Genomic DNA, 43,558 nt, shown 5'->3' on the forward strand with positions numbered 1-43,558 from the left:
GGGGGCGGGCTCCGCCGTGGGGTGTGGCGGGGCGGGCGCGGGGCCGCTGGTGGGGGGTGGTCCAACCCCCCCCGCCCCCCCGTTGTTGGGGGGGGGGGGGGGGGGGGGGGGGCCCCCCCCCCCCCCCACGACCCACGCTACGGACCGTTTAGGTCAGATCCTGTCCTCGACGGCCGTTCAGTTGCCTTCGATCTCGCCGTCGGGGCGGATCGCCGGCAGCGCGGTGGCGGGCTGCGGGAGCAGGGCCTTGGAGAGGTCCTGCTTGCCCGTCGGGTCGAGGCCGTACATCGCCTCGTAGATGTTGCGGACGGCCGGTCCCGAGGCGCCCGAGCCGGTGCCGCCCTGGGAGATGGTCATCACGATCGCGTAGTCGTCGGTGTACGAGGCGAACCACGAGGTCGTCTGCTTGCCCTGGACCTCGGCCGTGCCCGTCTTGGCGTGCATCGGGATCTGCTTCTGCGGCCAACCGCCGAAGCGCCAGGCGGCGCTGCCGTTGGTGGCCACGCCGGCGAGGGCCTCGTCGATGTTGTCGCGGGTCTTCGCGTCCATCGGGAGCTTGCCCGTCTCCTTCGGCGCGATCTCCTGGACCGACTTCCCGTCGGCGCTGACGATCGCCTTGCCGATGCTGGGCTGGTGGAGCGTGCCGCCGTTGGCGATCGCCGAGTAGACGGAAGCCATCTGGATCGGGGTGACGAGCGTGTCGCCCTGTCCGATCGAGTAGTTGATGGCGTCACCCTCACGCATCTGGTTGCCCTGACGGCAGTTCTCGTAGGCGATCTTCTCCGCGAAGGAGCCGTTCTTCTTGCCGTCGCGGCACCAGGCGTCCTTGTTCGCCTCGAAGAAGTCCTGCTTCCACTTGCGGTCGGGGACCCGGCCGGGGACCTCGTTCGGCAGGTCGATGCCGGTGCGCTTGCCCAGCCCGAACTCCTGGGCCGTCTTCAGGAACCAGTCCTTCGGGTCCTTCTTCGGCTTGATGCCGCCGTCCTTCTTCCACTCCTGGTCCGCGATGGCGTAGTAGACGGTGTCGCAGGAGACCTCCAGCGCCCGGCCGATGGTGATGTCACCGTGGCCCTGGGACTCGAAGTTCGTGAAGGTCTGGCTGCCGACCGAGTACGAGCTGGGGCAGGGGTAGCGGTTGTTGAACGGGTACCCGGCATTGACCGCGGCCGTCGAGGTGACCACCTTGAAGATGGAGCCCGGCGCCGCCTGGCCCTGGATGGCCCGGTTCAGCAGCGGGTAGTTCGACTCCTTGTCGGTGAGGCCGGCGTAGTCCTTGGCGGAGATGCCGCCCACCCAGGCGTTGGGGTCGTAGGTCGGGTTCGAGGCCATCGCCACGACCCGGCCGGTCTTGGTCTCCATCACCACGACGGCGCCCGAGTCGGCCTCGTAGTTCCGGCCGGTGTTCCTGTCGTTGACCTTGCGGGCCTCGATCATCGCGTTGTTCAGCTCGCGCTCGGCGACCGCCTGCACCCGGGAGTCGATCGAGGTCACGACGTTCGAACCGGGCTTCGCCGGATCGGTCTCGCCCTGGCCGATGACCCGGCCGAGGTTGTCCACCTCGTAGCGGGTGATGCCCGCCTTGCCGCGCAGTTCCTTGTCGTACGTGCGCTCCAGGCCGGAGCGGCCGACCTGGTCGGAACGCAGGTACGGCGAGTCCGACTTCTTGGCCTTGGCGATCTCCTCGTCGGTGACCGGCGAGAGGTAGCCCAGCACCTGGGAGGTGTTGGCCTCGTCCGGGGCCGCGTACCGGCGCAGGGCGGTCGCCTCGGCCGTGATGCCCGGGAAGTCCTCGGGGTGCTCGCGAATCTGCAGGGCCTGCTCGGTGGTGGCCTGGTTGCTGACCGGGATCGGCTGGTAGGGGGAGCCGTTCCAACAGGGCTGCTTGGTCTTGGCGTCGCAGAGCCGGACCTTGTCGATGACCTCCTGGGGGTCCGTGCCCAGCACCCCGGCGAGCCGGGTCAGCACGGAACGTCCCTTGTCCTTCATGGTCAGCAGCTCGGTGCGGCTGGCGGAGACCACGAGGTGGGTCGCGTTGTCGGCGAGCGGGACCCCGCGCGAGTCCAGGATCGAGCCGCGCACGGCGGGCTGGACCACCTGCTGGACGTGGTTGTTCTTCGCCTCGTCCGTGTACTCCGAGCCATTGCGTATCTGGAGGTACCACAGGCGTCCGCCCAGCGTGAGCAACAGTGAGAAGACCACGATCTGGATGACGACGAGCCGGTTCTGGACCCGAGGGGTCCGGCCGGTCTCCGGTATGTTGCTCAACTCGATCTCCCCCGGGCGGCTGCCTACGCCCGGCCGAGTCTAGGGGGACGACCTGTGAGACCTAGAACGGGAAGGTCGTCCGGCCGTGCTGGACGGAGATCCACTTCTGGGTGGTGAAGGCCTCGATCGTGGCCTCGCCGTTCAGCCGGCCCAGGCCCGAGGCCTTCTCGCCGCCGAAGGCGGCCAGCGGCTCGTCCCCGATCGTGGAGTCGTTGACGTGGATCATGCCTGTCTCGATCCGCTGGGCGAAGCGGACGCCCCGCTCCACGTCCCGGGTGTGCACGGCGCCGCTCAGCCCGTAGGGGGTCGCGTTGGTCAGCCGTACGGCCTCGTCCTCGCCGTCGAAGACCACGAGCAGGGCCACCGGGCCGAAGATCTCCTGGCTCAGCAGCGGGGAGTCCTCGGGGATCCCGGCGAGCACCGTGGGTTCGACCAGGTTGCCGCGCGTAGAACCCCGTACGAGGGCCTGCGCGCCGGATTCCACGGCCTGGTCCACGAGCGCGGTCAGGGCGTCGGCCTGGAAGGAGTTGATCAGGGGGCCGATGTGGGTGTCGGCCTCGCGCGGGTCGCCCGTCTTCAGGCCGCGCACGCGCGCGGTGAACTTCGCGGTGAACTCCTCGGCGACGGAGGCGTCGACGAGGATCCGGTTGGCGGCCATGCAGACCTGGCCCTGGTAGACGAAGCGGCTGAAGACGGCCGCGTCCACGGCGTAGTCGAGGTCGGCGTCGTCGAGCACGACGAGCGCACTGTTGCCGCTGAGTTCCAGGACGGTCCGCTTGAAGTGGCGGGCGGCGATCGCCCCGACGTGTCGGCCGACCCGGTCCGATCCCGCGAACGAGATCACCTTGGGGACGGGGTGGGTCAGGAGCGCGTCGCCTATCTCGGCGATGTCGGTGACCAGGACGTTCAGCAGCCCGGCGGGCAGCCCGGCGTCCTCGAAGATCTTGGCGATCACGCCGCCGCCCACGACCGGGGCGTTCTGGTTGGGCTTGATGACGACCGCGTTGCCCAGCGCGAGGGCCGGGGCGACCGACTTCAGGGTCACCAGGAAGGGGAAGTTGAAGGGGCTGATCACCGTGACGACACCCACGGGAAGCCGCTGGACCCGGTTCTCCTTGCCCTCGACCGGCGAGGGCAGGATCCGCCCCTCGGGCCGGACGGCGAGCTGGAGGGACTCGCGGATGAACTCCATCGCGAGGTGGACCTCGTACTCGGCCTTGGGACGCGTCCCGCCGAGCTCGTCGATCATCGCCTCGACGATCTCCTTCTCGCGCTCCTCGGTGATCCGCAGGGCGCGCTCCAGGACGGCGCGTCTGATGTAGGGGCTGGTGGCGGCCCACTCACGCTGGGCGCGTTCGGCGCCGCTGTAGGCCTGGTCCACCTGCTCGACGGTGGCCACCGTGATGGCCGCGAGCTTCTCCCCGTTGTAGGGGTTGACGTCGATGATGTCCCACGAACCGGTACCGGCCAGCCATTCGCCGTCGATGTACTGGTGAGCCAGGTCGCTGAATATGGACATGCCATCCCTTACTGCGAGCGCGCACCCGTGCGCTGCACCGGAGACCGATCGGTCATCATGCACTGATCAGACGTCATACTACGTGCGGATCAAGACAGTTGGAGCAGGCCGCGGAGAAGATCCCTGGTCCGCTCGGCATCGGGACAGTCCGCCTGGAGCCGTTCCATCGCCCGCTCGTACTGCCCCACTTCCTCGTTCTTGTCCAGGTAGAGGGCACTGGTGAGCTGTTCCAGATAGACGATGTCCTGGAGGTCGGACTCGGGGAAGCGCAGCAGGGTGAAGGCTCCGCTCTCGCCCGCGTGTCCGCCGAAGGAGAAGGGCATCACCTGGAGCTGCACGTTGGGCCGCTGGGAGACCTCGATGAGGTGCTCCAGCTGGCCGCGCATGACCTCGCGGTCGCCGTACGGGCGGCGCAGCGCGGCCTCGTCGAGGACGGCGTGGAAGATGGGGGCGTTCTCGGACACGAGGACCTTCTGGCGCTCCAGGCGCAGGGCGACGCGGCGGTCGATCTCGGCGCCGGAGGCTCCGGGCATGCCGCGGCTGACGACGGCGTGGGCGTAGGCCTCGGTCTGCAACAGTCCGTGGACGAACTGGACTTCGTAGATACGGATGAGGGAGGCGGCGCCCTCCAGGCCGATGTACGTCTGGAACCACCCGGGCAGCACGTCGCCGTAGCTGTGCCACCAGCCGGTCGCGTTGGCCTCCCGGACCAGTCCGAGCAGCGACTCGCGCTCCGTGCTGTCCGTGACTCCGTAGAGCGTGAGGAGGTCCTCGACGTCTCTGGCCTTGAAGCTCACCCTTCCCAACTCCAAGCGGCTGATCTTCGATTCGGATGCGCGGATCGAGTAGCCGGCCGCCTCACGGGTGATGCCGCGGGATTCTCGGAGTCGCCTGAGCTGGGAGCCCAGGAGGATGCGGCGCACCACAGAACCGCTTGCTTCTGCGGTCACTAGTACTGCCCTCCCCATCGCATTGGCGTGCGCGTGGTGTGCGCGAGCGTCTCGGGGCCCCCGCACCCCAGGGGCCGCAGTCTGCCACCAAAACGCATCGGCCCGTACTCGTTCTGTAACGGAATCCCGTCTCCGGGAAAAGAAGTCCGTAAGTATGCGTAGGAAGAAATGAGTCAGAACCGTCACGGGAGGGGACAGGTCAGGCGCGTGCACGTGCATCTGCCCTTGCATCCGGCCCGAGCATTCGGAACGATGGTCCCCGCGCACCTGCGTGCTGTTCGCGCCGGCGCCGGACCCACCCCGCAGTTCTTTCTGGACGGAGATGACCGCTCCGCCCGCGAATCCCGGGAGTGCCTCGCATGGGGACGAATGGATCGACCATGCTCGAGCCGTTACGGCAGGGGCTGCCCCCGGTCGACCCCACGGCTGTCTCCGGGTCCGCCTCCTGCGCTCTGCCCGCCCGCTACGACGCGGTGCGCGGAGCCCGCTCCTTCTGTCGTTCGACCCTGTCCCAGTGGGGTCTCGACGACCGCTTCGACGACGTGGCCCTGGTCGTCTCCGAGCTCGTCACCAACGCGCTGCGCCATGCCCTGCCCGAGGACGCGCGGGGTGCGGACGCCGAACCGGAGCCGCCGGTACGGCTGCACCTGATGCGGTGGAGCACGCGGCTGGTGTGCGCGGTGCGGGACCCCAGCGAGGACCGGCCCGGCGGGGCGTTCTCGCCGGAGCGGACGTCGGAGAACTGCGACCTGGAGTCCGGGCGCGGGCTGTTCCTGGTGGACGCGTACAGCGACAGCTGGGGCTGGCACCCGCTCGCGGGACGGCTGACCGGCAAGGTGGTCTGGGCGCTCTTCCTGCTCCAGGACTGAGCCATCGGCGGCCGGTGACGACTGCCGCCGGGCCTCGATCAAGGGCGCACACAGGACAACTGGCCGGGATCGATCCTTGGGATCGGTCCCGGCCAGTGCACGTGCATGGCCTGATGGATGCGCTGTTCCGTCAGCTGATCAGGTGATCGAACTCGCCGTCCTTGACGCCCAACAGCAGAGCCTCTATCTCGGCCGGTGTGTAGACGAGCGCCGGTCCGTCGGGAAAGCGCGAATTGCGCATGGCGACATCGCCTCCCGGCAGCCGTGCGAACTCCACGCAGGAACCCTGCGAGTTGCTGTGTCTGCTCTTCTGCCACGTCAGCTCAAACAAGGTAGCGAGTTCTGCAGCTGCCATCCCGTTGTACGCGTGGTCCACAGGAAGCCCCCGATAGTGCAGATGTCAACTCCTCCGGATCATAGCTGTGTTCATGAGCGGCTGCATGGGCAGATGCACGTGCACGCGTGGTGGTCCGTTGATCACAGACAGGTCCGTACTCGGGGATGAAGGGCCTCGGACACCTCGTCGAGCGAGTCCAGGAGCGGAGCCGGCTCACGGCGCCGCGCCTCATCGTTCTCAGGAAACGCGTCAGGGGAGCGGCTTCCGTCGGCCGCCGACGTGCGCGCGGTCGGCGGCCGCCGTGCCGTCCTCCCAGCCCGCGTGGTCGGTGGCGCCCCGCAGCCGGGTCGTGGTGGTCCGGGGGAACATCTCCTCCGCGCGTGAGGTGACCGCCACGTCGCGGGCCACCAGGGCCGGCAGGTTGTCGGGGGCTTCCGTCGCCGTGTGCTCGGCGGTCTCGGCGAGCCGGTGGCCGAGCCGGCTGGCGTAGGCGAGCAGGAAGGACTGCCTGAAGGTCTTCGTCCGCTTGCGCCCGCCGGAGCGCTGCGCGGCCTCCGCGCGGCTCATCGCCGCCGTGCCCTGCACGAGCAGCGAGGTGTACAACAGCTCCACCGCCTCCAGGTCGCTCTCGAAGCCGACCACCGTGGAGAACTCGAAGCCGCTGTTCCACACCGCCCGGCAACGGTTGGCGCCGGCCACCGCGTCGAGCAGCACCGCCTTCGCCTCCTCGTACGGCGGCTCGACACCGATCCGGCAGGCGGCGGGCACCTGTGCCGGGCCCTTGCCGCTCGCCGCCAGCAGCGCCTCGTCCACGGTGTGCCGGGCCATCAGCTCCTGGGCCTTGGCGCTGAGCGCCTCCGCCTCCTCCGGGTAGGTGGTCGCCTCGGCCTTGGCGAGCAGGGCCCGGATCCGGCCCAGCATGCGCGGCTCGATGTGGGCGTGCTCGGCGAGCGCGTCGACAAGATCGCCGGGCAGCGGGCCCACCGGCTCGATCGAGGGCAGCCGTATCAGCAGCCGCAGCACCTCCAGAAAGGCGGTGGCCAGCGTGAACCGGTCGGCCCGTTCCCGCTGCGCGAGTCGGTCGGCGTACTTCCCGTCGCCGCCCCACCAGGCCTCACCGGCGTCCCAGCGCGCCGGGAGCCGGGCGTAGCGGCGCGCCTCGGCGGCGATCAGGTCCCCGGTGATCCGCAGGTGCCGCTCGTCGAGGTCGCGGCGGACCAGCCGCAGCACGTCGGCCGGCTGCCAGCCGCGCTCCCAGCCCTGGCGTACGTACGCCTCCCCGCGCACCAGCAGCTCCCGCCCGACCGCCGGCCAGGCCCCCTGGTCCGCGACGAGCAGCGAGGCGCCGGTGTCCAGCCCGGCGTCGTCCTGGGCGTAGAGGGCGGCGGCGAAGGCTCGGTCGACGGTTTCGGCAAGGTCTCTCACACCTCTCAGCTTGGCATGTCCGCCTTCGCGTCCCGTTCCCGGAGGGCGGCCTCGATCCGGGGGCGGTGCGCCGGCGTCCCGGCCGGGTGGCGGCCGTCGCGGTCCGGGTGCCGGCGGTCGCGGTCCGGGTGGCCCTGGCACCGGAGGCGCATGCCGGGCACGTCCACGAGCCGGGCGGGGCGGACCTCGGCGGTGGGTGCCCGCTGGGCCCCGGGCTCCCCGGGACGGGCCCGCGGGCCCCCGCCCGGTGCGGACCCGGCGCCCTTCCGACCGCCGATGCAGGTGGCCATTTGCGCGGCCGTGGCCGCGGGCTTCCTCGACACCCCGGAACACGGGCACGCTCCGCCGCCTGCTCGGCCGTGCACCGCGCCCCGGCCCACGGCACGGCGCGGCCGGGCCTGTCAGACCCCGGTGGGACACTCGCACCCATGAGCGACCGCACTCCCCGGTGGGCCCTCGCCGAGGACGGCGACGGGTGGTGGCACGCCGCGCCCGTGCCTCCCTGCGACGGAGTCCGGATGCGCGTCCGGGACCCCGCCGAGGCGATCCGCGCCGCTCCGCCCGGCACCCGCTGGGTCTGGCGGTCCACCCCGGCCGTGTACCCCCGGCTGCTCGACGCGGGCGCCCGCGTCGAGCGGTGCCACGACATCGAGGCCACCGAGCTGCTGCTCCTCGGCCACGAGGGCCGCTTCGGCGAACCCCGCTCGGCGGCCGCCGCCTGGGCCCGGCTCACCGACGCCCCCGTACCGCCCGATCCGCGCCCGCGCGCCGCCGAGCCCCGCGCCCAGGACTCCCTCTTCGACCCGCAACCCACCCCGGTCCCCCTGGACGCGCTGCTCGCCGTCCACGCCGACCAGACGAGGCGGCTCGACGCCACGGCCCACCCCGACCGGATGCGGCTGCTCACCGCCGCCGAGTCGGCGGCCTTCCTCGTCGCCGCCGAGATGAACCGCGCGGGCCTGCCGTGGCGCGCCGACGTGCACCGCGCCCTGCTGACCGAGTTGCTCGGTGAGCGGTACGCGGGCGGCGGGGAGCCCCGCCGCCTCGCCGAGCTGGCCGACCGGGTGTCCGCCGCCTTCGGCAGACGGGTGCGCCCCGATCTGCCCGCCGACGTCGTCAAGGCGTTCGCCGGGGCCGGTATCAAGCTCAGGTCCACGCGCCGCTGGGAGATCCAGGAGCTGGACCATCCCGCCGTCGAGCCGTTGATCGAGTACAAGAAGCTGTACCGGATCTACACCGCCCACGGCTGGGCCTGGCTCGCGGACTGGGTGCGGGACGGCCGGTTCCGCCCCGAGTTCATCCCGGGCGGCACCCTCACCGGCCGCTGGGTCACCAACGGCGGCGGGGCCCTGCAGATCCCCAAGGTGATCCGCCGGGCCGTGGTCGCCGACCCCGGCTGGCGGCTCGTCGTCGCCGACGCCGACCAGATGGAGCCGCGCGTCCTCGCCGCGATCTCCCGCGACCCCGCCTTCATGGAGGTCGCCGGGGAGCCCTCGGACCTGTACACCGCCGTCTCCCGGCAGGGCTTCTCCGGTGACCGGGACAAGGCCAAGATCGCCGTGCTCGGCGCCGTCTACGGCCAGACCTCCGGGGACGGCCTGAAGAACCTGGCCGCGCTCCGCCGCCGTTTCCCCCGCGCCGTCGCCTACGTGGACGACGCGGCGAAGGCCGGCGAGGAGGGCCGGCTCGTACGGACCTGGCTGGGCCGCACCTGCCCGCCGCCCGCCGGCTCCGGTGAGGGGGACGAAGCCGGCGACGGCGGCGTCGACCCGGGCGAGGGGTACGGGGAGGGCGGGGACCGGGCCGCGCAGGACCGGGACGACGGCTGGACCCCGAGCTACGCCTCGACCAACACCCGGGCCCGCGGCCGGTTCACCCGTAACTTCGTCGTCCAGGGCAGCGCGGCCGACTGGGCCCTGCTGCTGCTCGCGGCCCTACGGCAGGCGACCGTCGGCATGCGGGCCGAGCTGGTGTTCTTCCAGCACGACGAGGTGATCGTGCACTGCCCGGCCGAGGAGGCCGAGGCCGTCGTGGAGGCGATCCGCACCGCCGGTGAACGGGCCGGCCGGATCGCCTTCGGCGACACCCCGGTCCGCTTCCCGTTCACGACGGCGGTCGTGGAGTGCTACGCGGACGCCAAATGAGGCCGCTCACACGGAGAGCCGACCGAGAGCGGACCGGGACCGGAGGCCGATCAGTCGGTGCGTGCCGCGAGCTTCCACTCCGGGGCGAGCGCGATCTGCCGTAGCTGCTTCAGCGTCAGAGCGGGCGCGGGCCGGGTGGCCGGGCCGTTCTGGTCGGCCGTGTTGAAAGCGCTGACCAGCACGCGCAGCCCGTCCACGTGCAGGGTGTCCACCTTCCACTGGGTCACGCCCTTGTTCTTCTCCCCGGGCCCCGCCGCCTCCCTGACCATGGTGCCGTCGGGCTCCGTGGTGAAGGGGGATCTCCCCGGGAAGCCCGAGGGTCCCGCGGCCGGCTGGACGTTGATCTGGACCAGGGACCTGCCCTTGCCGTCGTCGAGCACGACGTAGCCGTACGAGCCCTGCCCGCCCCTGGACACGATCGGAACGGTGATCCCGATCCGGGTCAGCAGCTGTTCCAGGGCGTCCACGGCCTTCCGGTCCCGCAGGGCGATGGACTCGGGCAGGGGCGCCGGCTCGGGCGGGGCCTCCGGCAGGTCGTTCAGGGCCGGGTGCCAGGTGTCCGAGGTGACCACGTTCTTCAACTGCTCGATGGTCAGCGGCGGGTCGGTCCGGGAGACGGGGGCGCCCTTGTCGGCCGCCGCGTTCCACTCGGACGCGTCGACCATGAAGCCCCGGACCGTCACGAGCACCGCCCGCCAGACCTTGGTGTCCGCGCGGCCGTCCGGGTACTCGTACCCCTGGTGGAGCAGCAGCCTGGACCCGTCCGGCAGTTGCTCGGTCCGGCAGGCGTCGTAGCGATGCAGGTTCTTGTCCTCGCACTCGGTCTGCGCGCGGGATCCGCTGCCGAACGGGTCCACCCGCTGGAGACTGAGGAAGACGGCCGCCGGTCCCTTGCCGTCGTCGAACACGACGCCGACCCTGGGTCCCAGCTCGTCCTCCGTGCCCCGCGCCTCGGGCTCGGTGATGCGGCCGCCCGGCAGGAGCGCCTTCATCTTGCCGACCATCTGCTCGGCGCTGACCGCGCCGGTGCCGGTCCGTCGCCCGTTGCCCGGCGGGGTCGGCGGCGGGGCCGCGACATGGACCGCGCCCTCGGCGTCGGAGCCGCCGAACAGGCCGCCGGAGTAGGCCCCCGCCGTGGCGATCAGGGCCAGGGCCAGCACCGATCCGGCGGCCACGGCGGCCCGGCGGCGCGCCAGCAGGCGCCGGCCGCGCGCCCCGCCCGCTTCCGCGAGGGCCCCGGAGTCGGAGGCGAAGCCCTCCCCCGTGCGCCGCAGGGCTTCGGCGAGTTCGTCTTCGAAGGACATCGGGGACCAGACCTTCCGGGTGCCGGGTGGAGGGAGGAGGGAGGAGGGAGGAGGGAGGAGGGGGAGGGGAGGGCGAGGGCGCCGGGGGTGGTGGCCCGCCGGAGCGGACCGGCGCTCTCAGAGGTCCGCGAAGGCGGTGAGGCTGCCGCCCAGCTGCTCCCGCAGCCGGGCGAGCGCCCGCGAGGTCCGCGTACGGACCGCCGCCGAGCTGGCGTTCATCGCGTCGGCGGTCTCCTCCACGCTGCGGTCCTCCCAGTAGCGCAGCACCAGAACCGCCCGGTCCTTGGGCGCCAGCCGCCCCAACGCCTCCAGCAGCGTCAGCCGCAACGCCGGATCGCCGCTCCCGGGCGTCGGCGCGCCCGCGTCGGGGAGCTCCCCGACCGGCCGCTCCCCCGCGGACCGGCGGCGCTGGTGCGTGAGGAAGACCCGTACCAGCACCGTCTGCGCGTACGCCGCCGGATTGTCGACACGGGAGATCCGACCCCACCGCAGGTACATCCGCCCCAGGGTCTCCTGCACCAGGTCCTCCGCGAGGTGGGTGTCGCCGCCCACGAGCAGACATGCCGACCGGTACAGATGGCCCGATCGGCCCGCGGCGAACTCACGGAACCCGTCCCTGCGCGCCTGGCGCATGTGCTCCCCCCTCACGTCCCTCTCCCCCTCTGACGCGATGGCGGCGGAGAATGTTTCATCTCTCCGCCGCCGATCCCGTCACCACTCCCGCCGGTACTCCTTCCGGTGCTCACTCCGGTGGCCGGTCAGCCCAGGTCGTGGAAGTAGACGTGGAACTCCTCGCGGACGAAGCCCTCGGTCTCGTACAGGCCCTGCGCGACCGTGTTGTCGTACGCGGTCTCCAGCTGCACGCCGGAGACCCCGGCCTCGCGGGCCCGGCGCAACACCTCGCGCAGCAGTGCCCGGCCGACTCCGGTGCGGCGGCCGGCCGGGGCGACGTAGAGGTCGTTGAGAACCCAGGCGGTCTTCAGGGAGAGGGAGGAGAAGCCGCGGTAGACCTGCGCGAAGCCGACCGTGCCGACGTCCTGGACATCGGCGAGGAGGACCAGCGACTCGTCCTTGGCGATCCGCTCCGCCAGGAAGGCCCGTGGGGCGTCCGGGTCCTCGATGTCCACCTCGTAGAAGTCGAGGTAGCCCCGGAACAGCACGGCCGCCGTGTCGACATCCGCCTCGCCGGCCGTGCGGACCGAGACCACCGGAGCGGATTCCTCCGCCGGGGACCGGCCGTCCCGCTGTGCTGCCTGACCGTTCATGTGCGTCTCCCTCAGGGGTGTTTCGCGCGCCGCGGACCGATGTGCGTGGAGGGTGCCGAGCTGTCCGGAGCCCCGGCACCCTCGACCGCCTACGCTACGGCCGGAGTCGGCCGGGGCGAAGGAGCGGGCGACGGCCGGGGCGATGCCCGGGACGCGCACGCGACGGCGGGCCTCGGGACCGAAGTCCCTTGGCCCGCCGCCCACATAGGCTTCCCGGAGCGCGGTCTCCCGGCTCAGGGCGTCGGCTGCGCGGGGAGCGTGTAGACCCGGTCCGGGGTCACGATCTTGGTGATCGCCTCGCCGAAGAGGGTGCTGGGCTCCTGGCCCTGGTACGCGATGTCCGTGTTGAGCAGGACGACCAGCGTGGCCTCGGCTTCCGGCAGGTAGAGGACCAGCGATCCGTAGCCCGGCAGGGAGCCGTTGTGCCCGATCCAGCCCTGGACGTCGAAGATGCCGAGGCCGTAGCCGGTGCCCGGGAGGGCGTCGACCACGTCGAGGCGCTGGGCCTGGGTGGCGGGGGTCAGCAGGGTCCCGGTCGCCAGGGTCTTCGCCCAACTGCGCAGGGCGGGGAGGTCGGAGATCATCGCGCCGGCCGCCCAGCCCCAGGAGGGGTTCCAGTCGGTGGAGTTCTCGACCTTCCCGGAGGCCGTCTGGTTCGTGTAGCCCTGGGCGTGCGGACTGGGGAACTCCGCGCCCGTGGGGAACAGCGTGTTCTTCAGACCGGCCGGTTCGACGACCTCCCGGTCGATGAACTTGTCGAGGGGGACGCCGCTGACCTTCTCCACCACCAGCCCGAGCAGGATCAGGTTGGTGTTGCAGTAGTAGAACTCCGCGTTCGGCTCGAAGAGGACCGGGTGCTTGAAGGAGTAGGCCAGCAGCTGCTGCGGGGTGAAGGGCTTGTAGGGGTCGCTGGTCAGCGCCTTGTAGAAGTCCTCGTCCGCCGAGTAGTTGAACAGACCGCTGCGCATGCCGGCCAGCTCGCGCAGGGTGATCCGGTCGCCGTTCGGCACGCCGGCGACGTACTTGCCGATCGGGTCGTCCAGCCCGACCTTCCCCTCGTCCACCAGCTCCAGCAGGGCGGTCACGGTGAAGGTCTTGGTCACGCTGCCGATCCGCATGTTCAGGTTCGGGGTCATCGGCGCGCCCGTGGCCTTGTCGGCGACGCCGAAGGACCGTACGTAGTCCCCCTTGCCGGGAGCGGACACGGACACGATCACACCGGGGATCTTCGCCTCCGCCAGCACCTTCTTGATCGCGGTGTCCAACTGGCTCGTGACGGCGGGGGTCAGTTGCGCGAACTCGTCCGAGGCGGCGGGGGTCGGGGTCGGCGCCGGGACCGTCGCGGCCGGTACGGGCGCCAAGGGCGCCGCGGCGTCCCAGGCGTGCACCGCGGGCGCCGCCGCGCCGACGGGTCCCATCACGAGTCCGACCGCCGCCACGACCACGGCGGCACCGCGCCGGCGTGTCGTCATGTCCGGCCTCCTCACCCGCCAAGCCAAGGAACCATCACTCCACGCTAGACCTGCGCACACGGGCGGGCGACCGGAGCCGGCGCCGGGGAATTCGTCCAAAAATCTATTCTAGAAATATCTCCGGATCGGCCAGACTTCCCGCATGACCGGTCGCACCTCCGGCCCACGGCCGGAACCCGACGAGCGGCGGACCGCCGGCTTCGGCCCGCCACCCGCGCCGTTCGCCCCACCCGCCCCGTCCGCACCGCCCACGCCGCCCACCTTGACCGCCTCACGGTCGTCCGGCGGGCGCGGTCGGCCGCGGCTGCCCCGGCCCGTGACCGCCGGCGGTGCCGTCATCGTGCTGCTCGCCGCCCTGCTCGTGATCGGCGGCGGCGCCTACCACCTCACGGTCCGCGGTCACAGCGCGGAGCCCCTGGCCGGGCCCACCGGTTCGCCCTCGGTCGACCAGGGCGACGGCAAGGGCGACGGCAAGGGCCCCGAGGCCTACGACCCCAACGCCGGCATCCGGGCGGGCGAGGCCCGGGTCTGGCTGCGCGACAATCCGGCCGAGGTGGCCGGGGCCGGGACCTCGCAGTACGGCCCGTGGCGGGTGGGCGACTCCGTGATCGGCGCGATCCCGAGCGGTTTCACCGCGTACGCGGCCGCCGACGGTCAGGAGAGGTGGAAACTTCCGCTGCAGACGCCGCTGTGCGGGATCCCGCCGGCTCCGTCCGCGAGCGGCAAGCTCGTGGTGGGACTGAAGGAAAGCTCCTCGGAGAGCTCACGGTGCACCCACCTCCAGCAGATCGACCTCACCACGGGGCGGGCCGGCTGGAAGATTCCGCTGCCGCCGGAGAACGCGTACGACAGCTCGGCCCAGTTCGAGCCGGTGATCAGCGGTGACACGGTCGTCGTCGCCCGGTCGGCCGTCATGAGCGGCTTCTCGGTCACCGACGGCCGCAAGCTCTTCGGCACGTCGAGCCCGAACGGCTGCTACCCGTACGGCTTCGCCGGAGGTTCGCGGCTGATCGCCCTCCGCCAGTGCCCCGACCCGAAGGACGTCGTCGCGCGCGGACAGGCGATGGTCGAGGAGCTGGATCCGGCCACGGGCGCAGCACGGTGGAGCTACAAGTACGCCCCGGACTGGACGGTCGGCCGGGTGCTGTCCGTCGACCCGTTGGTGGTCACCGCGCACCACAAGGACAAGAAGACCTGGAACCTCACGGCGTTCGCCGCCGACGGCACGGTCCGCTCGCAGGGCTCCCCGACCTTCGGGGTCAGCGGCCGGTGCAACGGATTCGGCCACTCCGACGGCTTCCAGGAGTGCTACGCCGTCGCGGCCGACGCCGACTCCGTCTACCTCGGCGCGGGCAAGCCCGGTACCAGCCTGGACACCGACGCCACGAACCAGGTCGTCGCCGTCGACCTGAACACCGGCAAGGAGCGCTGGCGCACCGCCGAGCAGCCGAAGGGGCGCACCATGTGGCCGCTCGCGGTCGAGAACGGCAGCATCCTCACCTACGTCACCCCCGGCAACGGTGAGGCGGGAGCGGTCGTCTCCCTCGCCGCGACCGACGGCGCCTCGCGGCCGGTCCTGCAGAGCCCGGCCGGGGCCCGCGGCCCCGAGGAGGTCTTCTACCCCCACGGCATCCGCATCGCGTGGGCGGACGGGCGGGTGTTCCTGCTCAACGGCCGGGTCTACAGCCCGGAAGCGCGCAAGGTGAGCCGCGCGATCCTGTCCTTCGGCAAGTAGGGCAGGCAGGTACCAGGAGGGACACCGTGCAGAACCCGTACCCACAGCCGCCCCATCCCGACGGGCTGTACCGGCCGCCGCCCTCGCGGGGGCCGCGGGAGCCGGACACCGGCGCAGGCCGGTTCGGCGGAAAACGTCTCGTCGTCGGGATCTGCGCCGCGACCGCCCTGGCGGTCGCCGCCGCCGCGACCGGTGTCGCACTCGGCGTCCGCGAGAACCGGGACCGCGCCTCGGCGGCGGCCGCGGCCTCGGCGGCGGACCCGACGAAGCCCCTCGTCGCGGGCTGGAAGACCGTGATCAACCCCAAGCACGGCACGGCCTTCGACGTCCCGCCCGGGTGGGAGGTCCTCGAACCCGAGGTCTTCAGCGGCCACGTGGACGACAAGGACTCGGAGAAGATCATCATCGGGCACTCGGCCCCCGCCTTCTACAAGTCCCGGTGGTGCAGCGTCGACGGCGACGGCGACGGCCAGATCTCGGACGTCCGGCTCGCCAACACCGGAACCAAGGGCGCCGGCGGCGCCAAGGACCCCGCCGACATCGCCACGAAGGAGGCGCCCACCTGGGTCTACGCCGCCTACACGCAGCCGGACAAGAGCGTGGTCAAGGCCGACAAGCCGGTGGCCTACACCACGAAGTCCGGGGTCGAGGGGAGTTACGTCAGAGCACGCTCCTCGGGCGCCGCGGCGACCGACCGCTGCGCGGGCGACGGCCAGGCGATCGTCTTCGGTTTCCGGAACTCCCGGGGCGACCTCGTCTCCTGGGACTTCTACGGCCGCACGGGCGTCCCGGGGGCCGTCGACGACGCCCTGATCATGCGCATCCTGAGCACCGTCCGCCTGGCCGGCGACCCGAAGGACCCCGGCCCCGGACCGTGATCGCCGAGGCCGCCCGCGAGGCTCGACCCGGCCTCCGGGGCCGACCGTCGCGAGGCCCGCGGCCCGGGCCGGGGGCCTGGCTCTCGCCGGGCCTTCCCTGTCCGCTCCCGAACCGCACCCTCGCCGCGGAAGATCGACGGCACCGCGAACCTCGTTGAATGGACGCAACGTCTAGTCTAATCTCGCACTCAGACGCAACGCATCGTCCAGTCTTCTGCCGGAGGTCATCCCGTGCCGAACAGAACCGACCCGACCGACCGAACCGATCGCCCCGACTCCCCCACGTCCCGTCGTGGGCTCGCGACCGCCGCCGTGGCCTTCGCCTTCTGGATCACCATGGCGGGCACCACCGCGCCCACCTCGCTCTACCCCTTGTACGGCGCGGACTTCGGCTTCTCCCCGATCACCGTCACCGTGATCTTCGCCGTCTACGCCCTCGGCGTCGTCGTCGGACTCCTCGCCTTCGGGCGCCTGTCGGACCAGATCGGGCGACGCCCCGTACTGGTCGCGGCGACCCTGCTCTCCGTCTGCGCCGCCGGGGTGTTCCTGGTCGCCGACGACGTGCCCGTGCTGCTCGTCGCCCGCGTGATCTCCGGCTTCTCCGCCGCGCTCGTCACCGGCGCCGCCACCGCCGCGCTCACGGAACTCCTCCCGCAGGAACGGGGGGTCCGGCCCGCGACGGTCGCGCTGTTCGCCAACATGGGCGGGCTCGCCTGCGGCACGCTGCTCGCCGGGATCCTGGCCGATCTCGCGCCCGCACCGCTGCGCACGCCGTGGATCGTGATGCTCGGTCTGGCGGCCATCGGACTCGTGGGCGTGGCCGCGTCCCGGGAGACCGCCGTGCACCGCTCCGGATTCGTCCTCCGGTTCCAGCCGCTCCGCATACCGTCGGAGATCCGCTCGGATTTCCTGCGCTCCGCGATGGCCGCCGGCGCCGGCTTCGCGGTGCTCGGCGTACTCACCGCCGTCACCGGCCTGTTTCTCGGTACGGTCCTCCACCGGAGCAGCCACACGCTCACCGGGCTCGTCGTCTTCATCGCCTTCGCCTGCACCGCGCTGGGTCAACTGCTGGTCCGCCGGTTCAGGCCGGGCACCGCCCTGCGGGCGGCCTGCCTGGGGCTGGTCCTCGCCGCCGCATTGATCGCGCTGGCCATGGCGGTCTCCTCGCTGACCCCTCTGCTCGTCGGCGCCGCGGTGAACGGCCTGGCCACCGGCGTGGCCATCAGCCACGGGCTCGGTGGCATCACCACCCGTGGCAACCCGCAGCACCGCGGCGCGTCGGTGTCGACGTTCTTCGCGATCCTCTACTCCATGCTCGCCGTCCCCGCGATCGGGGTGGGCGTACTGATCCGCGCCACGAGCCTGCGACCGGCCGGGACGATCTTCAGCGCAGCCGTCGCGCTGCTCGCGCTCACGGTGCTGTCGAGCCTCGCCCGCGACCGCAGGACGGCCGTGTGATCGGCCGGTCCCGTCACCGATCCGATGTGCCAGAATCGCGGCATTCGCACGAAACGAGAGGTGACCGACCATCAGCGCCGCACGGAAGACCGAAGGCCACCGCGCCCCCGCCCCCGTCGTGAGCCGCACGGGTCCACGGCGCAGTGAGAGCATCCGCGTCGCGGTGCTGAACGCCGCCGACGACCTGCTGGTCGAACAGGGCTTCGCGGCGACGACCATCGAGGGCATCGCCGCCCGGGCGGGCGTCGCCAAGCAGACGATCTACCGGTGGTGGAAGTCGAAGGTCGAGATCCTGCTCGACGCCCTGGCGGAGGACGCCCTCGAAGGGCTGGCATGGGCCGAACCGGCCGGAACCCCCGCCGAGGACCTCACCGCACACCTGCACCGCGTCGCCGACTTCTTCCAGGAACCGGCGGGCCAGGTACTCCGGGCCCTCCTCGGCAACGCGCAACTGGACCAGGACGCCGCCGCCGCGCTGCGCGAGGGGTTCCTGCTCAAGCAGCGCGAACGCGATCTGGCCGGCCTCCGCCCGATCGTCGAACGCCACACGGGCACGGCTCCGGAGGAGGAACACCTCGGCCGCCTCGCCGATCTGCTGCTGGGCCCGATCTACTACCGCGTACTCGTCTTCGGTACGCCGGCCGACAAGGAACTCAGCACGGTCGCCGTGCGGCTGGCACTGGGGCCCACGGAGCGGTGAAAGGCGAAACCCCCAGGTCACGGGGGTGAGTCCTGGGGGTTCCGGGGGGGAGCGCCGTGCGGTCCCCGAAGGGCCGGTGCCGCGCGCGGGCACCGGCACGTACGGCATCAGTAGCGCGGCTTGCGCGTGAGGATCAGTCCGCCCAGCAGGAACAGCACGCCGATCGCTCCGGCGACGACGGCGGAGGTCATCTGCGCGGGCTTGCTGCTCGCGTCGAGCACCGCGGTGACCAGCCCGGCGACGCCGCTGATGTAGCAGAAGATCGTGATGAAGATCTTGAGGTTGGGGTTCATGGGGGGCCTCTCGTATCAGGTCGGTTCTTGTTGTGCCGGGCTTGTCATGCCGCGGGGCCCGGGGAGGTTCCGGCGGCGGTGAGGCCGAGCAGCATCACCCAGGCGTCGGGGTCGGAGCGGAAGCGGTTCCACCGGTCGGCCGCGAGGGAGAGTTCGGCGAAGGACAACACCCCTGCCGCCAGCAGGGGTTCGAGGCGTTGCGGTCCGAGATGGGGAGCGAAGGCCTCGGTCGGGTGGTCGTCGTTGGTGGTGGCGAACGGGCGCAGCACGACGTCGTCGAAACCTTCCGCGCGCAGCATCCGGGTGAGCCGGCGGCCGATCGATCGGTCCCCGCCCGCCGCGCGCTGGGCGCCGGCCACCTTGGCGTGGATGCCCGCCATCTCCGGATAGGACGGTTCGGCGATGCCCCAGCAGGAGGTGTCCACCTCGGTGACGATCACCCGGCCGCCGGGCCGCAGCACCCGGCGGACCTCGGTGAGCACCTTCGACGTGTCCGGCACGTGTTGCAGGACGTACCGCAGCAGGACGGTGTCGATGCTGCCCGTCTCCAGCGGAAGGTCCGCCGCGTCGGCGACGATCAGCTCGGCGCCGGTGCCCTCGGCATGGGCCAGGAGCGTCGCGTCGATGTCGACCGCGACGATCGTGAGGCCGGGCAGCGCGGCACGCAGGCAGCGGGTGACCGCGCCCGACCCGGCCCCGAGTTCGAGCAGGGTCGAGGACTCGGTGACGCCCAGCTCGCGCAGGATGCGCAGCTCTTCGGGGAAGGACAGGGCGGCCTGTGCTTCGAGGCGGGCCAACTCGCCGGTCAGACCGCCGGTGGTGGTCCGGGCCGGATCGTACGAACCGCCCTTGAGGGTCGTGGTGTTCACCGCTTCCTCACCATCATGCTCATGCCGTGCCGGGGACGGAGGGTGACCAGGGCTTCCGGCTCGACCGGGAAGTCCTCGACGAGTTCGCACTCGACGGACTGCGTCAGCATGGCCAGGACGAGGGTCGCCTCGACCATCGCGAAGTGCTGGCCGACACAGATCCGGTCGCCGCCACCGAACGGCATGTAGAGGTGGCTGGGCAGCTCGGCGTCGATGAAGCGGTCGGGGACGAACTCCTCCGGCGCCTCCCAGTGGTCGGGATGACGGTGCAACACCCACTGACTGATGCAGATCAGGGTGCCCGGTGCGACGTCGTAGCCGCCGATGACGTCGGGGCCGGTCGCCCGCCGGGAGGTCAGCCACACCGGGGGGTAGAGGCGCATGGCCTCTTGGATGGCTCGCCGGCAGACGGGCAGGTCCACCAGGTCGGCGGCGGTCGGAGTGCGCCCCTGGAGCACCCGGTCCACCTCCTCGCGGACCCGCGCGGCCTCGGCCGGGTTGCGGTCGAGGAGGTAGAGCGTCCAGGTCAGTGACTTCGCGGTGGTCTCGTGACCGGCCATGATGATCGTCAGTACCTGGTCGCGCAGATCGGCGTCGGAGACCTGGTGGTCGGCACTCATCATCGCGTCCAGCAGGTTGGTGCTGCCGGCGGCGGCGCCGGTGGCCCGGCGGGAGGCGATGAGAGTACGGGTGACGGCGTCCAGGAAGGCGCGCGCCGAAGCGAAGCCCTGGCGACGCAGCGCCGTGTCCGTCGGATCGGGATCGTCGGCCGGGACGTAATGGCCGATGTAACGGTTCACCGCGTCCACCGCGCGGCCGAAGCCCTCACCGATTCCGTCGATGTCGGCGCCCAGGATCGCCCGGGTGATGATGCCCAGGGTCAGGGCTGTCAGATGATGGTCGACGGCGATCGGGGCGTCGCCGTCCAGGGCCGGGCGCCAGCGCTCCAGCATGTTCGTGGTGGCGTCGGTGACGACACCGTCGAACGTCCTCACCGCGCTGGGCCGGAAGGCCGGGGCGCACATCCGGCGCTGCTTCGCCCACTCCTCGCCGTCGCTGGTCAGCAGCCCGTTGCCGAGCAGCGGACGCAGCATGTGGTCGTCGGGGGTGTTCTCCTTGGTGTAGTTGGCGCCGTTCTCCTTGAGTACGTAGCGCGCGAACTCCGGCCGGTTGAGCAGGTAGACGGTGTCGCCGTCGGCGCGGTGGCAGGTGATGTCGCCGTACTCATGCGCGAGCCCGGTGACGAAGGCCAGCGGATCGTTGCGCATCTCCTGCATGTCGGCGGGGCCTTCGGGGCCGGGGGGCAGGACCAGGGTCCGTGCGGGCATGGTGGCGGTCACCTCCGTGGTGTGGCCGTTGACCGAATGCGTACACCGAATGCGTACGCAGAATTCCGAATACGTAGCAGAGGGCGCCCGATACGTAATCGGAATACGTACACCCAGGGTCGGCAATACGTATTGATTCACATATCCGAGCGGTTCTGCGGGGCGCAATCTATCGCACTCGTCCGGGGCGCTCAATACTTACTGGTGCGCACCGAAGATTAAGTCTTGGCGGAGCCTTTCCCCCATGCCAAGCTTTCGTTTGTCGCCGCCACAACACGGTGCGAGGCGATACTCGAAGGAGGAGTCCACATGTCGCTGGACCCGCAGCAGCGCGCTGAATTCGTCAACGCGTACACCAAGACGCTCATCACCGCCTGGTCGAGCGAGGAGTACGTGGCCCGCCTGAACTCGGAGCCGCGCGCCGCGCTGGCCGAGTCCGGTCTGAACGTCCCCGAGGACGCGGAGATCGTCATCGTCCGCACCCTCCCGGACGGCAAGCAGGACGGCAACCTGGACGTCCAGGTCTCCTTCTGGGAGCTCGGCCTGGCCACCGGCCGCTACGAGTTCCACATCCCGGAGACCCCGGTCGTGGACACGGCGGAGCTCAGCGAGGGCGACCTGTCCGACGTCGCCGCCGGTGGCAACTACTGCTGCTGCCCCTGCTCCTGCTGCACCTGATCGACCGCTGCGGAGAGCTCACGGCGGTTCGCGACTCCGCAGGACGACAGAACCGGTGCTGTGCGCGGGCCCTCGGCCGGACAAGGCCGAGGCCCCGCGCGGCCGGCTTCTGCCGCAGCATTCGGATCCTGTTCTCAGCGCCCCCCGCGCGTCCCCCGTGTGCGGGGTGCCTGGAATACACAGAAAGAAGAAGTCAGCATGGCGATGGATGCCCAGCAGCGTACTGAATTCGTCAACGCGTACACCAAGACGCTCATCACCGCCTGGTCGAGCGATGAGTACCGTGCCCGGCTGAAGTCGGACCCGCGGTCCGCCCTTGCGGAATCCGGTCTGACCCTTCCCTCGAACGCCGAAATCGTCATTGTCAGCGCCGATCCGGAGACCCAGCCGGACGGAAACCTCGACGTCCAGGTCGGTCTGTGGGAGGCCGGGCTCGCGAGCGGCCGCTTCGAGTTCCACGTGCCGGACGCCCCGGTCGTCGAGACCTCCGAGCTGAGCGAGAGCGACCTCTCGGGCCTCTCCGGCGGCGGCAAGGGCGGCGGCCCGACGGTTCTCACGTGCTGCTGCCCCTGCTCCTGCTGCACCTGATCACCGCCTCGTAAGGAGAGCACCGAAGTGCTGCACACCGCATCGGAAGAAGACCCTGTCGTTGTCCGGGGCCTGCGCAAGCAGTACGGCGATTCGCACGTCGTACGGGGCGTGGACCTGACCATCCACAAGGGAGAGGTGTTCGCCCTGCTCGGGCCGAACGGCGCGGGCAAGACGACGACCGTCGAGATCCTCGAAGGGGTCCGGCAGCGGACCGGCGGCGACGTGCGGGTGCTCGGATGCGATCCGGCCGAGGACAGGCGGGACTGGCGGGCACGCATCGGTGTCGTGCCCCAGTCCACGGGCGCCTACACCGATCTCACCGTGCGCGAGGTCGTGGAGCACTTCGCGGCGCTGTATCCGGCGCCGCTGCCCGTGGGCCAGGTCATCGACATGGTCGGGCTGGGCCAGCACGCCAAGAAGCAGACGACGGCGCTGTCCGGCGGCCAGCAGCGGCGCCTGGACGTGGCCGTCGGGGTGATCGGTGACCCCGAACTCATCTTCCTCGACGAACCCACCACCGGGTTGGACCCGGTGGCTCGTCGAGAAGCCTGGGACCTGGTGCAGTACTTCGCCGACCGTGGGCGGACGACCGTACTCACCACGCACTACCTGGACGAGGCCGAGGCGCTCGCCCAGCGCGCGGCCGTCATCGTCGACGGGAAGGTCGCGGAGGTCAGCCGGGTGTCCGAACTCGGCGGACGGGCCGACACCTCGACGACGGTGTCCTTCCGGATGCCGCCGGAACTGGTCGGACGGACCCTGCCGGCCCTGCCCGCCGAGGTCACGGTCGAGCGGGACGGAAGCAAGGGTGACGGCATCGTCAGCATCCTGACCAGGACCCCCACCGCGGTCCTCCTGGTGCTGCTGGCCTGGGCCGACGAGGCCAGGGTGCGGGAGCTGCCCGAGCTGCGCGTGCACCGGCCGACGCTCGAGGAGATCTACCTCGACCTGATCAGCAGGAACCGCGACGCAAAGGCAGGAACCCCGTGACCGTGTCCGACGCCCCCTCCGTCCCTGCCCGCACGACCGCGCGGCCCGACGCGACCCCCACGACCGCCACGACCGCCGAAGCCGGCGGACACCGCGCGCCCCGCCGTACGCCGGGCGTCTGGCGGGCCTCCGTCGCGCGCTCCTCCGTGGAGCTCAAGAGCTTCTTCCGGAACAAGCAGTCGCTGATCTTCACGCTGATGTTCCCGGTCCTGATGCTCCTGGTCTTCGGGTCGATCTTCTCGGGCAAGGTGGCGGGCACCGACACCGACCTCAAGCAGGTCTTCATGGCCGGGATCATCGCGTCCGGCGTGATGAGCACCGCCTTCTCGGGTCTCGCGATCAACATAGCCATCGAGCGCGACACCGGTACGGTCCGTCGGCTCGCCATGACGCCGATGCCCAAATCGGCCTACTTCATCGGCAAGTTGGTGCGCGTGGTGGTCACCACCGTGCTGGAGACCGCACTGCTGATGGCGATCGCCGTGACGGCCTTCGGCCTGCCGCTGCCCTCCACCGCGCAGCGCTGGACGACGCTCGGGTGGGACCTGGCGCTGGGCACGGTCGCCTGCGCCCTGCTCGCCGTGGCCTACAGCGCGATCATCCCCAACAGCCGGTCGGCCGCCGCCATCGTGACCCCGGTCTTCATGGTCACGCAGTTCATCTCGGGTGTGTTCTTCCCCTTCAACCAACTGCCCTCCTGGATGCAGACCCTCGCAGCGTTCTTCCCCCTCAAGTGGATCGCCCAGGGGTTCCGGTCGGTGTTCCTGCCGGACTCCTTCGCCGTGGTGGAGCCTGCCGGCACCTGGGAGCTCGGCAGGATCGCCCTGGTCCTGGCGCTCTGGTCGCTGGCCGGACTCGTGCTCACCGCGATGTCGTTCCGCTGGCGCGGCCCGCGCGTCAACTGACCCAGACAGGAACCGCCGTGTCCTCAGCCACCCTTCGCCTCCCGGGCCACCTCGCTCATCCGTTCTCGCCGACCGGACGGGTGGACCCCCACCCGGCGTACCGGTGGCTGCGGACGTATGCCCCGGTGTACCAGGACCCCGCCACCCGGATGTGGCTGCTGACCAGCCACGCGGACTGCTCGGCGGCGCTTCGGAGCGACGCCTTCTCCGCGGCCCAGGGACAGCAGGGTCGCGCCCGGGACGACGCCCTCCCCCCGTCCATGCTCACCACCGACGCGCCCGACCATCACCGACTGCGCGCCCCGGGAGGCCTGTTGCTCGGCCCCGAGGCGATCCGGTCGGTGGCGGACGGGATCGGCCGTGAGGTCGACGCCCTGCTGGAGCGGACGGGTGGTCGGCCGGGAGAGCTGGACGCCGCGACCGGCATCGGAGAGCCCCTGGCCACCGCCGTCTACGCACGGCTCTTCGGGCTGGAGGACGCCGAGCGCCCGCGCTTCGAGGAGCTGGCCCGCGCGGTCTCCGTCAACCTCGACCCGATGGCGGGACCGGCCACGGCCGCCGCGGGCCGGGCGGCCATGGGCGAGCTGAGCCGCTACCTGGACGCGGTGGCGCGCCGCCACGCCGAGACCGGATTCGACTGCCCGCTGTCGCGGCTGGCCGCCGACGACCGGCTGACCCGGCCCGAGATGCTCGGCATCCTGGGCCTGGCCGTCGTCGGCGGCTGGCAGCCGTTGGCCGAGACGGTGGGCAACGCCCTGTACTGGCTGCTGCCCCGCCCGGCGGCGGTGGAGTACCTGCGGCGGGCCGGCGACCGTGCGGCCCGCACCGCCGTGGACGAGCTCCTGCGCCTGGAGGCCCCGATCCCGTTCACCGCGCGCGTCACCACCCGCGAGGTGGAACTGCCCGGCGGCCGGGTGCCCGCCGGCGCCCGGGTGCTGGCCGTGCTCGCGGCCGCGAACCGGGATCCGGCGGTCTTCGAGCGCCCCGACGAGCTGCTCCTGGACCGGTCCCCCAATCCCCACCTGGCCTTCGGCGGTGGGCCGCACTTCTGTCTGGCGGCCGTACTGGTCCGGCAGACCGGGGCCCTGCTGCTGCCCCGGCTGCTACGCCGCTTCCCGGGCGTCGCGGCCCACCAGGACCGCGCCCGCTGGGACGACCGCGTGCTGCCGCGCCGCCTCGCGGAGTACCCGCTGGAACTGGGCCCGCACCGGCCGGACGCCCTCGCCCGGAACACGCACGACGACATGGAGGCCTGATGCGAACCGACGTCCTCGTCGTGGGCGCGGGAATCAGCGGTTTGACCTGCGCGAGCCGCCTCACCGAGGCAGGCCTGCGCGTCGTCGTCCAGGAGAGCCGCGCACGGGTGGGCGGACGCATCCGCACGTTCCGTCCGGCCGACGGCGGGCCCGCCCTCGAACTCGGCGCACAGGTGGTCCACGGCGCCCGCAACCCGGTCCACGCCGTCATGGGCGGCGACCGCATGGAGACCGTGCCGCGCGACGTCGCGGCCCGGGTGGTCGAGGACGGCGTCACGGCGGACATGGGCGTGCTCGCCCGTGGCCGACGCGGCCCGTGGGCGCTGGAGGCCGAGCTGAACGCGGCACTGACCGATGCGGACGTGTCGGTCGGTGACCGGTTGCGTTCCCGGTGCGCCGACGCCGCCGAGGAGCGGGCGGCACGGGAGTGGTACCGGCAGAACTGGGCCGCGGACCCGGACGAGGTGAGCGCCCCGGCCGTGGCCGCCGCGCACCGCGCGGATGCCGTCGGCGGCGGCGAGTACGCGGTGAGCGGCGGTTTCGACCGGCTCCCCGAGCAGCTCGCGCGGAGCCTCGACGTACGCCTCGGCTGCCCGGTCGACCTACTCGACTGGTCCACGGGGCAGGTCCGGGCCCACGGCGCGCAGGGCGTGCTGCGGGCCGGTGCGGCGGTCGTCACCGTTCCCCCGCAGGTGGTCGTGAGCGGCCGGCTGCGGATCGGCGGGCTGCCCGCGACCAAGTGGCAGGCGGCGAAGGACCTGCCGGCCGGTGACGGCTACTGCGTGGTCGTCACCCTCTCCGCCCCCGCGCCGGAGTCCGCGGTGGTGTTCGACGTGGACGGGTCGGGCGGATTCACCCGCAGCCGGGCCGGACGGCCGGAGGTACTGATCGTGGCCAAGGCCGGAGCCGCCGCCGCCGTACGGGCCGCCACGCGCGAGAGCGACGGCCTGACGGCACTCCTGGCCCGGTCCCTGCCCTGGACCCGGTCGGCCCGGGTGCTGGCCACCGAGGCGGCCGACTGGGGGAACGACCCCTGGTCGGGCGGAGCGTTCACGGCCCCCCGGACCGGCGCGCGCGACGCGGCCGTCCTGTGGGCCGAACCGATCGAGAACACCCTGTTCTTCGCCGGAGAGGCGACCGTATGCGGCCGTGAACTGCCTTGGGTGCAGGGGGCGATCGCCAGTGGCGAGCGCGCGGCCGCGCAGATCCTGTCGGGAGTGGCACGATGACCGTACGATCCGGGGCCGGACGGCCGGGGCGGGAGCGCGCCGAAGGGGCGTACTCCCGGACGGTGCATTCCGGCTGGCATCTGGTGGCCTTCCTGTCCGAACTCACCGCCGAGGTGACCCCGCTGGCGATCGGGCCGCGCCGCCTGGTGGCGGTCCGCGACGGTGACGACGTACGCCTCTTCGACGCGAACTGCCCGCACCGGGGCGCGCACCTCGGATACGGCGGCATGCTGGACGGCACCTGTCTGGTGTGCCCCTTCCACGGCAAGCGCATCGCTCTCGGCGACGGGGGAAAGCGCTGGTCGGTCGCCGAACATCAGGTGATCCGGGCCGGTGAGGCGGTCTTCGCGCGACTCACCGACACCGCGCGGGACGACCGCGGGTTCGAGAAGGTGATCAAGGAGATCGCCGTCAGCCATCCGCTGGTCGAGGCGGTCGTCCTGCCGGTCGCCGCCCCGTCCGGTCTCGTCATCGAGAACGCCTTCGACACGGACCACTTCACCGCCCTGCACAAGGTCGAGGCCGTCGAAGGCATGGACATCGTGCCCACCGAGAACGGCGAACTGGCCATCGAGGGCACGTTCCCGATGCGCAACTCCCCCTGGAAGAGCGATCTCGCCCGGGCGGAGGCCAAGTGGCGGGCGATGCGCAGCGGTGACACGCGGCCGGCGTACGTACCGCGGTTCTACGCGCGGGCCTTCAGCCCCGGCCTGGTGGTCACCGAGTTCGGGCCGCCCGGACAGGTGCACGTCCTGGTCACCGGAGCCACGCCCACCCCGGAGGGATGTGTCGCCCGGGTGGCGGTCGGCGTCGTCCCCGGCCGGGAGAGCGACCTGCGGATGTTGATCGTCGGCAGCGAACGCGCCCTCGCCGAGGACCTCGCCGTCTGGGAGCACCTGGATCCGCACGCGCCCGTGCGCTACGACGCCCGGGACGAGCCGGTGATCGCCTTCCGCGAGTTCTGCGAAGGCTTCGAGGAAGTGAACTGATCATGAACCAGCTGTCCGTCCGCACGTCCGGCAGCGGCCCGGCCGTGCTGTGGATCCACGGCTACACCATGGACTCCAGCACCTGGGAGCCGCTCTGGGAACTCCTGCCCGGCTGGCGGCACATCGGCGTCGACCTGCCCGGCCACGGCGGCTCCGACCCCATCCCCGCCGGGCTGACCCTGCCCGCTCTGGCGCGGCAGATCGCCGACATCGTCCGCGCCGAGCGGGCCCACCGGATCGTCTCGCTCTCGTACGGTTCGTCCGTCGCGCTCCAGTTGGCCATCGACGAACCCGAGCTGGTGCACGCCCTGGTGGCCGCCGCGCCCACGCTGGCCGGCGCGGCCCCGGACGCCGACGCCCGGCGGCGCTACCAGCAGCTGATGATGCTCAAGCCGCTCGCCGGCCCCGGGGAGCGGATGGCCGATCTGTGGATGGCCTCGCCCCCCGACATCTTCCGCGGCACCGAACGGCATCCGGAGCTCCGCGCCGCGCTGCGCTCGGTGATCGTCAGGCATTCCTGGGCGGAACTGGACAGCGGCGCCATGATGACGCTGTCCGCACACCGCCACAGCCCGGCGGACCTGGCCCGCATCCAGGCCCGGACCCTGGTGTTCATCGGCGACGAGGACATGCCCGCCTTCGTCCGCAACGCCGAACTGCTGCGCGACAACGTCGCCGACTGCGAGGTCGTGACGCTGCCCCGGTCCGGCCATCTGCCGCTGCTGGAGCGGCCCGAGGCCGTCGCGGCCGACCTCGCGGCCCACCTGCTCCGAGCCGGGTGAGCCACCGACCCGGCTCACGGGTCCCCCTCATGCCGATGGCCCGCGGACCTCCGTCCGCGGGCCATCGGCATGAGGTGTGCGTCAGCGTTCGGAGGAGGCTTCGGGGCCGTGCGCCGTACGGAACCGCCGCACCATCAGCGCGTGGCCCGGGCCGGCGGCGGCCTCGTACGCGCCGAGGGCGTTGACCCGCTCCACGGTGGAGGAGCCCAGCTCGGCCCGCAGGTCGGGCGAGCGGGAGAGCAGGAACATGCCCTCCTCCGTGTAGCCCTCGTCCAGCCAGCCCTGCCACAGGGCGTCCCGGTCCTGCTCCTGCCCGGCGAAGTACGCGGTGCTCCGCTCCCTCGGTGCGGTGGGCGGTGCGGTGTCCGGCACGGGAGCGGCACGCAGGACGATCCGCCGCCCGCCCAAGTAGGCGATCCGTAGGCCCTTGCGGATGCAGAAGACCAGCGCCTCGGCCGCGGTGTCGACGACCGGCTCACCGCGGTCGTTGAGCGAGGTGTTGCACACGATCGGCACCCCGGTACGGGCATGGAACGCCCCGATGGCACGGTGCAGGAGCGGGTTGGCCGCCGCGGTGAGGACCTGGTGGCGCGCCGATCCGTCCAGGTGCACGATCGCCGGTACCGCGTCGCGTACCTCCGGCCGTACCTGGACGGTCTCCAGCATGTACGGGGACGGCCGATCGCCGTCGAACCAGTCCGGGGCGTACTCTGCCAGCACGATCGGGGCGACCGGGCGCCACCACTGCCGCTGCTTGTACGCGTTGAGCAGGTCCTTGACCTTCGTCGACCGGGGGTCGCCCAGCAGGCTGCGATGGCCGAGTGCCCGGGGGCCGAGCTCGGCGGCGCCGTCCACCCAGGCGATCACGCTGTCGTCGAGGTCCTCGGCGAACCGGTCGGGCGAGAAGTCCCCGACCTCCTCGATCCACGGGGCGAACTCCGCCAGCGCGGCGTCCACGTCGCGCAGTTCGTTGCCGTGGTAGGCGGAATCGATCAGGATGTCGGCGCCGTCCAGGGCGCCGGTGCCGTACAGGGCGAGCAGCCCGAGTCCCAGCGCCTGGCCGGAGTCGTTGGCGCAGGGCGGGGTGAGCAGCCCCTTGAAGCCGAAGTGGTCCATCAGCAGGGAGTTGGCGGGGCAGTTCAGCGCGAAACCGCCGCTCGTGGAGAGGTAGGCGTCCTCCGCGCGTACGCCGCCGATCGCCAGCAGCCGTTCGACGTTGCGGACCGCGACCAGCTCGCAGCACCGTTGGACGACCTCCATGACGGCGCTCTGCAGGTTCTCCTCGTCGGTGAACTCCCGGTCCGGCTCCTGGCCCGCGAGCTGCCGACGGGCCTCGGTCACGATCGTCGCGACCACCCGGTGGGCCGCCTGCCACGGTGCCCGTCGCCCGCCGTACAGCTCGACGCCGGCCATGACGGCCTCGACATCGAGGTCGATCCGGGTCCGGCAGGCCGAGGCCAGGGCCATGAGGGTGCCCGGCTCCTTGCCGAAGATCGTCTCGGCCGCCGTGTAGAGGGGTCCGGGGGATTCCACCGGGGCGAAGGCCAAGCGCCCTTGGACGGAGACGCACCCGGCGTACCAGGCGCTCTTGGTCTCCCGGTCCTGGACGAAGTCGGGGCCGCCGTCCACGGCCATCGCGATGACGGTCTCCCGCTTGAACAGCGCGCTGTCCATCAGCAGGCCGCCGAAGAGATGACCGAGGCTGTGGAGCGGGAAGTCCTCGGCGCCGGCCGGGACGGGGATCTCGGCGTGGCCGGGCAGGCCCGGGGTGCCCCAGGAGGCGCTGATGTCGGACAGGTCGAGCCCTTCGGTGGCGAGCAGTCCGTTCAGGAACGCCTCGGCCCGGGCGGGGGTGTAGAGCGGCTGATGATGGTGCTTGTGGCCGCTGACGCGTTCGAGTTCCCAGACGCGCACCAGTTCCACGGCCCGACCGGTGCGTCGCCACAGTGCGACGTTCTGGTCGTGACGCGCGGACAGCACGGCGGTGGGACCCGGCGGTGTCAGGTAGCCGGAAAGGAAGTACTCCACGTCATGCCGATCAGCCACGGCACTGCTCCTCTGCTTGCTGTCCGGGTGTGTTCATCGGGGTGATCAGGAGGCGCCGGGACGATCGCAGCGGCGCAGCCCGACCGCGTTCCCGGGGCCGACCGGCATCCGGCGGGCCCACTCCCGTGCCTCTTCCTCGGTGGCCACGTCGATCAGCCACAGGCCGCCGAGTTCCCGTTCGCCCGGTGCGGCGCGGTCCTCGCCGGCCGCGCCGTCGGGGCGGGCCAGCCGTGCGCCGTACCGCACCCGCACCCCCGCTTCGGCGAGGTCACGGCCGTAGGCGCGGTTCGCCTCGTACCGTTCCTGACGTTCGGCCGGCGACATGTCGTCCCATGCGCGTTCTTCGCCGTAGACGAGCAGTGCGAATTCCATGAAGGGTCCCTTTCTCACGACACCTGGCGGCTGGCCAGGCGGGCGAACAGGCCGTTCTCGTCGGCGAGCAGTTCCTCGTAGCGGCCCTGCTGCACGATCCGTCCCTGGTCCAGCACGATGACCTTGTCGGCGTCGGCCACCGTCGACAGCCGGTGGGCGATGACGATCCGGGTGGCGCTGAGCTTTCGGGTGCTCTCCGCGACCAGTCGCTGGGTCGGGTTGTCCAGGGCGCTGGTGGCTTCGTCGAAGAAGACGATGCGGGGCCGGGCGACCAGGGCGCGGGCGATCATGAGCCGCTGGCGCTGTCCGCCGGAAAGGGTGTTGGTCCCTTCGGAGAGCACGGTGTTCATGCCCATGGGCATGGCCGAGATGTCGTCGGAGATGCCTGCCATCGAGGCCGCCACCCAGGCGTCGTCCAGGGTGTGGCTGCTGCTGCCGATGATGTTGGCCTTGATGTCGCCGGCGAGCAGCGAGCCGTTCTGCAGCACGACGCCGCACTGTCGGCGGACGGCCGAGACCTCCAGCTCCGCCAGGTCCTGCCCGTCGTACAGCACCGTGCCCGACACGGGCTGCTCGAAGCCCAGCAGCAGCCGCAGCACGGTGGACTTCCCGCTGCCCGAGGCCCCGACGATGGCGACGAACTCGCCGGGTGCGATGGACAGGGTGACGTCGTCCAGCACCAGCGGTCCGTCGTCGCCGTAGCGGAAGGAGACCCGGCTGAGGTCGAGCCGGCCGGACAGGTCACCCGGGGCGGCCTTGGACTGGTCGACCTCCGGGGCCGTCTCCAGGATCGGGCGCAGCTTCTCCAGGAGCGGTACGACGCCCATCGCCGTGATCGCGGCCGAGGTGAACTGCAGGCTGGAGGCCAGGAGAAGGTTGAAGGCCGCGAAGAAGGAGAGGAAGGCCGCGATGGGCACCTGGCCCTGGAGCGGTCCGCCGATCACCGCGAAGATGATGACCGAGCACACCAGCGGGAAACCGGCGTTGAAGGTCGTCACGATGTTCTGCACCCGCCGGGACGCGGCGGCCAGGCTGCGACCCTTGGCCAGTTCCGAGGCCCACACGCCGAACACCCGGTCCTCGGCGGCGGTGACCCTGAGCTTGGGGACGGCGGTGAGCAGTTGGAAGACCCGCGAGGACAGCTTCTGCTCGTGCGCGTACAGCTTGCGCTGCCAGCGCACCTCGATCCGTCCGGCCACCAGCGCGAACACCGCTCCGACCAGCACCAGCACGGTGGCCAGCACCGCGAGCCGCAGGTCGTAGAAGTAGACGAGGACGAGGTTGGCGGAGCCGGTGATGAAGCCCAGGGTGGCGCTGGTCATCATGCCCGAGAGCATTTCCTGGGCGGCGCTCACACCGAGCACGGTGGTGCCCAGTTCCCCGGTGGAATAACGGGTGAAGAAGGAGGTGGGCAACGACAGCAGCTTGGTCCAGACGCCCACCTGCATGGCGGCCGTGGAACGGCTCTCGATGCGTAGGACGGCGATGTTCTGAACGATGGACAGCGCCGCGACGACCAGGGCCGATCCGATCACCACGAGCGAACCCTGGACGATCAGCCCGCGCTGGGCCTGCGCGACGAAGGTGCCGAGGACCTGCCCGGTCATGACGGGGACCAGCAGGCCGACCAGGGCGGCCAGGGCCGCCGTCCAGGCGAACATCCACAGGTCGCGCCGGTTGCTGCGGATACCGAAGCGCAGCAGGCCGCTGATCGACCGGACCGCGGAGGGCAGCGGCTGGTAGAGCATGACGGCCTTGGTCTGCAACTCCTCGGCGAGCTTGGCGGTCACCTCGGTGATCTTGCCCGCTTCGGTCATCACGTAGCGGCCGCCGATGGGCAGCAGCGCCACCGGCCGGTCGCCGACCTTGCGGTAGCCGATCGCCGGGCCGAAGTCCGTCCTCCACCACTGGCCGTCCAACCGGATGGCACGCGTGCGGACGCCGGAGGCGTGGGCGATGGACTGGAGGTCGTCCAGGTTGCGGCCGTGACCGCTGCCGACCAGCGGGGCCTTGACGGCGAAGCCCTGGTGCGCGGCGACCAGCCGGGCGGCCGCCAGCGTCGGCGGGTCCGCGGCGACGTCCGCGAGCCGGATGCGGGCCTCGGTGTCGTGCAGGACGGCCTCGAAGCTGCGGGCCGTGGTGGCCAGGGTGCCGGCCTCGCGGGCCTGGCGGACGTCGAGGGCCTCGCGTTCGAGGCCGCGCTGGCCCTCGATGCGGCGGTCGACGGTGTAGAGCAGGCGGGTCGCGTGGGCGAGCAGCAGGCCCCAGAGGGCTCCCTCGTCGAGCAGTTCCCGCGAGGAGCGGGCCCGCAGCCGGGCCGGGGAGTCGGCGATCAGCCAGTCCCGCTGGGTGAGGCAGGTGTCCATGCCGGTGGTGAACCGCCCGGAGACGCCCTCGCCCAGCTCGACCGAGCCCTCCTCCACCCGCACCCACCGGACGCCGTCCACCGAACGGACGGCCTGCCCCGCGGCGAGCGCGGTGGGCCCGTCGGTGGACAGCGGTACGAACTCACGGGGCGGCAAGGTGTCGCGCAGAGCCTGGGCGAGGGCCACGATGCCCTGTTCCAGGCCGTCCAGGAACTGCTGGACCGCGTCCCCGTAGGCCTCGGCGGACAGGGCGCGCACCGCCAGCCCCGACGGGGTGTCGCACGCGGCGCGGCGGGTCGAGAGGCCTTCGAGGTGGGAGAGCGGCAGGTACGACAGCACGGTGTCGGGCACCGGCCGGCCGACGATGCCGTGTCGCGGGCCGGACGGTGAGCCCATGAGCAGGGCTCCGGCCTCCACGCGGGCCAGGAAGTTCCAGCGCCCGGTGGGCACGCCGTCCACCAGGCGTACGGCGAACAGGTCCACGGCGCCGGCTTCCACCAGCAGCACGCGGCGTACGTCGTCCAGGACGGTGAACGGGTCGGTGTGGAGGTCGGCCGGGGTGGCCGCGTCGGTGAAGAACGGCGCGAACGCAGAGGTGATCACAGGTCGCCCCCTTCGGCGGTGCGAACCGAATCGATGAGACCGGCGTAGTGGCCGCCGCGGGCCAGCAGCTGCTCGTGGGTGCCGCGTTCGGCGATCTGCCCCTTGTCGAGCACGATGATCTCGTCGGCGTCCCGCACGGTGGACAGGCGGTGGGCGATGGTGAGGCAGGCGCATCCACGGCGGCGCAGGTTGTCCATGATGACCCGTTCGGTCTCGGGGTCCAGGGCGCTGGTGGCCTCGTCCAGGATGAGCAGCGTGGGCTGGGTGGCCAGGGCGCGCGCGAGCTCCAGGCGTTGGCGCTGGCCACCGCTGAAGTTGCGGCCGCCCTCCCAGACCATGGAGTGCAGACCGCCGGGGCGGGCCATGACCGTCTCGAAGATGGCGGCGTCGTGCAGCGCGGAGACGATGACGTCGTCGGGGACGTCGTCGTTCCACAGCGCGAGGTTGTCCCGGACGCTGCCCTCGAAGAGGGAGATGTCCTGGTCCACGTAGGCGACCGAGGCGGCGAGCACGGTGCGCGAGATCTCCTCGCGGGGACGGCCGTCGAGCAGGATGCGGCCCGACCACGGCGCGTACAGACCGGTGAGCAGCCTGCCGAGGGTCGACTTCCCGCTGCCGGAGCTGCCGACGACGGCGATCCGGCGGCCGGGGACCACGGAGAAGGACAGGTCCTTGATGAACGGCGCGGCCAGCGGGCTGTAGCCGAAGGTGACGTCCTCGAACTCCAGGTGCCCGTCGAGCCGCCCGGTGCGGGAGGGGTCCTCGGGGACGTCGAAGGAGGTGTCGGCCGGGTAGTGCTCGACGTCGTACAGCCGCTTGATGTCGGCGGTGACGTCCTGGAGCCGGCCGCCGAGATTGGTGAGTTGGGTGACCGGGCGGCTGAGCGCGGCGAGCAGGGTCTGGAAGGAGACCAGGATGCCGACGCTGATCGCGCCGTCCACCACCCGCTGCCCGCCGACCAGCAGGATCAACCCGCTGTTGAGGGAGGCGAGCATCGGGGGCACCACGATCAGCACGGCGGTCGGTACGCCCAGTTGCTGCTTCGCGGAGATGACCTTGGCCAGGAAGCCCGCCCAACGGCTGAAGGCGTCGGGTTCGGCTCCGGTGGCCTTGACCGTCTCGATCTGGCTGAGGGTGGTGAAGGTGGTCGCCGTGAGGTTGCCGCGGTCGGTGCGCAGCGCCACCACGGCGTCCGTGCGGGCCCGGGCGACCCAGCGCAGCACCACGATGTTCAGCAGTGCCATGCCGACGCCGATGGCGCCGAGGAGGATGTCGAAGTGGATCAGCAGGGCCGCGTAGAACACCACCAGCACGAGGTTGACGACGGTGAGGGCGAGGTCCCGGGAGAGGATCTCGGCCACGACGTCGTTGCCCGCGACCCGGTTGGCCACCTCGGCGGGACGCCGCTGCATGAAGAAGTCGACCGGGAGCCGCAGGAGATGGCGGAAGAAGCGGGCCGAGGAGACCAGCCCCATCCGGATCTCCAGGCGCAGCAGGTAGTGCCGCTGCACGGAGGTGAGGACGAAGACGCACAGCGCCGTGAACATCATGGCGAGCAGCAGGGGCACCAGGTACCCCGCCGAGCCTCCCGCCAGCACCCGGTCGATGAAGACCCGGGTGAACGCGGGGGTGGCGATGCCCGGGACGACCAGCAGGGCGCTGGCCATCAGCACGAGCGGGAGGGCCCGCCCCGACGGCAGCCGACGCGACAGCAGCGCGGCGCCGACCTTGGTGCGGGTACCGCCGCGGACGAAGTCCGGGCCGGGCTCGAAGGACAGGACGACGCCGGTGAAGCCGGAGTCGAACTCGTCCCAGGCCATCAGTCGGGGCCCGCCGGCCGGGTCGTTGACGGCCACGACGGTCTTGCCGTACTGGGTGCGCACGCCCTCGACGACCAGGAAGTGCTGGAAGGCCCAGAAGATGATGACCGGGCGGTCGAGGTCCTTCAGGTTCTCCGCCTCGGTCTGGTAGCCGCGGGCGGTCATGCCGTACTGGCGGGCCGCCGCCAGTACGGTGGCGGCGTTGGCGCCGTCCCGGGACACCCCGCACACGCCGCGCAGTTCTTCGAGCGGGACGTGGCGTCCGTAGTGGGCGAGGATCATCGCCAGGGAGGCGGCGCCGCACTCCACCGACTCCATCTGCATGACGGTGGGGACCTTGTGGCGCCAGGGCCGCATGCGGGGCAGCGGGATCCGCCGGCGCCGCGCGCCGGGCCGGTCGGGTCCGCTCGTGTTCTGCGCCGGGGGCCTGGCCGGAGGCTCGGCCGGGGGCCTGGCCAGGGTGCTCTGCGTCATGGCGATGTCCCCTCAGCGTCCGAGGATCAGATTGAACGGGGTCTGTTTGCCGAGATTGATCGTCGCGGACACCCCCACCTGGGTGGTCAGCGCCGTAGGGGGGCCGCTGGTGTTGGACCAGGCGAAGCCGGAGCGGGTGTTCTCGTCGCGGACCAGGTCCACGACGACCAGCCGGGGCGCGGAGCCGGAGGCGAACTGCCGGGCCGCCAGCTCGCCGCCCACCAGGCCGGACAGGGCCTCCGACGTCAGCGGGTAGGGGCTGACGGAGGTGACGGTTCCGCGGAGCAGGCCGAAGGCGGCCGGCGGGGCCGTGGACACGGCCAGGTCCACCTTGTTGCCCGGGAAGAGCCGGGCGGCCCGGTCGGCCGGCACGAACACCATGGCGATCATGCGGTCACCGGAGACGTCGGTGCGCTCCACGGTGAGGACGGCGGAGCCGACGTCGATCATCTGCCCGTCGCTGACCGCCAGCCCGACCACGTGGCCCGCGAACGGGCTGGTGATCCGGCGGATCTGACCGGCGGGATCCTGCACCTCGATGACCGTCTGCCCGGCGGTGACCGTGCCGGTGGGCTGGGTGAGCACCCGCTGCACCATGCCCGAGAAGGGACTCTGCACCTGTGCCGTGCCGCCCGGGCGGGTCAGCAGACCCGGCGCGCTCACACTGATCAGCAACTGACCGGCGAAGGCCCAGATCACCGCGGCCGTCATGGTGATCATGACGACGAACAAGGCGATCCAGCCGCGTGGCGCCGCCAGCAGGGTGGGCGAGTCCAGCTCGTCGGGCTCGCGCATCCGCTGGAGCGCCTTGAAGCGGAACATCATGACTGCTCCTCCTCGCGTGGGACGCCCGCGCTGTGCCGCAGCGTCCGGGGGCGGCTGCCGACGACGAGTTCGCCGACCGCGCCCTCGGAGTGCCGGTCCAGGCCCGAGGCGGCCGCGAACTCGTCCGCGTCGCCGCCGCCGAGCCCGCACACCGCCAGGCCCATGGCCGTTCCGACCAGGTAGAGGGTCTGGTAGAGCACGCCGACGTGCTTGAGGACGAGGGAGTAGGCGACGGTCTCGTACTTCCACATCACCCGCCCGAAGCGCGCCGCGACCAGCAGCGTCACCTGGGGAGCGGAGTCCATCAGGGCGCTGCCCCGCGCCGACTCCACCAACGCGGCCGTGGCGGGGCCCGGTTCGGCCACCAGCTCCAGCTCGTGCCGGTCCGGCGCGTAGTGCCACAGCCCCGGCTCGGCGCCGACGCACTCGGTGATGAGCGGGTAGACCTCCAGCTCGTGGACGGAGCCGCCGGACGGGTAGGGCCGGTCGGCCAGCTCCTGCCCGTCACCGCCGGTGAAGGTCTGCCGCAACCGCATGCTGCGGTGGAGCAGTTCGCCCAGCTGCTCCAGGGTGATCGGCGCGTCCGCGTCGTGCTCGCGGATCGACCTGCGTCGTTCCAGCACCTCGCTCAACGAGGCCTCGCTCTTCGCGCGGGCGTCCAGGTCGGGGACGGCCAGGGCGATCCGCCGGCCGGGGAAGGGCTCCCGGGACGCCGGCTCGGGGCCGAAACGCTCCCCCAGCGGGTACGTGCCGCCGTAGCCGGTGACCGTACGCGGACCCCGGGTGCGGGAGTGGAGGGCAAGGTCGGCGGCGGACCATTGGGCGAGCCGCCGCTCGACGGTCTCCGGGTCGTGTTCCGGGCCGCCGGTGACGAGGAGACCACCGGCCGCGAACAGCCGCAGCACCTGCGACACGGCCGTGTCCGGGAGCCCGGCCGCCTTCGCCGCCCCGGTCGGGCCGTGCCAGGCGGCGAGGACACCGAGCAGTCCGGCGGCGGCCGGCGCGAGCTCCAGCGCGAACGGGCTGCCGGGCGCGCGCACCACCAGCAGCCCGCCCTCGGCGGTCGCGGTGGCGAACCTGGACAGTTTGACGAGCGCGTCGGCGGCCGGCGCGGCGGGGAGCGCGAGGCGGCCGCGGCCGACCTGGCGCAGCCGGGCGATCGGCTCACCGTCGAGCTGTACGGCGCGCTCCGTCATGCCTGCGGCGTCGAGCTTGTGCAGCAGCATGTGCAGGCGCAGCAGGCCGAATTCCCCGTCGTGCGCGGTGACGAGGGGGGCGAGCCGGTCCTCGGCGTGGTCGTCGGCGGCGAGGGCGGTCAGCACCGCCAGCAGTCCGGGAGTGGTGTCCGGCAGCGCGACGGCGCCGGCCGGGGCCGACAGGATCCAGGCCCCGGGGGCCGTGGCTCCGGCCTGGCCGGGGGCCTGCGCGAGCGTCGCGTCCCGCCGCAGCCGCAGGACCGCGTGAACGGTCCGGGCCGGATGGTCCGGGTGAGCCAGGTGCTGCGGGTGCTGCGGGTGGGCTCGGTCGGTCTGCCCAGTCGTCATGATGTCCGTCCGGCCGGGTCTAGAAGAAGACATTCCAGGGATTCATCTCGTCCTCGGTACGCGGCTGTTCCAGCTGCCCGGTGCGGGTCGGGACCTCGTAGAGCCGACCGGGGCCCAGGCGCCGCCAGAAGTGCCGCATGCCGGGGGCGATGACCTTGACCACGCACAGGTCGAGATCGGGGCGGGTCTGGTCCAGCACGATCACCTCGATGCCGGCGGCCTCGGCCCGGGACACGCAGTCCTTGATGTGGTCGGCGAGGTCGTGGCCCACCAGCGGGGCGAAGTCGCCCACCGTGGTGGGCTTCCGGTCCGGGTCGGGGGTCAGCCACGGCTCGTCCGCCAGCTTGACCTTCTTGCACCACGCCAGGGTCTCCGGGTCGTCCGACCGGTAGACGGTGTTGCCGTCGGCGTCGCGCCGGTCCACGTACGGCAGGAACTGGTTGACCTCGGTCAGGGCGCGGATGGCGGCGATGCGCGCGTCCGGGTGCGAGCCGAAGCCGACCATGACGTCCTCGACCTCGTGGCGGCGCCCGGAGACCGCGGCGAAGGTGGGGATGCCCAGGTCGGAGGTGATGTCCAGAACCCACACGTCGCGGTCCATGCTCGCGTAGAACGCGCGCATGGTGTCCACGTACGGGTCGTCCAGCGAGTCCAGGTCGAACTCCGGGACGCGCAGGCGGTTGTACCACCACAGCGCCACCGAGTCGCGTTCCACGACCTCGCAGAAGCCCTGGAGGATGGCCTCTTCGAGGGTGTTGCCGCTGGCCCCGCCGTTGGAGTCGCCCACGCAGTAGAAGTGCTCGGCGAGGTCCGGGTGGCCGTACCAGGCGTAGCCGGACGGGATCATCCGCTCGGTCTCGCGGGTCAGGGACCAGCCGGTGGACCAGTCGATCGGCAGATCGGTGCGGAAGGGGTCCGGGACCAGGTGGAGCCGGTGGGTGGGGTCGGCGTTCCACTGCTCGCGACCGGCGACCTGCGCCTCGGAGAAGCCCAGCAGTTCGTCCATGTGCACGGCGACGTCCGGGTCGAGGTCCTCGTACGCGGCCCGGGTGACCGGCTCGCCGCCCCGCCACACCGCCGAGTAGCGCTCGATGGCCTCGCACATCGCGCTGACCTTGGCCTGGATCTCGGAGCGGCCCTTGCCGCCGCTCTGGCCGCGCATGTTGCGGCGCAGCAGGTCCATGTTGTCGTTGACCATCGCGAAGTTGTGGCCCGCGGTGAAGCTGTAGGTGACGCCGTTGCCGGTCTCCTCGTGGGCGCCGAGCTTGGTGATCGCGCCGAGGTAGGGGCTGATGTGCCGCTTCAGCCGGTCGTACGTCAGCTGCGGCGGCTGGATCCGGTAGCCGCCGTCCGTGGTGTGCCGGGCGGGACTCGCCGTGAGGGCGACCTTGGGGCTGCGCTCGGAGACCAGCGTCGGGTCACCGCAGGAGGCGCACTGCGGCTGCCGGACGAGGGTGTGCTCGGCGCTCTCCAGGGTGATCAGGTCCATGGTGCGCATCACGCCGGTCAGGGACTCGGACGTGCCGGTGACGACGATCCGGGCGGCCTCGACGGCGATCAGGCCCGCGATGAGGGTCGAGCTCGCGGGAAGCGCCGCGTGCGAGGGGTGGCGGGGGGTGTGGTCACCCCGCTTGCCGGAAAGGTAGCGCTCGACCTGGCGGTTGCCGCCGAGGCGCTGGGCCAGGCAGGTCCAGCAGCCGGTCTCGCCGGGACGCAGGAAGGGACCGACCCACGGCACGACGCCGGCAGGCTTGGCCGGCAGCCAGGAGCGGCCGGCGGCCAGGTAGGCGGTGTTGAGGCGGTCCAGTTCCGGGTCGAGGTAGTCGTCGACCAGGACGACGGTCAGGCCGTCCCCGGCGGCCGCCGAGTCGATCGCCTCGTCGAAGCCGACCACACGCACCCGCAGGCCGTTGGACTCCAGAGCCGCGAGCACCGGTCGGTGGTCCGGGCCGGATCCGGCGACCAGGGTCAGCTCGGTGGCCGCGGTGGCGGCCACCACCCGGTGCGGGTCGATGCCCTGGGCGTCCCAGAAGGCAAGCGCCTCGTCCGACATCTCAGGCCGGCCCTCGGCCAGATGGCCGGCCGCGTCGTACCGACGCAGCGCGGTCAAGGTCTCGGTGATCGCCAGCTGTCCCCCGAGCGCCCCGACGATCTCGGCAACGGTCTTGCGGCCGTCGAGGTGCGGCAGCACCGCGGCCGCCGCGGCTCCCTGGACGAGGAAGTCTTTCCCCTCGGCGAGCAGGAATACCTTCGAACCGTCGACCACTTCGCTGATGAAATGGGCCTTGAGTCGCGGACGCTCCATCTGGCTTCCCCCTGTTTATTGCCGGTGTCCCGTATTTCGCTCGACATCCAATCACGTGGCTGAAACCCATGTACATGCTGAAAAGCGCGATGCGATGGGCCGCTTAAGCATGTGCGCACCGATACGTAATCTCGGGCCGCGATACGTAAGCCATACGTATCTTTTGGAAAGGCCCTACCTGTTCTGGACTACAGTGGTCGCGGATGCGATGATCATGGCTGCGGTTGTCTGCCGCTGACGGGGGATGATTTACGGTGCCGACGGGGCAGTTGCTGCATCGGGAACGCGAGTTGGCCGCACTGGGGGAAGTGCTCGGGGAGGCCACCCAGGGCCGTCCGGCGCTCGCGCTGATCCAGGGGCCCAGGGGCATCGGCAAGTCCGAGCTGCTTCGTGCGGCCCTCGCGGGGCTGCCCCAGCAGAGCATCGTCCTGCGGGCCCGATGTCATGAGAACGAGCAGGAATATCCCTACGGCGTCGTACGCCAGCTGTTCGACCCTTTCATATCGGCGTCCGGGACCTCCGGGATTTCCGGCACTTCCGACGCAACCCCGGAACCGCTCTCCGTGAATTTGCCGCACGGTCTGGATCAGGCGGCCGCTCCCGCGAACGGCGCCGCCGCACATCATCTTCTGCAGAATCTGTTCCAGGCCACCCGCTCCATGGCGACGGCCCGGCCGGTGGTCATAGCGATCGACGACCTCGATTTCGCGGACGAAGCCTCGCTGCAGTGGTGCTCGTACATCGCCCGCCGCCTCGAAGGCCTCCCGGTCGCTTTGCTGGCCACCGTTTCCTCGGAGTCCGCCGACGTCCACGAGAACCTGCCCGCCGAACTGGGCGCCCTGCCGTACACCCGGGTGGTCCGGCCCGGGCCGCTGTGCGACACGTGCAGCGCGGAACTGATGGCCGCCGCGTTCGGGGTGCCGCTCGACGCAGAGTTGGCCGCCGCCTGCCACACCCTTTCCCAGGGAAACCCCCTGGTGTTGCGGGAGTTGACGAAGCGCCTGATCGCCGCGCCGATCTCCCCCGGTTCACCGAACCTGGACGAGGTGCTGCGGATCGGCGCCCGGACGCTCTCCGACACCACGTTGACGTGGCTCGACCAGTGCCGGCCGGCAGCGGTGGAACTGCTCGACAGCCTCGCGATCCTCGGCCCCGGGGCGGATCTGACGACCGCGGCCATCCTGGCCGGCCAGGGCGACTTCCTCGCCGCGCAGGCCCGAGCGGCGCTGTGCCGTACAGGCCTGCTCGCACCCGGACCGCCCGAACACTTCCGGCACGAACTGGTCCGTACGGCCATCCTGTCCCGCATCGACCCCGACCGCCGCCTGGACCTGCACGAACGGGCGGCCGCCCTGCTCGCCCGGCTCGGCGCCCCGGCCACGCAGACCGCCGAGCACCTGATGTCCCTGAGTACCGCCGACCGCGCCTGGGCGCTGCCGATCCTGCGCACGGCCGCCGACGAGGCCGCCGCGGCCGGGTCCTGGGACACCGCCGCGCGCTACCTCCGCCGATCCCTCGCGGAGTCCGACGACCCCACGGCCGTGCGGGAGACCACGGTCCGGCTGGGCGCCGTGGAGCTGCATCGGGACCTCGCGTCCTGCGTGCGCTACGCCACGACGGCCGCCGCCGCCACCGAACCGGCCGACCGCGCCCGGGACCTGCTGCCCCTGGCCCACCCCGCCCTCACCGTCACCTCCACGGGCGCGGCCCGGCTCTTCGCCGATACCGCCGCCGCGTTGAGCACCGTGGAGGACGCGCCACGCGAACAGGTGCTGCAACTCGGTTCCCAGGCACTGCTGGCCGGTCACCGCGTCGGCATGAGGCGAGCCGTACGTGAACTGCGCGCCGGTGAGAACATCCCGGCGAGCTGGAGTTTCCTCGGAGCCCTGGCGGCGATGACCGCGGCCGGCGGCCGGTCGCCCCTGCGCGCCGCCCGGCTGGCGGCGCGGTGCGTCGAGGCCGCGTCCCCCGCCGGCGCGGACGCCGGGGTGCTGGGCGCGGTACTGGCCTTCGCCTGGACCGGCCGGCCGGCCGAGGCGGAGCAGTGGAGCGCCTGGGCCGTCCGTTCCGCACGACGCCACCGGCGCCCCGCCGAACTGGCCCTGGCGCTGCTGGTGCGCAGCGAGGTGACATACCGCCGGGAGGAGTGGGCCGAGAGCCTTCGCGACGCCCGTGAGGCCGCCGCGCTCACCCGGTCCGTCAACGCCGTCGGTCTGCGCTGCGCGGCGGACGCCTGCGCGGCACGGGCCCTCGTGCGGCTCGGCGAGGTGCGGGAGGCGGCGGGCTCGCTGGTGGGCATGGAGGTCCCGAGCGACGTCCATCCGCTGATCCGGGGAGTGGTCCTCGAAGGACAGGGGATCGTCGCGGCCGCCCGGGGCGACCATCAGGAGGCGCTCAGGCTGTTCCTGGAGTGTGGGCACCAGCTCGCCACCCGGGGCATCGCCGACCAGGCCTGCATTCCTTGGCGCGCCCATGCCGCCGACTCCTACCAGCACCTGGGCGAGTACGCCGCCGCGCGGACCATCGTCGCCGATTCCGTCGGCACCACGGCGCGCCGGCGAGCCGGTGCGGGGGCGCCGGATCGGACACCGCCCGGGGGCGCGTCGCCGGAAGTCGCGGGCGCGGGCCCGGCCGCGGCCGGGGGCGTCCGGCTGAGCCCCGCCGAGCGGCGGGTGACGGACCTCGTCCTGATGAACCTGAGCAACCTCGAAGTGGCCGAGCGGCTGTGCCTCAGCAAGCGCACGGTCGACACCCACCTGGGTCGGATCTACCGCAAACTCGGGATCGTCGGCCGCCCCGAGCTGGCCGCCGCCGTCGAGGGCCTCACACCGCGCGGTTGAGGCCTCCCGGATCTACGGGAAAGCGGGGGGGGGGGGGGGGGGGGGGGGGGGCGGGGGCCCCCCCGCGGGGGGGGGGGGGGGGGGGGGGCCCCCGGGGGGGGGCGGGGCGGGGGGGGGGGGGCGGGGGGGGCC

33 protein-coding genes and 1 pseudogene are annotated in these 43,558 nt (G+C 71.8%); 15 read left to right on the top strand and 19 right to left on the bottom strand.

Annotated elements, in window-relative coordinates:
• Positions 1-186 precede the first annotated feature (186 nt).
• From mrdA to ACGFYY_RS16460, 3 genes and pseudogenes are all read right to left on the bottom strand, one after another.
• Positions 187-2,265: pseudogene (mrdA, locus tag ACGFYY_RS16450) on the bottom strand (penicillin-binding protein 2); the annotation flags it as partial.
• 61 nt (positions 2,266-2,326) lie between these two features.
• Positions 2,327-3,784: an aldehyde dehydrogenase family protein gene (locus ACGFYY_RS16455; protein ID WP_393709975.1), complete on the bottom strand. Its 1,458-nt coding sequence runs from the start codon at positions 3,782-3,784 to the stop codon at positions 2,327-2,329.
• An 89-nt stretch (positions 3,785-3,873) separates the two neighbouring features.
• The gene (locus tag ACGFYY_RS16460) at positions 3,874-4,752 is read right to left on the bottom strand and encodes a helix-turn-helix transcriptional regulator (protein ID WP_365271252.1); all 879 of its coding nucleotides are present in this window, start codon (positions 4,750-4,752) and stop codon (positions 3,874-3,876) included.
• A 362-nt stretch (positions 4,753-5,114) separates the two neighbouring features.
• On the opposite strand from ACGFYY_RS16460, the gene ACGFYY_RS16465 reads away from it, so the two are divergent.
• Complete coding sequence (locus ACGFYY_RS16465) at positions 5,115-5,603, top strand: ATP-binding protein (RefSeq protein WP_393709978.1); 489 nt, start codon at positions 5,115-5,117, stop codon at positions 5,601-5,603.
• Between the two features lie 130 nt (positions 5,604-5,733).
• Here ACGFYY_RS16465 and ACGFYY_RS16470 read toward each other — a convergent pair whose 3' ends face one another.
• Positions 5,734-5,979 carry a DUF397 domain-containing protein gene (locus ACGFYY_RS16470; protein WP_030726905.1) on the bottom strand — a complete coding sequence of 82 codons (246 nt, stop codon included), beginning with the start codon at positions 5,977-5,979 and terminating at the stop codon, positions 5,734-5,736.
• 210 nt (positions 5,980-6,189) lie between these two features.
• Entirely contained in the window at positions 6,190-7,365 is a 1,176-nt protein-coding gene (locus ACGFYY_RS16475; RefSeq protein ID WP_393709980.1) for a DUF2786 domain-containing protein, read from the bottom strand.
• A 428-nt stretch (positions 7,366-7,793) separates the two neighbouring features.
• Between ACGFYY_RS16475 and ACGFYY_RS16480 the strand changes: the two genes are divergently transcribed.
• Positions 7,794-9,509, top strand: coding sequence for a bifunctional 3'-5' exonuclease/DNA polymerase (locus ACGFYY_RS16480; RefSeq protein WP_393709982.1), 1,716 nt, complete (start codon positions 7,794-7,796; stop codon positions 9,507-9,509).
• 50 nt (positions 9,510-9,559) lie between these two features.
• On the opposite strand, the gene ACGFYY_RS16485 is transcribed toward ACGFYY_RS16480, so the two are convergent.
• From ACGFYY_RS16485 to ACGFYY_RS16500, 4 genes are all read right to left on the bottom strand, one after another.
• The gene (locus ACGFYY_RS16485) at positions 9,560-10,813 is read right to left on the bottom strand and encodes a hypothetical protein (protein ID WP_365271263.1); all 1,254 of its coding nucleotides are present in this window, start codon (positions 10,811-10,813) and stop codon (positions 9,560-9,562) included.
• A 117-nt stretch (positions 10,814-10,930) separates the two neighbouring features.
• The gene (locus ACGFYY_RS16490; protein WP_365271282.1) at positions 10,931-11,446 is read right to left on the bottom strand and encodes a SigE family RNA polymerase sigma factor; all 516 of its coding nucleotides are present in this window, start codon (positions 11,444-11,446) and stop codon (positions 10,931-10,933) included.
• Between the two features lie 125 nt (positions 11,447-11,571).
• Positions 11,572-12,078, bottom strand: a complete 507-nt coding sequence (locus ACGFYY_RS16495; protein ID WP_393709984.1) for a GNAT family N-acetyltransferase — start codon at positions 12,076-12,078, stop codon at positions 11,572-11,574.
• A gap of 233 nt (positions 12,079-12,311) precedes the next feature.
• Positions 12,312-13,550, bottom strand: coding sequence for a serine hydrolase domain-containing protein (locus ACGFYY_RS16500; protein ID WP_393709986.1), 1,239 nt, complete (start codon positions 13,548-13,550; stop codon positions 12,312-12,314).
• A gap of 142 nt (positions 13,551-13,692) precedes the next feature.
• Here ACGFYY_RS16500 and ACGFYY_RS16505 point away from each other — a divergent pair, with 142 nt between their 5' ends.
• From ACGFYY_RS16505 to ACGFYY_RS16520, 4 genes are all read left to right on the top strand, one after another.
• The gene (locus ACGFYY_RS16505) at positions 13,693-15,285 is read left to right on the top strand and encodes a PQQ-binding-like beta-propeller repeat protein (protein ID WP_393709988.1); all 1,593 of its coding nucleotides are present in this window, start codon (positions 13,693-13,695) and stop codon (positions 15,283-15,285) included.
• Positions 15,286-15,311: 26 nt separating this feature from the next.
• Positions 15,312-16,163: a hypothetical protein gene (locus ACGFYY_RS16510; protein WP_393709990.1), complete on the top strand. Its 852-nt coding sequence runs from the start codon at positions 15,312-15,314 to the stop codon at positions 16,161-16,163.
• A 231-nt stretch (positions 16,164-16,394) separates the two neighbouring features.
• Positions 16,395-17,621, top strand: a complete 1,227-nt coding sequence (locus ACGFYY_RS16515; RefSeq protein WP_393709992.1) for an MFS transporter — start codon at positions 16,395-16,397, stop codon at positions 17,619-17,621.
• 163 nt (positions 17,622-17,784) lie between these two features.
• Positions 17,785-18,321 (top strand): TetR/AcrR family transcriptional regulator, encoded by a 537-nt coding sequence (locus tag ACGFYY_RS16520; RefSeq protein WP_393709994.1) that lies wholly within the window; start codon positions 17,785-17,787, stop codon positions 18,319-18,321.
• Positions 18,322-18,428: 107 nt separating this feature from the next.
• On the opposite strand, the gene ACGFYY_RS16525 is transcribed toward ACGFYY_RS16520, so the two are convergent.
• Genes ACGFYY_RS16525 through ACGFYY_RS16535 form a run of 3 tightly spaced genes read right to left on the bottom strand, consistent with a single transcriptional unit; the run spans position 18,429 to position 20,811 of the window.
• Positions 18,429-18,614: a hypothetical protein gene (locus tag ACGFYY_RS16525; protein ID WP_030756074.1), complete on the bottom strand. Its 186-nt coding sequence runs from the start codon at positions 18,612-18,614 to the stop codon at positions 18,429-18,431.
• A gap of 44 nt (positions 18,615-18,658) precedes the next feature.
• Positions 18,659-19,483 carry a class I SAM-dependent methyltransferase gene (locus ACGFYY_RS16530; RefSeq protein WP_393709996.1) on the bottom strand — a complete coding sequence of 275 codons (825 nt, stop codon included), beginning with the start codon at positions 19,481-19,483 and terminating at the stop codon, positions 18,659-18,661.
• On the bottom strand, positions 19,480-20,811 hold the full coding sequence (locus tag ACGFYY_RS16535; RefSeq protein ID WP_365276428.1) for a cytochrome P450: 1,332 nt from the start codon (positions 20,809-20,811) through the stop codon (positions 19,480-19,482). The genes ACGFYY_RS16530 and ACGFYY_RS16535 overlap by 4 nt, the downstream gene beginning before the upstream one ends.
• A gap of 309 nt (positions 20,812-21,120) precedes the next feature.
• Between ACGFYY_RS16535 and ACGFYY_RS16540 the strand changes: the two genes are divergently transcribed.
• From ACGFYY_RS16540 to ACGFYY_RS16575, 8 genes are all read left to right on the top strand, one after another.
• Positions 21,121-21,489 carry a hypothetical protein gene (locus ACGFYY_RS16540; protein ID WP_202200418.1) on the top strand — a complete coding sequence of 123 codons (369 nt, stop codon included), beginning with the start codon at positions 21,121-21,123 and terminating at the stop codon, positions 21,487-21,489.
• A gap of 198 nt (positions 21,490-21,687) precedes the next feature.
• The gene (locus ACGFYY_RS16545) at positions 21,688-22,077 is read left to right on the top strand and encodes a hypothetical protein (protein WP_393709999.1); all 390 of its coding nucleotides are present in this window, start codon (positions 21,688-21,690) and stop codon (positions 22,075-22,077) included.
• A 27-nt stretch (positions 22,078-22,104) separates the two neighbouring features.
• Positions 22,105-23,070, top strand: a complete 966-nt coding sequence (locus ACGFYY_RS16550; protein WP_365276432.1) for an ABC transporter ATP-binding protein — start codon at positions 22,105-22,107, stop codon at positions 23,068-23,070.
• Positions 23,067-23,975, top strand: a complete 909-nt coding sequence (locus tag ACGFYY_RS16555) for an ABC transporter permease (protein ID WP_393710002.1) — start codon at positions 23,067-23,069, stop codon at positions 23,973-23,975. Before ACGFYY_RS16550 ends, ACGFYY_RS16555 begins: the two co-directional genes overlap by 4 nt.
• Positions 23,976-23,992: 17 nt before the next feature.
• Positions 23,993-25,231: a cytochrome P450 gene (locus tag ACGFYY_RS16560; RefSeq protein ID WP_393710004.1), complete on the top strand. Its 1,239-nt coding sequence runs from the start codon at positions 23,993-23,995 to the stop codon at positions 25,229-25,231.
• Complete coding sequence (locus tag ACGFYY_RS16565; protein ID WP_393710006.1) at positions 25,231-26,460, top strand: flavin monoamine oxidase family protein; 1,230 nt, start codon at positions 25,231-25,233, stop codon at positions 26,458-26,460. Before ACGFYY_RS16560 ends, ACGFYY_RS16565 begins: the two co-directional genes overlap by 1 nt.
• Positions 26,457-27,449, top strand: coding sequence for a Rieske 2Fe-2S domain-containing protein (locus ACGFYY_RS16570; RefSeq protein ID WP_393710008.1), 993 nt, complete (start codon positions 26,457-26,459; stop codon positions 27,447-27,449). Before ACGFYY_RS16565 ends, ACGFYY_RS16570 begins: the two co-directional genes overlap by 4 nt.
• 2 nt (positions 27,450-27,451) lie before the next feature.
• Complete coding sequence (locus ACGFYY_RS16575; protein WP_393710010.1) at positions 27,452-28,231, top strand: alpha/beta fold hydrolase; 780 nt, start codon at positions 27,452-27,454, stop codon at positions 28,229-28,231.
• 81 nt (positions 28,232-28,312) lie between these two features.
• Here ACGFYY_RS16575 and ACGFYY_RS16580 read toward each other — a convergent pair whose 3' ends face one another.
• Genes ACGFYY_RS16580 through ACGFYY_RS16610 form a run of 7 tightly spaced genes read right to left on the bottom strand, consistent with a single transcriptional unit; the run spans position 28,313 to position 40,586 of the window.
• On the bottom strand, positions 28,313-30,277 hold the full coding sequence (locus tag ACGFYY_RS16580) for a carbamoyltransferase C-terminal domain-containing protein (protein ID WP_393710012.1): 1,965 nt from the start codon (positions 30,275-30,277) through the stop codon (positions 28,313-28,315).
• 45 nt (positions 30,278-30,322) lie between these two features.
• Positions 30,323-30,649: a YciI family protein gene (locus tag ACGFYY_RS16585; RefSeq protein WP_393710014.1), complete on the bottom strand. Its 327-nt coding sequence runs from the start codon at positions 30,647-30,649 to the stop codon at positions 30,323-30,325.
• Positions 30,650-30,663: 14 nt separating this feature from the next.
• Entirely contained in the window at positions 30,664-33,618 is a 2,955-nt protein-coding gene (locus tag ACGFYY_RS16590) for an NHLP bacteriocin export ABC transporter permease/ATPase subunit (protein ID WP_365276455.1), read from the bottom strand.
• Complete coding sequence (locus ACGFYY_RS16595) at positions 33,615-35,912, bottom strand: NHLP family bacteriocin export ABC transporter peptidase/permease/ATPase subunit (protein WP_393710017.1); 2,298 nt, start codon at positions 35,910-35,912, stop codon at positions 33,615-33,617. Before ACGFYY_RS16595 ends, ACGFYY_RS16590 begins: the two co-directional genes overlap by 4 nt.
• A gap of 12 nt (positions 35,913-35,924) precedes the next feature.
• On the bottom strand, positions 35,925-36,737 hold the full coding sequence (locus tag ACGFYY_RS16600) for an HlyD family efflux transporter periplasmic adaptor subunit (protein ID WP_365276461.1): 813 nt from the start codon (positions 36,735-36,737) through the stop codon (positions 35,925-35,927).
• Positions 36,734-38,281: a SagB family peptide dehydrogenase gene (locus ACGFYY_RS16605; protein ID WP_393710019.1), complete on the bottom strand. Its 1,548-nt coding sequence runs from the start codon at positions 38,279-38,281 to the stop codon at positions 36,734-36,736. Before ACGFYY_RS16605 ends, ACGFYY_RS16600 begins: the two co-directional genes overlap by 4 nt.
• 19 nt (positions 38,282-38,300) lie before the next feature.
• Positions 38,301-40,586 carry a TOMM precursor leader peptide-binding protein gene (locus ACGFYY_RS16610; RefSeq protein ID WP_393710021.1) on the bottom strand — a complete coding sequence of 762 codons (2,286 nt, stop codon included), beginning with the start codon at positions 40,584-40,586 and terminating at the stop codon, positions 38,301-38,303.
• A gap of 254 nt (positions 40,587-40,840) precedes the next feature.
• On the opposite strand from ACGFYY_RS16610, the gene ACGFYY_RS16615 reads away from it, so the two are divergent.
• Positions 40,841-43,426: an ATP-binding protein gene (locus tag ACGFYY_RS16615; protein ID WP_393710023.1), complete on the top strand. Its 2,586-nt coding sequence runs from the start codon at positions 40,841-40,843 to the stop codon at positions 43,424-43,426.
• Positions 43,427-43,558 lie beyond the last annotated feature (132 nt).

It is taken from the genome of Streptomyces sp. NPDC048331, from assembly GCF_043201215.1.
Taxonomy (GTDB): Bacteria; Actinomycetota; Actinomycetes; order Streptomycetales; family Streptomycetaceae; genus Streptomyces.

Excerpts from the sequence above, each read along its gene's own strand:
- ACGFYY_RS16585 (WP_393710014.1), bottom strand. The coding sequence starts at position 30,649 with ATGGAATTCGCACTGCTCGTCTACGGCGAAGAACGCGCATGGGACGAC.
- ACGFYY_RS16540 (WP_202200418.1), top strand. The coding sequence starts at position 21,121 with ATGTCGCTGGACCCGCAGCAGCGCGCTGAATTCGTCAACGCGTACACC.
- ACGFYY_RS16565 (WP_393710006.1), top strand. The coding sequence starts at position 25,231 with ATGCGAACCGACGTCCTCGTCGTGGGCGCGGGAATCAGCGGTTTGACC.
- ACGFYY_RS16545 (WP_393709999.1), top strand. The coding sequence starts at position 21,688 with ATGGCGATGGATGCCCAGCAGCGTACTGAATTCGTCAACGCGTACACC.
- ACGFYY_RS16480 (WP_393709982.1), top strand. The coding sequence starts at position 7,794 with ATGAGCGACCGCACTCCCCGGTGGGCCCTCGCCGAGGACGGCGACGGG.
- ACGFYY_RS16460 (WP_365271252.1), bottom strand. The coding sequence starts at position 4,752 with ATGGGGAGGGCAGTACTAGTGACCGCAGAAGCAAGCGGTTCTGTGGTG.
- ACGFYY_RS16535 (WP_365276428.1), bottom strand. The coding sequence starts at position 20,811 with ATGCCCGCACGGACCCTGGTCCTGCCCCCCGGCCCCGAAGGCCCCGCC.
- ACGFYY_RS16485 (WP_365271263.1), bottom strand. The coding sequence starts at position 10,813 with ATGTCCTTCGAAGACGAACTCGCCGAAGCCCTGCGGCGCACGGGGGAG.
- ACGFYY_RS16490 (WP_365271282.1), bottom strand. The coding sequence starts at position 11,446 with ATGCGCCAGGCGCGCAGGGACGGGTTCCGTGAGTTCGCCGCGGGCCGA.
- ACGFYY_RS16605 (WP_393710019.1), bottom strand. The coding sequence starts at position 38,281 with ATGACGACTGGGCAGACCGACCGAGCCCACCCGCAGCACCCGCAGCAC.
- ACGFYY_RS16455 (WP_393709975.1), bottom strand. The coding sequence starts at position 3,784 with ATGTCCATATTCAGCGACCTGGCTCACCAGTACATCGACGGCGAATGG.
- ACGFYY_RS16610 (WP_393710021.1), bottom strand. The coding sequence starts at position 40,586 with ATGGAGCGTCCGCGACTCAAGGCCCATTTCATCAGCGAAGTGGTCGAC.
- ACGFYY_RS16500 (WP_393709986.1), bottom strand. The coding sequence starts at position 13,550 with ATGACGACACGCCGGCGCGGTGCCGCCGTGGTCGTGGCGGCGGTCGGA.
- ACGFYY_RS16600 (WP_365276461.1), bottom strand. The coding sequence starts at position 36,737 with ATGATGTTCCGCTTCAAGGCGCTCCAGCGGATGCGCGAGCCCGACGAG.
- ACGFYY_RS16575 (WP_393710010.1), top strand. The coding sequence starts at position 27,452 with ATGAACCAGCTGTCCGTCCGCACGTCCGGCAGCGGCCCGGCCGTGCTG.
- ACGFYY_RS16525 (WP_030756074.1), bottom strand. The coding sequence starts at position 18,614 with ATGAACCCCAACCTCAAGATCTTCATCACGATCTTCTGCTACATCAGC.
- ACGFYY_RS16465 (WP_393709978.1), top strand. The coding sequence starts at position 5,115 with ATGCTCGAGCCGTTACGGCAGGGGCTGCCCCCGGTCGACCCCACGGCT.
- ACGFYY_RS16595 (WP_393710017.1), bottom strand. The coding sequence starts at position 35,912 with ATGACGCAGAGCACCCTGGCCAGGCCCCCGGCCGAGCCTCCGGCCAGG.
- ACGFYY_RS16570 (WP_393710008.1), top strand. The coding sequence starts at position 26,457 with ATGACCGTACGATCCGGGGCCGGACGGCCGGGGCGGGAGCGCGCCGAA.
- ACGFYY_RS16505 (WP_393709988.1), top strand. The coding sequence starts at position 13,693 with ATGACCGGTCGCACCTCCGGCCCACGGCCGGAACCCGACGAGCGGCGG.
- ACGFYY_RS16495 (WP_393709984.1), bottom strand. The coding sequence starts at position 12,078 with ATGAACGGTCAGGCAGCACAGCGGGACGGCCGGTCCCCGGCGGAGGAA.